The sequence below is a fragment of the Streptomyces sp. NPDC059003 genome (genome assembly GCF_042740445.1).
Taxonomy (GTDB): Bacteria; Actinomycetota; Actinomycetes; order Streptomycetales; family Streptomycetaceae; genus Streptomyces.
Window position 1 is genome coordinate 1 of record NZ_JBHYJH010000050.1, and the last position, 54,803, is coordinate 54,803.

At 72.6% G+C, this 54,803-nt stretch carries 54 protein-coding genes and 1 riboswitch; of the genes, 33 read left to right on the forward strand and 21 right to left on the reverse strand.

What is annotated here, in order from left to right; all coding sequences use genetic code 11:
• The first annotated feature begins 201 nt into the window (after positions 1-201).
• The 10 genes from ACFWZ5_RS19200 (at position 202) to ACFWZ5_RS19245 (ending at position 10,421) form a co-directional block, all read left to right on the forward strand.
• Positions 202-813, forward strand: coding sequence for a CDP-alcohol phosphatidyltransferase family protein (locus ACFWZ5_RS19200; RefSeq protein WP_384799639.1), 612 nt, complete (start codon positions 202-204; stop codon positions 811-813).
• Positions 814-925: 112 nt separating this feature from the next.
• Positions 926-3,421, forward strand: coding sequence for a sugar phosphate nucleotidyltransferase (locus ACFWZ5_RS19205; RefSeq protein ID WP_384799636.1), 2,496 nt, complete (start codon positions 926-928; stop codon positions 3,419-3,421).
• A gap of 89 nt (positions 3,422-3,510) precedes the next feature.
• Positions 3,511-4,410, forward strand: coding sequence for a DUF881 domain-containing protein (locus ACFWZ5_RS19210; protein ID WP_384799633.1), 900 nt, complete (start codon positions 3,511-3,513; stop codon positions 4,408-4,410).
• Positions 4,407-4,739 carry a small basic family protein gene (locus tag ACFWZ5_RS19215; protein ID WP_003988855.1) on the forward strand — a complete coding sequence of 111 codons (333 nt, stop codon included), beginning with the start codon at positions 4,407-4,409 and terminating at the stop codon, positions 4,737-4,739. Before ACFWZ5_RS19210 ends, ACFWZ5_RS19215 begins: the two co-directional genes overlap by 4 nt.
• 5 nt (positions 4,740-4,744) lie before the next feature.
• Positions 4,745-5,593 (forward strand): DUF881 domain-containing protein, encoded by an 849-nt coding sequence (locus ACFWZ5_RS19220; protein WP_384799644.1) that lies wholly within the window; start codon positions 4,745-4,747, stop codon positions 5,591-5,593.
• Between the two features lie 82 nt (positions 5,594-5,675).
• Positions 5,676-6,626 carry an FHA domain-containing protein gene (locus tag ACFWZ5_RS19225; RefSeq protein ID WP_384799642.1) on the forward strand — a complete coding sequence of 317 codons (951 nt, stop codon included), beginning with the start codon at positions 5,676-5,678 and terminating at the stop codon, positions 6,624-6,626.
• 43 nt (positions 6,627-6,669) lie between these two features.
• Positions 6,670-7,413: a MerR family transcriptional regulator gene (locus ACFWZ5_RS19230; RefSeq protein ID WP_384799630.1), complete on the forward strand. Its 744-nt coding sequence runs from the start codon at positions 6,670-6,672 to the stop codon at positions 7,411-7,413.
• A 53-nt stretch (positions 7,414-7,466) separates the two neighbouring features.
• Positions 7,467-7,940, forward strand: a complete 474-nt coding sequence (locus ACFWZ5_RS19235; protein ID WP_004002801.1) for a bifunctional nuclease family protein — start codon at positions 7,467-7,469, stop codon at positions 7,938-7,940.
• Positions 7,941-8,110: 170 nt separating this feature from the next.
• Positions 8,111-8,767, forward strand: coding sequence for a MerR family transcriptional regulator (locus ACFWZ5_RS19240; protein ID WP_384890885.1), 657 nt, complete (start codon positions 8,111-8,113; stop codon positions 8,765-8,767).
• Between the two features lie 199 nt (positions 8,768-8,966).
• Positions 8,967-10,421, forward strand: coding sequence for a DNA polymerase IV (locus ACFWZ5_RS19245; RefSeq protein WP_384799624.1), 1,455 nt, complete (start codon positions 8,967-8,969; stop codon positions 10,419-10,421).
• Between the two features lie 444 nt (positions 10,422-10,865).
• On the opposite strand, the gene ACFWZ5_RS19250 is transcribed toward ACFWZ5_RS19245, so the two are convergent.
• Positions 10,866-11,240 carry a PRC-barrel domain-containing protein gene (locus ACFWZ5_RS19250; RefSeq protein WP_384799621.1) on the reverse strand — a complete coding sequence of 125 codons (375 nt, stop codon included), beginning with the start codon at positions 11,238-11,240 and terminating at the stop codon, positions 10,866-10,868.
• Between the two features lie 134 nt (positions 11,241-11,374).
• Positions 11,375-11,472, forward strand: a riboswitch (glycine riboswitch).
• A 188-nt stretch (positions 11,473-11,660) separates the two neighbouring features.
• Here ACFWZ5_RS19250 and gcvP point away from each other — a divergent pair.
• Positions 11,661-14,549: an aminomethyl-transferring glycine dehydrogenase gene (gene gcvP / locus ACFWZ5_RS19255; RefSeq protein WP_384799618.1), complete on the forward strand. Its 2,889-nt coding sequence runs from the start codon at positions 11,661-11,663 to the stop codon at positions 14,547-14,549.
• 128 nt (positions 14,550-14,677) lie between these two features.
• Here gcvP and ACFWZ5_RS19260 read toward each other — a convergent pair whose 3' ends face one another.
• Positions 14,678-14,884, reverse strand: a complete 207-nt coding sequence (locus ACFWZ5_RS19260) for a DUF5999 family protein (RefSeq protein ID WP_384799615.1) — start codon at positions 14,882-14,884, stop codon at positions 14,678-14,680.
• Positions 14,885-15,192: 308 nt separating this feature from the next.
• Positions 15,193-15,792, reverse strand: a complete 600-nt coding sequence (locus tag ACFWZ5_RS19265; RefSeq protein WP_384799612.1) for a hypothetical protein — start codon at positions 15,790-15,792, stop codon at positions 15,193-15,195.
• 498 nt (positions 15,793-16,290) lie between these two features.
• Between ACFWZ5_RS19265 and ACFWZ5_RS19270 the strand changes: the two genes are divergently transcribed.
• Positions 16,291-17,811, forward strand: coding sequence for a glutamate--cysteine ligase (locus ACFWZ5_RS19270; RefSeq protein WP_384799609.1), 1,521 nt, complete (start codon positions 16,291-16,293; stop codon positions 17,809-17,811).
• Between the two features lie 228 nt (positions 17,812-18,039).
• Positions 18,040-18,834: a CPBP family intramembrane glutamic endopeptidase gene (locus tag ACFWZ5_RS19275; protein ID WP_384799606.1), complete on the forward strand. Its 795-nt coding sequence runs from the start codon at positions 18,040-18,042 to the stop codon at positions 18,832-18,834.
• Positions 18,835-18,869: 35 nt separating this feature from the next.
• On the opposite strand, the gene ACFWZ5_RS19280 is transcribed toward ACFWZ5_RS19275, so the two are convergent.
• Complete coding sequence (locus ACFWZ5_RS19280) at positions 18,870-19,697, reverse strand: PhzF family phenazine biosynthesis protein (protein WP_384799603.1); 828 nt, start codon at positions 19,695-19,697, stop codon at positions 18,870-18,872.
• A gap of 243 nt (positions 19,698-19,940) precedes the next feature.
• Between ACFWZ5_RS19280 and ACFWZ5_RS19285 the strand changes: the two genes are divergently transcribed.
• Positions 19,941-20,564, forward strand: coding sequence for a PadR family transcriptional regulator (locus ACFWZ5_RS19285; RefSeq protein WP_384799600.1), 624 nt, complete (start codon positions 19,941-19,943; stop codon positions 20,562-20,564).
• Between the two features lie 231 nt (positions 20,565-20,795).
• On the opposite strand, the gene ACFWZ5_RS19290 is transcribed toward ACFWZ5_RS19285, so the two are convergent.
• On the reverse strand, positions 20,796-21,224 hold the full coding sequence (locus ACFWZ5_RS19290) for an SRPBCC family protein (protein ID WP_384804810.1): 429 nt from the start codon (positions 21,222-21,224) through the stop codon (positions 20,796-20,798).
• Positions 21,225-21,384: 160 nt separating this feature from the next.
• On the opposite strand from ACFWZ5_RS19290, the gene ACFWZ5_RS19295 reads away from it, so the two are divergent.
• A complete protein-coding gene (locus ACFWZ5_RS19295) occupies positions 21,385-22,167 on the forward strand; it encodes a putative protein N(5)-glutamine methyltransferase (protein ID WP_384804808.1) in 783 nt (260 codons plus the stop codon).
• A gap of 128 nt (positions 22,168-22,295) precedes the next feature.
• On the opposite strand, the gene ACFWZ5_RS19300 is transcribed toward ACFWZ5_RS19295, so the two are convergent.
• Positions 22,296-22,484 (reverse strand): hypothetical protein, encoded by a 189-nt coding sequence (locus tag ACFWZ5_RS19300; protein ID WP_384804806.1) that lies wholly within the window; start codon positions 22,482-22,484, stop codon positions 22,296-22,298.
• 198 nt (positions 22,485-22,682) lie between these two features.
• On the opposite strand from ACFWZ5_RS19300, the gene ACFWZ5_RS19305 reads away from it, so the two are divergent.
• The 3 genes from ACFWZ5_RS19305 to ACFWZ5_RS19315 all read left to right on the forward strand — a co-directional run bounded on the left by ACFWZ5_RS19305 (position 22,683) and on the right by ACFWZ5_RS19315 (position 25,681).
• On the forward strand, positions 22,683-23,225 hold the full coding sequence (locus tag ACFWZ5_RS19305; RefSeq protein ID WP_384804804.1) for a Clp protease N-terminal domain-containing protein: 543 nt from the start codon (positions 22,683-22,685) through the stop codon (positions 23,223-23,225).
• Between the two features lie 167 nt (positions 23,226-23,392).
• Positions 23,393-24,418 (forward strand): DMT family transporter, encoded by a 1,026-nt coding sequence (locus ACFWZ5_RS19310; RefSeq protein ID WP_384804802.1) that lies wholly within the window; start codon positions 23,393-23,395, stop codon positions 24,416-24,418.
• A 318-nt stretch (positions 24,419-24,736) separates the two neighbouring features.
• Positions 24,737-25,681: a DMT family transporter gene (locus ACFWZ5_RS19315; RefSeq protein ID WP_384804800.1), complete on the forward strand. Its 945-nt coding sequence runs from the start codon at positions 24,737-24,739 to the stop codon at positions 25,679-25,681.
• 76 nt (positions 25,682-25,757) lie between these two features.
• Here the strand turns inward: ACFWZ5_RS19315 and ACFWZ5_RS19320 are convergent, their stop codons facing one another.
• Positions 25,758-26,402 carry an FMN-binding negative transcriptional regulator gene (locus tag ACFWZ5_RS19320; protein ID WP_384804812.1) on the reverse strand — a complete coding sequence of 215 codons (645 nt, stop codon included), beginning with the start codon at positions 26,400-26,402 and terminating at the stop codon, positions 25,758-25,760.
• A 7-nt stretch (positions 26,403-26,409) separates the two neighbouring features.
• Positions 26,410-27,120, reverse strand: coding sequence for a pyridoxamine 5'-phosphate oxidase family protein (locus tag ACFWZ5_RS19325; RefSeq protein ID WP_384804798.1), 711 nt, complete (start codon positions 27,118-27,120; stop codon positions 26,410-26,412).
• Positions 27,121-27,265: 145 nt separating this feature from the next.
• Between ACFWZ5_RS19325 and ACFWZ5_RS19330 the strand changes: the two genes are divergently transcribed.
• Positions 27,266-28,597 (forward strand): aminotransferase class I/II-fold pyridoxal phosphate-dependent enzyme, encoded by a 1,332-nt coding sequence (locus tag ACFWZ5_RS19330; protein WP_384804796.1) that lies wholly within the window; start codon positions 27,266-27,268, stop codon positions 28,595-28,597.
• 17 nt (positions 28,598-28,614) lie between these two features.
• On the opposite strand, the gene ACFWZ5_RS19335 is transcribed toward ACFWZ5_RS19330, so the two are convergent.
• Positions 28,615-29,619, reverse strand: a complete 1,005-nt coding sequence (locus ACFWZ5_RS19335; protein WP_384890888.1) for a DMT family transporter — start codon at positions 29,617-29,619, stop codon at positions 28,615-28,617.
• A gap of 94 nt (positions 29,620-29,713) precedes the next feature.
• Here ACFWZ5_RS19335 and ACFWZ5_RS19340 point away from each other — a divergent pair, with 94 nt between their 5' ends.
• Positions 29,714-30,616 (forward strand): LysR family transcriptional regulator, encoded by a 903-nt coding sequence (locus ACFWZ5_RS19340; RefSeq protein WP_384797383.1) that lies wholly within the window; start codon positions 29,714-29,716, stop codon positions 30,614-30,616.
• A gap of 30 nt (positions 30,617-30,646) precedes the next feature.
• On the opposite strand, the gene ACFWZ5_RS19345 is transcribed toward ACFWZ5_RS19340, so the two are convergent.
• A complete protein-coding gene (locus ACFWZ5_RS19345) occupies positions 30,647-31,156 on the reverse strand; it encodes a pyridoxamine 5'-phosphate oxidase family protein (RefSeq protein WP_384797386.1) in 510 nt (169 codons plus the stop codon).
• A 192-nt stretch (positions 31,157-31,348) separates the two neighbouring features.
• On the opposite strand from ACFWZ5_RS19345, the gene ACFWZ5_RS19350 reads away from it, so the two are divergent.
• The gene (locus tag ACFWZ5_RS19350; RefSeq protein WP_384797389.1) at positions 31,349-31,996 is read left to right on the forward strand and encodes a cysteine hydrolase; all 648 of its coding nucleotides are present in this window, start codon (positions 31,349-31,351) and stop codon (positions 31,994-31,996) included.
• Here the strand turns inward: ACFWZ5_RS19350 and ACFWZ5_RS19355 are convergent.
• A complete protein-coding gene (locus ACFWZ5_RS19355) occupies positions 31,983-32,531 on the reverse strand; it encodes a Rieske (2Fe-2S) protein (RefSeq protein WP_384797392.1) in 549 nt (182 codons plus the stop codon). The two genes, ACFWZ5_RS19350 and ACFWZ5_RS19355, sit on opposite strands and share 14 nt — an antisense overlap.
• A 32-nt stretch (positions 32,532-32,563) precedes the next feature.
• On the reverse strand, positions 32,564-34,780 hold the full coding sequence (locus ACFWZ5_RS19360; RefSeq protein WP_384797395.1) for a prolyl oligopeptidase family serine peptidase: 2,217 nt from the start codon (positions 34,778-34,780) through the stop codon (positions 32,564-32,566).
• An 88-nt stretch (positions 34,781-34,868) separates the two neighbouring features.
• Between ACFWZ5_RS19360 and ACFWZ5_RS19365 the strand changes: the two genes are divergently transcribed.
• The 7 genes from ACFWZ5_RS19365 to ACFWZ5_RS19395 all read left to right on the forward strand — a co-directional run bounded on the left by ACFWZ5_RS19365 (position 34,869) and on the right by ACFWZ5_RS19395 (position 41,179).
• Positions 34,869-35,645: a HipA family kinase gene (locus ACFWZ5_RS19365; RefSeq protein ID WP_384797398.1), complete on the forward strand. Its 777-nt coding sequence runs from the start codon at positions 34,869-34,871 to the stop codon at positions 35,643-35,645.
• An 89-nt stretch (positions 35,646-35,734) separates the two neighbouring features.
• Positions 35,735-36,088, forward strand: coding sequence for a DUF3037 domain-containing protein (locus ACFWZ5_RS19370; RefSeq protein WP_384797454.1), 354 nt, complete (start codon positions 35,735-35,737; stop codon positions 36,086-36,088).
• A gap of 158 nt (positions 36,089-36,246) precedes the next feature.
• On the forward strand, positions 36,247-37,008 hold the full coding sequence (gene fabG, locus ACFWZ5_RS19375; protein ID WP_384797401.1) for a 3-oxoacyl-ACP reductase FabG: 762 nt from the start codon (positions 36,247-36,249) through the stop codon (positions 37,006-37,008).
• Positions 37,009-37,044: 36 nt separating this feature from the next.
• Positions 37,045-37,800: an SDR family oxidoreductase gene (locus ACFWZ5_RS19380; protein ID WP_384797404.1), complete on the forward strand. Its 756-nt coding sequence runs from the start codon at positions 37,045-37,047 to the stop codon at positions 37,798-37,800.
• A 185-nt stretch (positions 37,801-37,985) separates the two neighbouring features.
• Positions 37,986-39,596 (forward strand): ABC transporter substrate-binding protein, encoded by a 1,611-nt coding sequence (locus ACFWZ5_RS19385; protein WP_384797407.1) that lies wholly within the window; start codon positions 37,986-37,988, stop codon positions 39,594-39,596.
• Between the two features lie 177 nt (positions 39,597-39,773).
• Positions 39,774-40,457: a uracil-DNA glycosylase gene (gene ung / locus ACFWZ5_RS19390; protein WP_384797410.1), complete on the forward strand. Its 684-nt coding sequence runs from the start codon at positions 39,774-39,776 to the stop codon at positions 40,455-40,457.
• Between the two features lie 227 nt (positions 40,458-40,684).
• Entirely contained in the window at positions 40,685-41,179 is a 495-nt protein-coding gene (locus ACFWZ5_RS19395) for a hypothetical protein (protein ID WP_384797457.1), read from the forward strand.
• A gap of 73 nt (positions 41,180-41,252) precedes the next feature.
• On the opposite strand, the gene ACFWZ5_RS19400 is transcribed toward ACFWZ5_RS19395, so the two are convergent.
• Both ACFWZ5_RS19400 and ACFWZ5_RS19405 read right to left on the reverse strand, forming a co-directional pair.
• Positions 41,253-41,777, reverse strand: coding sequence for a hypothetical protein (locus ACFWZ5_RS19400; RefSeq protein WP_384797413.1), 525 nt, complete (start codon positions 41,775-41,777; stop codon positions 41,253-41,255).
• 98 nt (positions 41,778-41,875) lie between these two features.
• Complete coding sequence (locus ACFWZ5_RS19405) at positions 41,876-42,478, reverse strand: TetR/AcrR family transcriptional regulator (protein ID WP_384797415.1); 603 nt, start codon at positions 42,476-42,478, stop codon at positions 41,876-41,878.
• A gap of 141 nt (positions 42,479-42,619) precedes the next feature.
• On the opposite strand from ACFWZ5_RS19405, the gene ACFWZ5_RS19410 reads away from it, so the two are divergent.
• A complete protein-coding gene (locus ACFWZ5_RS19410; RefSeq protein WP_384797418.1) occupies positions 42,620-43,855 on the forward strand; it encodes an FAD-dependent monooxygenase in 1,236 nt (411 codons plus the stop codon).
• Positions 43,856-43,905: 50 nt separating this feature from the next.
• The gene (locus ACFWZ5_RS19415) at positions 43,906-44,811 is read left to right on the forward strand and encodes a Gfo/Idh/MocA family protein (RefSeq protein ID WP_384797421.1); all 906 of its coding nucleotides are present in this window, start codon (positions 43,906-43,908) and stop codon (positions 44,809-44,811) included.
• Here the strand turns inward: ACFWZ5_RS19415 and lnt are convergent.
• Together lnt and ACFWZ5_RS19425 are read right to left on the reverse strand one after the other, a co-directional pair.
• Positions 44,735-46,378, reverse strand: a complete 1,644-nt coding sequence (lnt, locus tag ACFWZ5_RS19420) for an apolipoprotein N-acyltransferase (RefSeq protein WP_384797424.1) — start codon at positions 46,376-46,378, stop codon at positions 44,735-44,737. The genes ACFWZ5_RS19415 and lnt overlap by 77 nt on opposite strands.
• Before the next feature lie 144 nt (positions 46,379-46,522).
• Positions 46,523-47,059 (reverse strand): nuclear transport factor 2 family protein, encoded by a 537-nt coding sequence (locus ACFWZ5_RS19425; protein WP_384797427.1) that lies wholly within the window; start codon positions 47,057-47,059, stop codon positions 46,523-46,525.
• A 74-nt stretch (positions 47,060-47,133) separates the two neighbouring features.
• On the opposite strand from ACFWZ5_RS19425, the gene ACFWZ5_RS19430 reads away from it, so the two are divergent.
• Positions 47,134-47,799 (forward strand): HAD-IA family hydrolase, encoded by a 666-nt coding sequence (locus tag ACFWZ5_RS19430; RefSeq protein WP_384797430.1) that lies wholly within the window; start codon positions 47,134-47,136, stop codon positions 47,797-47,799.
• A 29-nt stretch (positions 47,800-47,828) separates the two neighbouring features.
• Here ACFWZ5_RS19430 and ACFWZ5_RS19435 read toward each other — a convergent pair whose 3' ends face one another.
• The 3 genes from ACFWZ5_RS19435 to ACFWZ5_RS19445 form a co-directional block, all read right to left on the reverse strand.
• Positions 47,829-47,978 (reverse strand): hypothetical protein, encoded by a 150-nt coding sequence (locus ACFWZ5_RS19435; protein WP_384797433.1) that lies wholly within the window; start codon positions 47,976-47,978, stop codon positions 47,829-47,831.
• A 173-nt stretch (positions 47,979-48,151) separates the two neighbouring features.
• Positions 48,152-48,727 (reverse strand): DUF2165 domain-containing protein, encoded by a 576-nt coding sequence (locus ACFWZ5_RS19440; RefSeq protein ID WP_384797436.1) that lies wholly within the window; start codon positions 48,725-48,727, stop codon positions 48,152-48,154.
• Positions 48,728-48,900: 173 nt separating this feature from the next.
• Entirely contained in the window at positions 48,901-50,403 is a 1,503-nt protein-coding gene (locus ACFWZ5_RS19445; protein WP_384797439.1) for an MFS transporter, read from the reverse strand.
• 77 nt (positions 50,404-50,480) lie between these two features.
• Here ACFWZ5_RS19445 and ACFWZ5_RS19450 point away from each other — a divergent pair, with 77 nt between their 5' ends.
• A complete protein-coding gene (locus tag ACFWZ5_RS19450) occupies positions 50,481-51,149 on the forward strand; it encodes a TetR/AcrR family transcriptional regulator (protein WP_384797442.1) in 669 nt (222 codons plus the stop codon).
• A gap of 34 nt (positions 51,150-51,183) precedes the next feature.
• Here the strand turns inward: ACFWZ5_RS19450 and ACFWZ5_RS19455 are convergent, their stop codons facing one another.
• Entirely contained in the window at positions 51,184-52,053 is an 870-nt protein-coding gene (locus ACFWZ5_RS19455; protein ID WP_384797445.1) for a LysR family transcriptional regulator, read from the reverse strand.
• Between the two features lie 176 nt (positions 52,054-52,229).
• Between ACFWZ5_RS19455 and ACFWZ5_RS19460 the strand changes: the two genes are divergently transcribed.
• Positions 52,230-52,745, forward strand: a complete 516-nt coding sequence (locus ACFWZ5_RS19460; RefSeq protein ID WP_384797448.1) for a cupin domain-containing protein — start codon at positions 52,230-52,232, stop codon at positions 52,743-52,745.
• Positions 52,746-52,766: 21 nt separating this feature from the next.
• Here ACFWZ5_RS19460 and ACFWZ5_RS19465 read toward each other — a convergent pair.
• Positions 52,767-54,803, reverse strand: a 2,037-nt coding sequence (locus ACFWZ5_RS19465; RefSeq protein ID WP_384890891.1) for a reprolysin-like metallopeptidase, incomplete at its 5' end; no start/stop codon positions are given.

Here is a 54,803-nt window from a genome sequence, read left to right on the forward strand (position 1 = left end):
GCCGATGGTACTGCAGGGGGGACCCTGTGGGAGAGTAGGACGCCGCCGAACTAAATTTGATAGCCGTGGTCCCCGGACGAAATGTCCGGGGATCACGGCTTTTTTTGTTTTTCCGGTGCGACACCCCTCCGCACAGCCGCCCGACAACTGACGGTAAGGTCAGGGGGCATCATTGGCTCGTTCCCCACAGGAGGCCCCCGGGTGGAGGTCCAGGAGACTCGCGTCCAGACGGACCGGGTCCTCACCATCCCGAACATCCTCAGCATGGCGCGTCTCGTCGGCGTACCCCTCTTCCTGTGGCTGATCCTCTGGCCGGAGTTCGGCGGGCCGAAGAGCAGCGACATCTGGGCGCTGGTCGTGCTGGCGCTCAGCGGAGTCAGCGACTATCTGGACGGCAAGCTCGCCCGCCGGTGGAACCAGATCAGCAGCCTCGGCCGGATCCTTGATCCCGCGGCCGACCGGCTCTACATCCTGTCAACATTGGTCGGCCTCACCTGGCGGGAGATCCTTCCGCTCTGGCTGACCGCGGTGCTGCTCCTGCGCGAGCTGGTTCTCCTGGTGATGGTCGGAATCCTCAGGCGCCACGGCTATCCGCCGCCGCAGGTGAACTTCCTCGGCAAGGCCGCCACCTTCAACCTGATGTACGCCTTTCCGCTACTTCTGCTCAGTGACGGAAGTGGCTGGATCCATACACTCGCTGCTATTTTCGGATGGGCGTTCGCCGGATGGGGTACAACGCTGTACTGGTGGGCAGGGATCCTCTACGTGGTTCAGGTCCGCCGACTTGTCAAGGCGGATGCCATGGCCGATTGAGCTTGCCGATTTGGCAGCTGTAGAGGCTTGAAGGCCCCTGACTGACTCGAAGGGCCAATCCTGGCGAGCCAAGTCGGCTAGATCGTCGTCTATCAAGGAGGACGTTACCGACATGAAGGCCGTCGTGATGGCCGGGGGCGAAGGCACTCGCCTTCGCCCCATGACCTCCAGCATGCCCAAGCCGCTCCTGCCGGTGGCCAACCGGCCGATCATGGAGCATGTGCTGCGGCTGCTGAAGAGGCATGGGCTCACCGAGACCGTAGTGACAGTCCAGTTCCTGGCATCTCTCGTCAAGAACTACTTCGGCGACGGTGAAGAGCTCGGAATGGAGCTCACCTATGCCAATGAGGAGAAGCCTCTCGGCACCGCCGGCAGTGTGAAGAACGCCGAGGAGGCATTGAAAGACGATGCCTTTCTCGTCATCTCCGGTGACGCTCTGACCGACTTCGACCTCACGGAACTGATCAGGTTCCACAAGGAGAAGGGTGCGCTCGTCACCGTCTGCCTGACCCGCGTCCCGAACCCGCTGGAATTCGGCATCACCATCGTCGACGAAGAAGGCAAGGTCGAACGCTTCCTGGAGAAGCCGACCTGGGGGCAGGTCTTCTCCGACACGGTGAACACCGGCATCTACGTCATGGAGCCCGAGGTCTTCGACTACGTCGAGGCCGATGTGCCGGTCGACTGGTCCGGTGACGTCTTCCCGCAGCTCATGAAGGAAGGCAAGCCCGTCTACGGCTATGTCGCCGAGGGCTACTGGGAGGACGTCGGCACGCACGAGAGCTACGTCAAGGCGCAGGCCGACGTGCTCGAGGGCAAGGTCGACGTCGAGCTCGACGGCTTCGAGATCTCGCCCGGGGTGTGGGTGGCCGAGGGCGCGGAGGTGCACCCCGACGCCGTACTGCGCGGACCGCTGTACGTCGGTGACTACGCGAAGATCGAAGCGGACGTCGAGATCCGCGAGCACACCGTGGTGGGATCGAACGTAGTCGTGAAGAGCGGGGCCTTCCTGCACAAGGCCGTTGTGCACGACAACGTCTACATCGGGCAGCACAGCAATCTGCGGGGCTGTGTCGTCGGCAAGAACACCGACATCATGCGGGCCGCAAGGATCGAGGACGGCGCGGTCATCGGCGACGAATGCCTCGTCGGTGAGGAATCGATTGTCCAGGGCAATGTGCGGGTCTATCCGTTCAAGACGATCGAGGCCGGCGCGTTCGTCAACACCTCGGTCATCTGGGAGTCCCGCGGACAGGCGCACCTCTTCGGCGCACGGGGTGTCTCCGGGATCCTGAACGTGGAGATCACGCCGGAACTCGCGGTGCGCCTCGCCGGGGCGTATGCGACGACCCTGAAGAAGGGCTCGACGGTCACCACGGCCCGCGACCACTCCCGTGGCGCCAGGGCGCTGAAGCGGGCGGTGATCTCCGCGCTGCAGGCCAGCGCCATCGACGTACGCGATCTGGAGAACGTACCGCTGCCGGTCGCGCGGCAGCAGACGGCGCGGGGCAGCGCCGGCGGGATCATGATCCGTACGACGCCCGGGGTGCCGGACTCCGTCGACATCATGTTCTTCGACGGGCGTGGAGCGGATCTCTCGCAGGGCAGTCAGCGGAAGCTGGACCGGGTGTACGCGCGCCAGGAGTACCGGCGGGCGTTCCCCGGGGAGATCGGGGACCTGCACTTCCCGGCGAGCGTCTTCGACTCGTACACGGGGTCGCTGCTGCGGAACGTGGACACCACCGGGATCGCGGAGTCCGAGCTCAAAGTCGTGGTCGACGCGTCCAACGGCAGTGCCGGGCTCGTCCTTCCGAGCCTCCTCGGGAAGCTGGGGGTCGACGCGCTGACGATCAACCCCGGGCTCGACGAGTCGCGGCCCACCGAGTCGGCCGACACGCGCAGGTCCGGGCTGATGCGGCTCGGCGAGATCGTGGCGTCGGCGCGGGCCGCCTTCGGGGTGCGGTTCGACCCGGTCGGCGAGCGGCTCTCGCTCGTCGACGAGAAGGGGCGGATCGTCGAGGACGACCGGGCCCTGCTCGTCATGCTGGACCTGGTGGCCGCGGAGCGGCGGAGCGGGCGCGTCGCGCTGCCGGTGACGACGACGCGCATCGCCGAGCAGGTGGCGGCTTACCACGGCACGCAGGTCGACTGGACGACCACGTCCCCGGACGACCTCACGCGGGTCGGCCGCGGTGACTCGACGATCTTCGGCGGGGACGGGCGCGGCGGGTTCATCGTGCCCGAGTTCAGCAGCGTCTTCGACGGCACGGCGGCCTTCGTACGGCTCATCGGCCTCGTGGCGCGTACGCAGCTCACGCTGAGCCAGATCGATGCCCGGATCCCGCGGGCGCACGTGCAGCGGCGTGATCTTGCTACTCCGTGGGCCGTGAAGGGTCTGGTGATGCGGCGCGTGGTGGAGGCGGCGGGCGATCGCTCGGTGGACACGACGGACGGCGTACGCGTCGTGGAGGCCGACGGGCGCTGGGTGCTCGTGCTGCCCGATCCGGCCGAGGCGGTCACCCATCTGTGGGCCGAGGGGCCCGACGACGCGTCGGCTCAAGCTCTGCTTGACGAATGGGCGGCCGTTGTGGACAGCGCCGGGCGCTGAGCGGGCACAGGCGCCGGGCAGCACCCGTAAGTGGCGCTGTCCGGCGCGCCGGTGGGGCCATTCGGAGGTAGCGCCCGCGACGTGCGACGATGTGCGGCATGCCGCAGCAGCCCCCCGTTCGGAGCACCGTCTCGCGCCCCTCGCGCCCGGACGCCTCCATGTCGCTGCTCACCACCGTCATGGACCACAGCCTGGACGAGGGATACGCGGAAGCAGCCGCCCGCAAGAGGGAATCCGGCTCCGGTGGTGTGCCGAAGCCGCTGCGGGCGAAGCTGGGCCTCGCGGCCGGGCTCGTGCTCGCGGCGATGGTGGTGACGATCGGGGCCGCGCAGGCGCGCATAGCGGCGCCGGAGCTGGCCAAGGAGCGCGCCGAGCTCATCGACCGGGTCGAGTCCGCGACAGAGGAGGCGGACGACCTGGAGGACGAGGTCGACGAGTTGCGCGACGACGTGAGCGCCCGGCAGCGCGCGGCGCTGCGGAAACACGGTGGCAGCAAGGCCGAGTTGGTGTCGCTGCTGTCCGGTGCCACGGAAGTGCGCGGGCCGGGTGTGCGGCTCGTGGTCAACGACAAGAAGCAGGCCGACCAGGGCGGTGGCGGGCCCCGCGAGAGCTCGGGGTTCTCCGACACCGGCCGGGTCCGCGACCGTGATATGCAGCGTGTCGTCAACGGCCTGTGGGAGTCGGGCGCCGAGGCGATCGCCATCAATGACCAGCGGCTCACCGCGCTGTCGGCGATCAGGGCGGCTGGTGACGCGATACTGGTCGACAACAAGCCGCTGGTGCCGCCGTATACGGTGCTCGCGGTGGGCGACGGCCAGAAGCTGAGCACCAGATTCCAGAACAGCCGCGACGGTCAGTATCTGCATGCTCTGCAGGAGAACTTCGGCATCCGGACCAGCATTTCGGTGGTGGACGACCTCCGGCTTCCGGCAGCGCCCAGTGTGACCGTACGCACAGCAGAGCCGAAGGCAGGAAAGGGCACATCGTGATCGCCGTACTGGGCCTCGTCGTGGGAGTCGTGGCCGGACTGCTGGTTCGGCCCGAGGTTCCGGCGGTGGTCGAGCCGTATCTTCCGATCGCCGTGGTGGCCGCGCTCGACGCGGTGTTCGGCGGTCTGCGCGCGATGCTCGACGGGATCTTCGACGACAAGGTCTTCGTGGTGTCGTTCCTGTCGAACGTGGTCGTGGCCGCGCTGATCGTCTTCCTGGGCGACAAGTTGGGCGTCGGCGCCCAGCTGTCCACGGGCGTCGTGGTGGTCCTCGGCATCCGCATCTTCTCCAACGCCGCGGCCATCCGCCGGCACGTCTTCCGGGCGTGACGCCGATGAGCCCCATGAACATGGACAGCGCCCCCGAGGGCGGCAGGCGCAGGGAACTGCCCGCCGAGGTCCCGGCGCCGCCCACCGCGCCCGCCGGAGGCCCGGGGGCGCGCGGGGACGGGTCCCCGTCCCTGACCGGCCGTCAGCGGCTCGTGCAGGGCCTGTGGCCGCCGCGGCTGACCAGGGCACAACTGATCGTCGCCCTGTTGCTGTTCGTCCTCGGGCTCGGGCTCGCCATTCAGGTGCGGTCCACCAACGACAGCAGCGCGCTGCGCGGCGCACGGCAAGAAGATCTTGTACGCATCCTCGATGAACTGGATGACCGTACTCAGCGTCTGGAAGATGAGAAGCGACGTCTGGAGGAACAGCGCACCGGTCTTGAGAACAGCTCGGACCAGGCCGAGGAGGCCCGCAAGCAGACCGCCGAGAGGGAACGGCAACTCGGCATTCTCGCGGGCACCGTGGCGGCGCAGGGCCCGGGCATCACGCTGACGATCGACGACAAGAAGGGGACGGTGGAGGCAGACATGCTGCTCGACGCCATCCAGGAGCTCCGCGCCGCGGGTGCCGAGGCCATCCAGGTCAATGACGTGCGGGTGGTGGCAGGCACCCATCTGTCCGAGGCTACGGGCGGCGGTGTGAGCGTGGACGGCCACAAGATCACCGAGCCCTACCGTTTCAAGGTCATCGGCAAGCCGCAGGACCTGGAGCCGGCGCTGAACATCCCGGGAGGCGTGGTGCAGACTCTGGAGAAGGAGCAGGCCACGGTCACTGTCGCACGTACGGAGAAGATCGTCGTGGATGCCTTGCGACCGGCGAAGCGGCCTGACTACGCTCGGTCGTCCTCCCAGTGAGGCGGGGGTGCATGGGGGCCACCGGTCCAGGGCATGAGGTTGCGGGGGGTCGGCGCACCCGGGACGGGGTGCGTGGTGGAAACTGTTTGGCGGACGCGGACGTTGTGAGGATGTCCGTATCGCCGATGTACGCCGGTGTGTGCAATCAGGGTTCGTCCTGCCCCACGGGCGGGTCTGTTTCGGTCAAGGGGAATCGCCCGTGAAGTTGTTTGCGAAGTTGTTCGGCAAGAGTGCACGTGAGGACGCCCGTCATCGCGCGCCGCGGCAGACTGACGTGCCGGAGACACAGGTGGGCGAGCGCCCCCTGTTCCGGGACCAGGTCGGTGGTCCGGGCGGTGACATTTCGGGCGGACAGGGCGCGTCATCTGTTGACCCTGCCAGTTCCGGCCGCATAGGTTTCGGGGATCCGTCAACCTCAAGTGCGGGTGGAGGGTTTACCCAGGACCCGTACGCGTCCCATGCCCCAGCGGGGCAGCCGCGGCAGGAGGATCCGTCCATGTCGGCCCTGGTGTGTCAGAGGTGCGGGAACCGCAATGCGCAGGCAAGCCGGTTCTGTTCCAACTGCGGTGCGCCGCTGAGGCCGGGAGCGGTCGCCGAGCGTCCGTCCGAGACCACGTCCACGATCTCCATCTCGGGCCTCGAGGCCTACGACGCCGAGACGACGGGGCAGACGCCGTCCCCGGCGCTGTCCCCGGAGGCCCAGGCCGCCGTCGACGCGCTGCCGCTCGGCTCGGCCCTCCTCGTGGTCCGGCGCGGGCCGAACTCGGGCAGCCGCTTCCTGCTGGACGGCGACCTGACCACGGCGGGGCGCCACCCGCAGAGCGACATCTTCCTGGACGACGTGACCGTGTCGCGTCGCCACGTGGAGTTCCGTCGCGTGCAGGACGGCTCCTTCACGGTCGCCGACGTGGGCAGCCTCAACGGCACGTATGTGAACCGGGAGCGGATCGACTCCGTCGCCCTGTCCAACGGCGACGAGGTCCAGATCGGCAAGTACCGACTGGTCTTCTATACGAGCCAGCGGGGCATCTGACCCATCCCCCGGACCTGGTCCGGGGGGACCCCCAGGAAGGTCCATGCCGCACACACCGAGGGGCGGTGCCGGAAACGGCACCGCCGCTGCGGACCATCGGCTGATGAGCATCGGCACCGTGCTGAACGTGCTGCGTGACGAGTTTCCCGAGGTCACGATCTCCAAGATCAGGTTCTTGGAGTCCGAAGGGCTGATCGAGCCGCAGCGCACGCCGTCCGGATACCGGAAGTTCAGCTCGGAGGACGTCGAGCGCCTCGGGCACGTCCTGCGCATGCAGCGCGACCACTACCTGCCGCTGAAGGTGATCCGCGAGCAGCTGGACGCCGCGGAGCGCGGGGAGCCGGTCGCGCTGCCCACGGTGGGGCAGCAGCGCGAGTCGGACGACGGCGACCTGCCGTACGAGGACGAGCAGCGGACCGTCGCACGGATGGGCCGTGCGGCGCTCCTGGCCGCCGTGGAGGCCGATGAGGGGCAGCTCGGCGAGTGGGAGACGTACGGCTTGATTTCGCCCCTGGAGGACGGCAGCTACGACGCGGACGCGGTGACCGTCGCCGCGCTGGTCGTCGAGCTGGGACGATTCGGCATCGAGCCGCGTCACCTGCGGGCGATGAAGGCGGCGGCGGACCGGGAGGCGGCACTCGTCGACCAGGTCGTGGCGCCGCTGCGCAGGCACCGCAATCCGCAGACCAGGGCACACGCGGAAGCGCGGACCCAGGAGCTCGCGGGCCTCACCGGCAGGCTGCACGCGGCCCTCGTGCACGGTGCCCTCGGCGTGCGGGCGCGCTGACTCGATGGGTGCCCGACTACCCAAACCTGCCGGGCACGTCCTAGGGTTGCTGTGTGAACGAGCTCGACGTCGTAGGTGTCCGGGTCGAAATGCCCTCCAACCAGCCGATCGTGCTCCTGCGTGAAGTGGGAGGCGACCGGTACCTCCCCATCTGGATCGGACCAGGGGAGGCGACCGCCATCGCCTTCGCACAGCAGGGCATGGCGCCCGCACGGCCGCTGACGCACGACCTGTTCAAGGACGTGCTGGAGGCCGTGGGCCAGGAGCTCACCGAAGTGCGCATCACCGACCTGCGGGAAGGCGTGTTCTACGCCGAGCTGGTCTTCGCCAGTGGCGTCGAGGTGAGCGCCCGCCCGTCCGACGCCATAGCGCTGGCGCTGCGCACCGGGACGCCGATCTACGGCAGTGACGGCGTGCTCGACGACGCGGGCATCGCCATCCCGGACGAGCAGGAGGACGAGGTGGAGAAGTTCCGCGAGTTCCTCGACCAGATCTCGCCCGAGGACTTCGGTACCAGCAGCCAGTGAGTCCCCGCCGAGAGGCCGGCGCCGGGGCATTCGGCTAGCCTTTCCCCGCAGCATGGGACGTGAAACCACTCGCAGGGTGATTATCACTCGGCGTGCCGAGTGTGGCGATCGTTGACGAGCCCCTGGTGACTGCCTACCGTCGAGAAGGCAGGTCAAGGACGGAGGTCGGCGTGAGAAGCAGCGGCGACGGTACAGCTGTGGGCGGTCCGTACCCGCTGCACGGTGGCTCGGCCGATCCCTCTCCGAAGCGCCCGTTGGCGGTCCACGGCAGCGGGAGTCCGTCAGGGCCGGAGGACCCGGCGGAACAGCCGGAGGAGTCCGAGCAGCTCGTGCGTGACGGCATCGGCTACCGCGGCCCCACCGCGTGCGCGGCCGCGGGCATCACCTACCGGCAGCTCGACTACTGGGCGCGTACCGGGCTCGTCGAGCCCAGCGTGCGCGCCGCGGGCGGCTCCGGGACCCAGCGGCTCTACAGCTTCCGCGACGTCGTCGTCCTGAAGATCGTGAAGCGGTTCCTCGACACCGGCGTCTCGCTGCAGAACATCCGCACCACGGTCCAGCACCTGCGCGAGAGCGGCTTCCGTGACCTGGAGCGGACGACGCTCATGAGCGACGGCGCGACGGTGTACGAGTGCACGTCGCCCAGTGAGGTCCACGATCTGCTCCAGGGCGGCCAGGGCGTCTTCGGGATCGCCGTGGGCGTGGTGTGGCGCGACGTCGAGGCCGCGCTGTCGCAGCTGCACGGGGAGCGCATCGACACAGGGGAGACCCTGGTGGGGCATCACCCGGGGGACGAGCTGGCGCGGCGGCGCAATCGGGCCGGTTGACGGGCCGCGGGCCGAGCCGGGCGGGTTTGAAGGCCCACAGCGGGCCGGGTGAAGGCCCTGGGGGCCGTCCAGACGCTGTCTTGGGGCCCGGTGCCCTCACTGTGCGGCGCGTCGTACGGAGGCCGTGGGGAGCCGTGTGAGGCGGTGCCTGCTTCGCGGCGGAGCCGGATTGTCAGTGGCGTAGGGCAGCATCGGAGATGTGAGAACCGCGCCGACGATTCTGCATCTCGACATGGATGCCTTCTACGCGTCCGCCGAGCAGGCCGCCAAGCCGAGCCTGCGCGGCAAGGCCGTCGTGGTCGGCGGCCTCGGGCCGCGCGGAGTGGTCGCCACCGCGTCCTACGAGGCGCGCCGGTTCGGGGTGCACTCGGCGATGCCGATGGGGCAGGCACGGCGCCTCGCGCCGAACGCCGCGTATCTCGTGCCGCGCTTCGGCCTCTACCGCGAGGTCAGCGACCAGGTCATGGGGCTGCTGCGGGAGCTGTCGCCGCTCGTGGAGCCGCTCAGCCTGGACGAGGCGTTCGTGGACCTGGAGGCGGGCGGCGTCGCTGCGGACGCGGAGGCGGCGCGGGCCGTGGGGGAGCGGCTGCGCGCGGACATCCTGCGGGTGACGGGGCTGACCGGGTCGGTGGGGCTCGCCGCGTCCAAGATGCTGGCGAAGATCGCTTCGGAGCGGGCCAAGCCGGACGGCCTGGAGCTCATAGCGCCGGGCACGGAGCGGGCGCTCCTCGGGCCTCTTCCGGTGCGGGTGCTGCCCGGTGTGGGGCCGGCCACCGGGGACCATCTGCGGCGCGCCGGGATCACCACGGTCGAGGAGATCGCCGAGGCCGGTGAGGACGAGCTGGTACGGCTCCTCGGCAAGGCACACGGCGGGTCTCTGTACGCGATGGCGCTGGCGCGGGACGAGCGGCCCGTGGTGGCCGAGCGGGACACCAAGTCGGTCAGCGTCGAGGACACGTACGACGTGGACATCCACGACCGGGTGCGGGTCCGTACGGAGGTGGCGCGCCTTGCCGACCGGTGTGTGCAGCGGCTGCGGGCGGCGGGGCACTCCGGCCGCACCATCGTGCTCAAGGTGCGGCGGTACGACTTCTCGACGCTGACGCGGTCCGAGACGCTGCGCGGGCCCACGGACGACCCGGCGGTGGTGCGGGAGGCGGCGGCGCGGCTCCTGGAGTCCGTGGACACCACCGGAGGGGTGCGGCTGCTCGGCGTCGGTGTCAGCGGCCTCGCGGACTTCACGCAGGAGGACCTGTTCGCGCAGGCCCACGCGGCGGTGCCTGCCGGCGACGGGGAGGAGGCGGGCACGGGGGCGCTGCCGATGGCTTCGGTGGCTTCGGTGGGCGAGGACGCCGGGGCCGACGTGGCGGAGGCGGAACCGGTGCCGCCGGCCGAGCGGCGTTGGGCGGCGGGGCAGGACGTCCGGCACGTCGAGCACGGGCCCGGGTGGGTGCAGGGCAGCGGTGTCGGGCGGGTGACGGTGAGATTCGAGACGCCGGGCTCGGCGCCGGGGCGGGTGCGGACGTTCCGTACGGATGATCCGGACCTTGAGGCTTCGGAACCGTTGCCGTTGGTGGTCGTGGAGGGGGAAGGGGAGGCGGAAGTGGGCACGGGGGATGGGCGGCGTGAGGGGGAGGTTGTGGGGGTGGAGTAGGCAGCGGGGGTGAGGTGGCGCCTGGGGCGGGGAGGTGGCGTTCCGGGTGGGGAGGCGGCGTCCTGGGTGGGGGAGGCGGGTGTCCTCGGGGTGTGGCGGGCTGGAGTGCCGGGCGGTGAGGGCTCCGGGGGCTGGTGGTGCGGGGGTGCCGGAGGGGCGACGTGAGGGGTGCCTCGTCGTGAGTCAGGGCGCGTGGCTGTGGTGGTTGGGGAGAGCGTCCAGAGAGGGGGGGATGACCCCGTGAGGCCGGCTCGGTCGTGAGGCGCGGCGGGGGCTATATAGGGCTACCCGGAGTGCTGTGGGCGCGGATGGCTGGCGGCGGCACGGCGGGTGGGAGCGCACCGGCTGTGCGGGGGCGTCTCGGGGCCGGGGGGAGGGTGTTGCGGGGCGGGCCGCGGGGACGGGGTCGTGTGCCCGGTGGTGCCGTGCGCCCGGTGATGGGGCCTACGGGTCGGGGTGGTCCGGGGTGTGGCCGAAGTCGTGGTCCGGGAACGGCGGGGGTGGGGCGATGTCCAGGCCGTAGTGGCGGTAGAGCTGGAGTTCCTGCTCGGGGGAGAGATGGCGGCCCACGCCGAAGTCGGGGGCGTCCTTGATCAGGGCACGCTCGAACGGGACGCGGAGCGTGCCGTCCTTGACCAGCTCGCTGGGTTCCAGGGGCACGAAGGCGTCCCTGCTGAACAGGCCGGTGCGTATGGCGGCCCACTCGGGGGCGCCGGTGGCGTCGTCGAGATAGACCTCGTCGACCGTGCCGATCTTGGCGCCGTCGCGGTCGAACGCCTTGCGGCCGATCAGATTGCGCGGATCGATATCCGTCTGCACGGGCCCTCCAACTGATCGCGAGTCGTTCGAACTCGTCCGGATTTCGCTCGTATCACTACGAAAGAGCACATCGGGACGGGCGGCCACTCGAGGGATCAGCCGGGGACCTCGCTGGTAGGCTGGCCAATGGCTGTTGACCCCGTGCGGGAGAGCTCTTCGGTGGCAGCACCGGAGGCGCCGAAGGAGCAAATCCTCCCCGGAATCTCTCAGGCCCCTGTACCGCACGGACGAGGTCACTCTGGAAAGCAGGACGGGCGTCGGGCGGGCACGTTCGGAACCCTTCCTCACCGACGGTGCAAGCAGGACCGCCTCCGGGTGGGTCTGTGAAGCTCTCAGGTTGAGATGACAGAGGGGGAGGCCGTCCGGGTACCCGCGCCGTGGTGCCCCTCGCAGGTCGCGTCAGACCAGGAGGCCTCCGCAATGACCGCCACTCCTCGTACTCCGCTTTCGCAGCTCGAACAGGGAATCCCCTTCGAGCAGCGGCACATCGGCCCCGATGCGGAAGCCCGTGCCAAGATGCTCGCCCAGGTCGGGTACGGCTCGCTCGACGAGCTCACGGCCGCCGCGGTGCCGGATGTGATCAAGAACGCCGAGGCCCTCGACCTGCCCGGCGCGCGCACGGAGGCCGAGGTCCTGGCCGAGCTGCGCTCCCTCGCCGACCGCAACCAGGTGCTCGACTCCATGATCGGGCTCGGCTACTACGGCACCTTCACGCCGCCCGTGATCCTGCGGAACGTGATGGAGAACCCCGCCTGGTACACCGCGTACACGCCGTACCAGCCGGAGATCTCCCAGGGCCGCCTCGAGGCGCTCCTCAACTTCCAGACCGTCGTCGCCGACCTGACGGGCCTGCCCACCTCCGGTGCCTCGCTGCTCGACGAGGGCACGGCCGCGGCCGAGGCGATGGCACTGTCCCGGCGCATGGGCAAGGTCAAGAACGGCGTCTTCGTCGTGGACGCGGACGCCCTGCCGCAGACGATCGCCGTCATCCGGACCCGCGCCGAGCCGACCGGCGTCGAGGTCGTCGTCGCGGACCTGGCCGACGGCATCCCGGCCGAGCTCGCCGAGCGCGAGATCAACGGTGTGCTCGTCCAGTACCCGGGCGCCTCCGGTGCCGTGCGCGACATCAAGCCGGTCATCGAGCAGGCCCACGAGCTCGGCGCGGTCGTCACCGTCGCCGCCGACCTGCTCGCCCTCACCCTGCTCACCTCGCCCGGCGAGCTCGGCGCCGACATCGCCGTCGGCACGACGCAGCGCTTCGGCGTGCCGATGGGCTTCGGCGGCCCGCACGCCGGGTACATGGCGGTGCGCGAGAAGTTCGCGCGCAGCCTGCCCGGGCGACTCGTGGGCGTGTCCGTCGACGCCGACGGCAACAAGGCGTACCGGCTGGCGCTGCAGACCCGCGAGCAGCACATCCGCCGCGAGAAGGCCACCAGCAACATCTGTACCGCTCAGGTGCTGCTCGCCGTCATGGCCGGGATGTACGCCGTCTACCACGGGCCCGAGGGGCTCAGGGCCATCGCGCGGCGCACCCACCGGTACGCGACGCTGCTCGCCGCGGGCCTCACGGCCGGCGGTGTCGAGGTCCTGGGCGCCGCGTACTTCGACACGCTGACCGCACGCGTGCCGGGCAGGGCCGCCGACGTCGTCGCGGCCGCGCGCGAGGGCGGGGTCAACCTGCACCTCGTCGACGCCGACCACGTGTCGTTCGCGTGCGACGAGACCACGACGCGGGCCCAGCTGACCGCGGTCTGGACGGCGTTCGGCGTCGAGGCAGACATCGAGGCCCTGGACGCGACCGCCGAGGACGCGCTGCCCACGGGTCTCCTCCGCACCGACGCGTACCTGACGCACCCCGTCTTCCACCAGCACCGCTCCGAGACCGCGATGCTGCGCTACCTGCGCCGCCTCGCCGACCGTGACTACGCGCTCGACCGCGGCATGATCCCGCTGGGCTCCTGCACCATGAAGCTCAACGCGACCACGGAGATGGAGGCCGTCACCTGGCCCGAGTTCGGGCAGATGCACCCCTTCGCGCCCGCCCAGCAGGCGCAGGGCTATCTGACGCTGATCCGTGAGCTGGAGGAGCGGCTCGCCGAGGTCACCGGCTACGACAAGGTCTCGCTGCAGCCGAACGCGGGCTCGCAGGGAGAGCTCGCCGGCCTGCTCGCGGTGCGTGGCTACCACCGCGCGAACGGCGACGACCAGCGCACGGTCTGCCTCATCCCGTCGTCCGCGCACGGCACCAACGCCGCCAGCGCCGTGATGGCAGGCATGAAGGTCGTCGTCGTGAAGACCGCCGACGACGGCGAGATCGACGTCGAGGACCTGCGCGCGAAGATCGAGCAGCACCGCGACCAGCTCGCCGTACTCATGATCACGTACCCGTCCACGCACGGCGTCTTCGAGGAGCACGTCGCCGACATCTGCGCGGCCGTGCACGACGCGGGCGGCCAGGTGTACGTCGACGGCGCCAACCTCAACGCCCTGGTGGGCCTCGCCAAGCCGGGCCGCTTCGGCGGCGACGTCTCGCACCTGAACCTGCACAAGACGTTCTGCATCCCGCACGGCGGCGGCGGTCCCGGCGTCGGCCCCGTGGCCGTGCGCGAGCACCTCGCGCCGTATCTGCCGAACCACCCGCTGCAGCCCGCCGCGGGCCCCGAGACCGGCGTGGGCCCGGTCTCCGCCGCGCCGTGGGGCTCCGCCGGGATCCTGCCGATCTCCTGGGCGTACGTACGCCTGATGGGCGGCGAGGGCCTGAAGCGCGCCACGCAGGTGGCGGTGCTCTCGGCGAACTACATCGCCAAGCGCCTGGAGCCGCACTACCCGGTGCTCTACACCGGCCCCGGCGGGCTCGTCGCGCACGAGTCCATCATCGACCTCAGGCCGCTCAGCAAGGCCACGGGCGTCAGCGTCGACGACATCGCCAAGCGGCTCATCGACTACGGCTTCCACGCGCCGACCATGTCCTTCCCGGTCGCGGGCACGCTGATGATCGAGCCGACGGAGAGCGAGGACCTCGACGAGCTGGACCGTTTCTGCGAGGCGATGATCGCCATTCGCGGGGAGATCGAGAAGGTCGCGACCGGCGAGTGGGCGGCGGACGACAACCCGCTGCGGAACGCGCCGCACACCGCCGCCGCGCTCGGCGGTGACTGGGAGCACTCCTACAGCCGTGAGGAGGCCGTCTTCCCCGCCGGTGTGGTGGCCGCGGACAAGTACTGGCCGCCGGTGCGCCGCATCGACCAGGCGTACGGCGACCGGAACCTGGTCTGCTCCTGCCCGCCGCTGGACGCGTACGAGGACTGAGCCCGAGGGCGACGGGGGCGCCCGGGCATGAGTTCAGGGCATGGCTTCAGGGCATAAGTCAGGGCCGGTTCGGAGACTTCGGAAGGAGTCCTCCGGGCCGGCCCTTGTCGTGCGGGTGGGTGGACGGCTCAGGCGGCCGTCATCACCTGGCTGATGCCCAGCGGCCGGTGCGGCGCGATGATCTCGCCGTTCGGCAGCAGCTCACCGGTGTCCTCGAAGAGGACGACGCCGTTGCACAGCAGGCTCCAGCCCTGCTCCGGGTGGTGCGCGATGAGAGACGCGGCCTCCCGGTCGGCGGATTCTGCGGTCGGGCACGGTGGCTGGTGCTGGCACATGGAAGGGTTCTTTCGCTGCGACGTGATGGATGTGGCGTTGTTCCCGCGGCTCGATGCGTTGGTCATGGCCGCCCCCCGTTGGTTGTGTTCGGTCCAGTCCAGTGTTGCCCCGCGGACGTGATTCCGCAGGGATTTTGCGGCAGCGCTTCCTACTGCTTAAGGACGTATCACCCGCCCGGACGGTTCAGTCCAACTCCCCTGTCCCTTCGGGTGGTTCGGCGTGGCCGAAGTGGGCTAGTCCGGATGGGCGGGGCGGGCAGCGCTGTGCCCCGCGGCCCGGAGGGCGGCGGGGCACAGGAGTGCCGAGGTCAGGCGGGCGAGCCGAGGAGCGGGGCCGGGGCGAGGCGGTGGCTGAGTACCGGGAGCAGCTCGGCGGCGCGGTGCGGGCGGTGGGCCGCGATGCCCGGGGGCGCGGGGGCGAGCGGCACCAGGACGTCCGCGGGGTCGACCAGGCCGCTGGTGGCGTCCGCGGCGCAGTCGCGGTGCAGCCACAGGGTGAGCATGTAGAGCTCGGGGACGGACAGCAGGCGCGGCTGGTAGGGCTTCGGCATGGCCTCGGCGTGCCGCAGGGCGCGCTCCGCGGAGGCGATGTACGGGCCTTCGCAGAAGTGCGAGAACGCCCAGCCGTCGGGCGTCAGCATCGTGTCCGCCGCGGCCACCGCGCGCTCGCCGCTGCGGATCAGGAAGCGCCAGCCGGTGAGCCTGGTCGACGATGTGCCCGCCGGTGCGGTGCCCGTCTCCGTGCAGTGGTCCAGCTCGTGGACGGGCAGCGGGAGTTCCGGGCTCACCGGCCCCTGGGCCGCGCGCAGGGACGGGGTGCGGGCCGCACGCACGGCGGTGGGGGATCCGAGGGCCGTGAGGACGCTGCGGAGGGCGGGCGCGGGGGCCGGGGGGACATGCAGGGGCATGGTGGGTCGCCTCTCTCATTCGACAGGCACAGTGGAGCGAGCGGGACAGGTGCGGACGGCGCTGTCTGCGGGGCCAGAGGGGCGGGGGCAGGGGCCCCGGGGGCGGGGGACCGCGAGCGCCAACTCTCTGTCTCAACCGGGGAGTTTATACGACAGGTGTTCAGGGCGGGTTTCCGCTAGCCGTTCCCAATATGGCGGGCAAGTCGCTATTCGGTCGCTCTCGCGGGGCTTATCTCCCGATTCCGGATCGAGTGCTACGCCGCTGCCTCGGCTTTTGATGCGAGTGCGGTCGGCCGATTCTCATCGGTTTTTTTCACCACAACCGGAAGGGCGGAAACTGCTTACTTCAGCATGCCTCGTGAATGTGCCGCGCGACAGTTGCTCCGAGGGTACTGATCGAGCGGCCCGCGCGGGGCGTTATCGATCACATCGACGGGGCATCATCCCCCGTACACAGCGGCCGGGTTGTGGGCTGCCCATTCGAGGAGGGACGCTTCGATGGGGGAGAAGGTCGAGGCAGACACGTTCGACCTGTCCGATCGCCACCTGTACCGCAACAAGCTCCAGCAGTGCCTCAAGGCGCTCGCGCGCCTCTTCGAGGAGCAGCGGTTCGACCGGCCCAAGAACCTGATGGGCCTGGAGATAGAGCTGAATCTGGCGGGGCCCGACGGCCTGCCGAGAATGATGAATGCGGAAGTACTGGAGCGCATCGCGAGCCGCGATTTCCAGACCGAACTTGGAATGTTCAATCTGGAAGTGAACATTGCCCCGCACCGGTTGGGCGGACGCGTTCTCGACCGGCTCGCCGAGGAGCTGCGCACGGGCCTCGGCTATGCCCACAGGAAGGCGAACGAGGTGGACGCGGGCATCGTGATGATCGGCATTCTGCCGACCCTGTCACGCCGCCACCTGGTCTCCGCGAACCTCTCGGACGACGACCGCTACACGCTGCTCAACTCCACCATGGTCGCGGCGCGCGGCGAGAGTTTCGCGCTCGACATCGAGGGTGTGGAGCGCCTGACGTGCATGTCGGAGTCCATCGTGCCGGAGGCGGCGTGCACGTCCGTGCAGCTGCACCTGCAGGTGACACCGGGCAAGTTCGCCGACGTGTGGAACGCGGCGCAGTCCGTGGCCGCGGCGCAGGTCGCGGTGGGCGCCAACGCGCCGTTCCTGTTCGGGCGCGAGCTGTGGCGGGAGTCGCGGCCCCCGCTGTTCCTGCAGTCCACGGACACGCGGCCGCCCGAACTGCAGGCGCAGGGCGTGCGGCCGCGCACCTGGTTCGGCGAGCGCTGGATCACGAGCGCGTACGACCTCTTCGAGGAGAACCTGCGGTACTTCCCCGCGCTGATACCGCTGTGCGAGGGCGAGGACCCCCAGGGCGTGCTCGACGCGGGCGGGGTGCCCCGGCTCGCCGAACTGACCCTGCACAACGGCACGGTCTACCGCTGGAACCGCCCGGTGTACGGCATCGCCGACGGCGTACCGCATCTGCGCGTGGAGAACCGCGTGCTGCCCGCGGGGCCCACCGTGACCGACGTCATCGCCAACGCCGCCTTCTACTACGGCGTGGTGCGGGCGCTCGCCGAGGAGGCGCGGCCCGTGTGGTCCCGGCTGCCCTTCGACGCGGCGGCCCGGAACTTCGACACCGCCTGCCGCTACGGCATCGAGGCGCGTCTCGAGTGGCCGCGGCGCGGGCGGTACGGCGGGACCGCGCAGGTGGCGGCCGTCGACCTCGTACGCGACGAGCTGTTGCCGCTGGCCGCGGCCGGGCTCGACGCGTGGGGCGTGGAAGCGGCCGACCGCGATCTGTACCTCGGCGTGATCGAGGAGCGGTGCAAGCGGCGGGTCAACGGCGCGTCGTGGCAGGCGGCGACCTACCACCGGGCCCTGGAGCGCGGCTTGGAGCGCGATGCGGCGCTCGCGGCCACCACACGGCGCTACTGCGAGCTGATGCACGCCGGTGAGCCGGTGCACACGTGGCCGGTGGGGCTGAGGGAGCCGGCGTTGCCGGTGACGTGACCCGCCGCGCGCGGCTTCCTCCTCGGCGTACGGGCCCGTGGCCCGCCGTGCCCCGCGCGGGCGCGTGATCGCGTGAGCGCGGGTCGGCCGACCGCCTTCGGTGCTCATCGGGCAAGCTTGACGACCCAGGTGCGGCCTCGCCCTGTCCGGTTGTCCGTCTGTGCGGCTGTCCGGTGCGAGGAGGCCGCACGGCGAGCGACGAGGCGGGATCACGCAGTGGAGGCAGAAGTGCGAGCGGAGCCGACGGCCGGTGTCCTCCCCGAGGCGGGGCTGTCGCGGCGGACGTTCCGGGACGAGACGCTGCTCGTCCTCGCCCTCTCGCTGGGCGCGAGCGGGGTGTCCGCGCTGATCAGCTTTGTCGGGTCGGTCACCAAGCCGGGCGGGCTCAGCGACCAGACGGCGAAGATGAACACGTCGGCGGCGCCGGGGCGGCCCTGGCTCGACCTCGCGTGGCAGCTGTTCGGCATCTCCACCGCGCTCGTGCCGGTGGCCCTGGTCGCGCACTTCCTGCTGCGGGAGGGTTCGGGGCTGCGGGCCATCGGCTTCGACCGCGCAAGGCCCTGGCCGGACCTCGGGCGCGGCGCCGCGATCGCCGCGGTCATCGGCTCCACCGGGATCGCCTTCTACCTGGCCGCCCGCGGCCTCGGCTTCAACCTCACGGTGGTGCCGGACAACCTGCCCGACGTGTGGTGGAAGTACCCGGTGCTCGTCCTCTCGGCGCTGCAGAACGCGATCCTGGAGGAAGTGATCGTGGTCGGCTATCTGCTGCGCAGGCTCGGGCAGTTGGGCTGGACGCCGATGGCCGCGCTCGCGGCGAGCTCGGTGCTGCGCGGGTCGTACCACCTGTACCAGGGCATCGGCGGGTTCGTCGGGAACATGGCGATGGGTGTGGTGTTCGTGCTGCTCTACCGGCGGTGGGGCCGGGTCGGGCCGCTCGTGGTGGCGCACTCGCTGTTGGACATCGGCGCGTTCGTCGGCTACGCGCTGCTCGCCGGGAAGGTGGGGTGGCTGCCCACCGCGTGACGTGACGCGGTGGGCGGGCCCGGGTCGGGCCGGGGTCAGGCCAGCAGGTCGCCCTCGATGACGGTGACCGCGCGACCGGTCAGCAGGGTGCGGTCGCCGCGCAGTGCGGTGCGGACCAGGCCGGAGCGGGGTGAGGCCTGCAGGCCCGTGAGCTCGGTGCGGCCGAGCCGTTCGGACCAGAACGGTGCCAGGGCGGTGTGCGCGCTGCCCGTCACCGGGTCCTCGTCGATGCCCACGTTCGGGAAGAAGCCGCGCGAGACGAAGTCGTAGCCACGGGTGGGGTCCTCGGCGAGCGCGGTCGCGATGATGCCCCGCTCGGAGTGCCGTGCCAGGGCCTTGTGGTCCGGGGTGAGCGCGCGCACCGTCTTCTCGTCGGCCAGCTCGACCACCAGGTCGCCGATGTGCCGGCCCGCGTCCTGGACCGAGAGCGGCTCGGCGCCCAGGGCCTCGGCGACGCCGTCCGGTGCCTCGGCGGCGGTGAGCGGCGCGGTCGGGAAGTCGAGCGTGATGGCGCCGTCGTCGTGGGTCGTCGCGGCGAGCACGCCGGACCGGGAGGCGAAGCGCACCGGGCCGTTCACGGCGCCCGTGGTGTGCAGGACGTGTGCGGTGGCCAGGGTGGCGTGGCCGCACAGGTCGACCTCGGTGGCGGGCGTGAACCAGCGCAGCGCCCAGTCGGCCTCGCCGCCCGGAGGCAGCGGGTGGGCGAAGGCGGTCTCGGCGTGGTTGACCTCCATGGCCACCCGCTGGAGCCAGGTGTCGTCCGGGAAGGAGTCGAGCAGCACGACGCCCGCCGGGTTGCCGGTGAAGGGGCGGTCGGCGAAGGCGTCGACGATACGGATGCGCGTCCGTGAAGGTGTGGTCATGCGGCGACCGTAGGGGTCCACCGGCGCGCAAGGACAAGGCCAATCCGGCTTTGGTGGCCCCATCGGGCGCGCTGGGTTCGCTTTTGGCCATCGACGTGTGGGGCTCTCGTGTGGATTCTTCGGGTGCGCCTTGTCAGCCGAACAGTTCCGATATATCGTTGAGGCATCGCGACAGATCAACGATGTCGCGGTAGATCACTGAAGGAGATCAATCTGAGGTCACCTGAGAAAGGACTGATCGATATGCGTTCCCACGGTTTTGAACATGAGCACAAGCGCGGCCAGGGGCGTGGCCCCTGGGGCGGCGGTCGCGAGGGCCGGGGCGGTTTCGAGGGGCGGCGCGCGGCGTTCGGGCCCTTCGGTCCCGGCTTCGGCGGGCCCGGTCCCTGGGGCGGCGGGCGCGGTGGCCGGGGCGGCCCGCGCGGCAGGGCGCGGCGCGGCGACGTACGGGCGTCGATCCTGGCCCTCCTGAAGGACCGGCCGATGCACGGCTACGAAATGATCCAGGAGATCGCCGAGCGCAGCGGCGGGGCGTGGAAGCCCAGCCCCGGCTCCGTCTACCCGACCCTCCAGCTCCTGGAGGACGAGGGCCTGATCGCCAGCGCGAGCGAGGGCGGCAAGAAGCTCTTCTCGCTCACCGAGTCCGGCCGCGAGGCGGCCGACGAGGGCCCGGACGCGCCTTGGGAAGAGGCCGGGCGCGGGGTCGACTGGGAGGCCCTGACCGAGATCCGGCAGGCCGGGTTCGGCCTGATGGAGGCGTTCGGCCAGGTCTGGAAGACCGGCTCCAAGGAGCAGCGCGAGAAGGCGCTGTCCGTCATCAACGACGCCCGCAAGAAGCTGTATCTGATCCTCGCCGACGAGGACTAGACGAGGGCCCCGGCCTGGGGCCGGGCGGCGGCTGAGCGGGCGCGGGCACGGGCCCGCGCCGCTGGTGAGGCGCCTCGCGCGGACCGCGCGGGGCGCCTCGTCGTCGTACGGGAGTGCTGGGCGGGGGCGCTGTACGGGGGAGTTGCACGGGGAGGTTGGACGGGCAGGTGGGACGGGGAAGCTGTACGGGGCGTCGCGCGCCGCGCGCCGGGCGGGGCCGTCGTACGAGGCTCAGGTCACCAGGCCGCCCAGCTTGCGCAGCGACTCGTTCATCGCCGCCGTCGCCGAGTCCTTGAGCTTGCCCGCCATGAGCGACACCGCGGCGCCGGTGAACTCGCCGTCCGTACGGATCGTCGTCGCCCCGCCGTCGGGTTCGAGCGTGTAGCGGGTGCTGACGTCGACGCCCATCGGGCCCCTGCCCTTGATCGCGAACACGCGAGGGCTCTCGAGCTCCACGACCGTCCAGACCACCTCGGCCGGAAAGCCCATGAGCTTCATGTTCTCCACGAAGGTGCCGCCCTCCGCGAGCGCGTCGGGGGCGCCCTGGGGGAAGCCGGTGTGCGTGGTGCTCCACTTCCCGTACGCGGAGAGGTCGGTGAGCTGCGCCCAGACCTTCTCCGCCGGTGCTTCGATCCGTGCTTCCGCGCTGACTTCGGCCAAGGCGACCACCCCTTGTCGTCGGGTGCTGCGGCGAGCGCAGCTACGGTGTCGCGGAACGTAGCGGCGGGACCTGCAACTTTCAATACTGATGGCCCGTCAGATCCGGGCGTCCGCGCCGGGGTAAGGTGGGCGCTTCCGCCCGCACCGCTGAAAGGCCGCCATGCCTCCGCTCGCCCACTCCGCCGTCGTCGACCGGCTGCGCGCCGCGGGCTGTGTGTTCGCCGAGGACGAGGCGGACCTGCTCGTCGCCGCCGCGGCGAGCCCCGAGGACCTGGACGCCATGGTGGAGCGGCGGGCGAGCGGCCTTCCGCTGGAGCACGTCGTGGGCTGGGCCGAGTTCGCGGGCCTGCGCATCTCCGTCGACCCCGGCGTGTTCGTGCCGCGGCGCCGCACCGAAGCCCTGGTCCGCGAGGCGGCCTCGCTCGCCGAGCCCGGGGCCGTGGTCGTCGACCTGTGCTGCGGCACCGGCGCCCTCGGTGCCGCGCTCGCCGCCGCGCTCGGGCGGGCCGAGCTGCACGCGGCCGACATCGACCCGGCGGCGGTGGCCTGCGCGCGCCGCAACGTACGCGCCGCCCGGGGCCAGGTCTACGAGGGCGACCTCTACGAAGCGCTGCCCGGCACCCTGCGCGGGCGCGTCGACGTGCTGCTTGCGAACGTTCCGTACGTGCCGTCGGACGAGGTCGCGCTGCTGCCCGCGGAGGCCCGCGAGCACGAGGCGCGGGTGGCGCTCGACGGCGGCACCGACGGGCTCGACGTCCTGCGGAGGGTGACCTCCCGGGCCCCACTGTGGCTGGCGCCGGGCGGGCGGCTGCTGTTCGAGACCAGCGAGCGGCAGGTGCCGTCGGCGGTCGAGGCCGTCGCGGGCGCGGGGCTCGCGCCGCGTGTCGTCACCGACGACGAGCTGTACGCGACCGTGGTGATCGGGACGCGGCCGGAGGCATAGCCCGGCGCGTACGTGGCCCCGGGTGCGCGGGGGCGCGCGAGTTCCCGGCGCGGCGGGTGGGTCGGGCGCGTGTCAGGCGGGGGCGGCCGCCGCGTGAGGCGGGGTCGGCTGCCGCGTCGGACAGGGGGTCAGCCGACGCGCCGTATCGCCGCCGCGTCGAACAGGTCGGGGGCCCGGGGGAAGGGGCCTTCGTCGTGGCAGTGCCAGGCCTCCCAGAACAGGTCGGCGGGCAGGGCGTCCTCGGGCGCGTACACCCGGTACACGTACTGTCTGCCGTCGATCGCCGGCAGGGTGACCAACCAGCATCTGGTCTCCATGCCACTGACAGACGAGCGCCGGTGCACGGCGGTTGCGTACCCGGCGCGAAGCAAGGCGGCGCGCGCCCCACCTGCGAAAACGGCCGGATGTCATCCGTAAGGAGGACAACCCTCCCGGCGGTGCCCACCCTGTGTCGGACGGCGAAATGCTTCCCGCCGCCGATGCCGTTGCCTCTGACGACTGATGGGGTGGGAGGTGTGCAAAGCCGTACCCCCCAGGGCGCAGAATCCGGCCCGACCCGAACGGACATCGACTCCAGCCTGAGCGTGGCGCTGGCCTCGGTGATGTCCGGTGCGCGCAGACGGGCCGTGCGGGACGGGGACCGGCAGGTCGACACCGCGCATCTGCTGCACTCGCTCCTGGAGTACGAGCCGCAGGTGCGGGCGGTCTTCGACGGCGGCGAGCAGGTGGCGCGGCTGCTCGGCTACCTCGTGCAGCGCAGCATCGGGTACGGGCTGCAGTGGCAGGGCACCGTCGAGGACTCCGGGGCCGTGCCGGTGATCGCGTCGGCCAAAGAAACGGTTCTCTCGCCCGCCGCCGCAGGCGCCATGGAGGCGGCCCTCGAGCGGGCCGCGCTGCGGGGCGAGCCGCAGGCCCGCGGCCTCGACCTGCTTGCCGCCCTCGCCGCCGACCGCGAGTGCCGGGCCGTCGAGGTGCTGCGCCGCGCCGGGGTCGACGCCGACGCGCTGCTGCGCCGGGTCGAGAGCGGGCCGGAGGCGGGGTACGAGTCCGGCTGGTGATCGCGGTCGGGCCGGAGCGGTGTCAGGCGGCCGCTGTCCGCTGTCCGCTGTTCGCTGTCCGCTGTTCGCCGTTGTCCGCTGTTGTCCGCCGCGTTGAGGACGTCCGCCGATTGAGACAGTGGTCATCAAAGGTGTTGCTCCTGACGGCGACTGGTCATCATGTGGCGGTGAGCGGGTCTCAGGAGAAACTTCAGGGTGATCGGGCGGGCCGGGCGGGGCACGGCAGAGGGCTCGGGCTGAGCCTCGCGCTCGTGTCGGCGTTCGCCTTCGGCGGCTCCGGCGTCGCGGCCAAGCCGCTGATCGAGGCGGGCCTCGACCCGCTGCACGTGGTGTGGCTGCGCGTGGCGGGCGCCGCCCTCGTCATGCTGCCCGTCGCCTGGCGCCACCGCGGACTCGTACGGCGCCGGCCCCTGCTGCTCGCGGGCTTCGGCCTGCTCGCCGTCGCCGGTGTCCAGGCCTGCTACTTCGCCGCCATCTCCCGCGTCCCGGTGGGCGTCGCCCTGCTCGTCGAGTACCTCGCGCCGGCCCTCGTCCTCGGCTGGGTGCGGTTCGTGCAGCGCAGGCCGGTGACGCGGGCGGCCGCGCTCGGCGTGGTCCTCGCCGTCGCCGGGCTCGCCTGCGTCGTCGAGATCTGGTCGGGCGTCGGCTTCGACGCCGTCGGGCTGCTGCTCGCGGTCGGTGCCGCCTGCTGCCAGGCCGGGTACTTCGTCCTGTCCGACCAGGGCGGCGACGCGGGCGACGACGCCCCGGACCCGCTCGGCGTCGTCGCGTACGCCCTGCTCGTCGGCACGGCCGTGCTCACGCTGATCGCGCGGCCCTGGGGCATGGACTGGCGGCTGCTCGGCGACAGCGCCGACGTGGGCGGCTCGGCGGTGCCCGCCTGGGCGCTGCTCGGCTGGATCGTGCTGATCGCGACCGTCGTCGCGTACGTCACCGGGGTGCCGTCCGTGCGCAGGCTCTCGCCGCAGGTGGCGGGCGTCGTGGCCTGTCTCGAAGCGGTGATCGCGACGGTGCTCGCCTGGGTCGTGCTCGGCGAACGCCTGTCGGCGCCGCAGCTCGCCGGCGGTGCCGTCGTGCTCGTGGGCGCGTTCATCGCGCAGTCGGGGACCCCGGCGAAGCCGTCGCAGGACCAGGTCACCGGCGTTGTCCCGGAATCCGAACAGGAGTTGTCCCCGAGCGGGACCGCCGCATAGGGTGCTGATCATGCACGCACGAGCACTCGTTCTTCCGCCTCCGGCCGCCTAGCGCGGGCCTCTCACGGATCTGCCCTGGCCGATGGCCGGGCCGAACGGTGCTGCCCGCAGACGACAGTCCAGGACCTGCGTCGTCCGAGCACCTTCTTTTCTTCTCTCTGCTTGTGTTCCTTCTTGTGGCGTCTTCCGTTGTGTCGTCGTCACTCGGTGCCCGGCCCTGACGCGGTCTCCTCATCTGAACTTCTGCGGAGATTCCACGTGTCGAGCGTGTCGAACGCGTCCAGCGTTTCCCGTACGTCCCTTTCTGCGTCCACTCCTGTGCCCGGCCTGTCCGTCGGGCGCGGACTCGTCCATCTCGCTTTCGCCGGTGCCGCCTGGGGCACCGCGGGCGCGGCTGCCTCGCTGGTCTTCGCGGCCAGCGACATGGGGCCCGTCGCCCTCTCCTTCTGGCGGTGCGCCGGAGGGTTCCTGCTGCTTCTCGCGGCGCGGCTGCTGCGGTCGCGCGGTGCCGCGCAGACCGCCGCGCGCCTGCCCCTGCGCAGCAGGACGTTGCGGATCACCGCCATCGGCGTCGCCCTCGCCGTCTTCCAGACCGCGTACTTCGCGGCCGTCGAGGCGACCGGGCTCGCCGTCGGCACCGTCGTCACGCTGGGCGCGGGCCCGGTCCTGATCGCGCTCGGCGCGCGCCTCACGATGGGGGAGCGGCTCGGGGCCGGCGGCCTGTGTGCGGTGGGCGGCGCGCTCGCCGGGCTCGGCGTGCTGTTCGTGGGCGGGGGTGACGCGGCCGTCCGGCCCTGGGGCGTCGTCTTCGCGCTGCTTTCGGCCGCCGGGTACGCCGTGATGACGCTGCTCACCCGGTGGTGGGGGCGCGACGGAGGGGGCGACTCGGCCGGCACGACGGTGTGGTCGTTCGCGGTCGTGTCGCTGTGCCTGCTGCCGTTCGCCGCGGCCGAGGGGCTCGCGCCGCACGCGTCCGACCCCGCGCGGGTCCTGGTCTGCCTGCTGTACATCGCCGCCGTGCCGACGGCGCTCGCGTACGCGCTGTACTTCGCCGGGGCCGCCGTCGTCCGCTCCGCCACCGTCTCCGTGATCATGCTCCTGGAACCGGTGAGCGCGGCGGCCATCGCCGTCACCCTGCTCGGTGAACAGCTGAACGCGGCCACCGTCGCGGGCACCCTGCTGATGCTGGCGGCGGTGACGGGCCTCGCCGCCGCGGAGGCGCGCGGGGCGGCGCGGGCGCGTCGGGAGGGGGTGGCTGGCTGAGGGACGGGCGCCCCTCACGGGTAGTGGGGCGGGGTGCACCGCGCCCCGCCCCCTAGGGCGCCGACCCCCACCGCCCTCACCCCGCCCGGCGCCGCCGCAGCTGATGGTCGAGCGCCGCCGCGTCCCGCGGCCCGCCGCGCTCCTTGAGCCCCGCGGCGATCCGGTCCTGCACCTCAAGGGGCTTGTGGTGGGCGTACTTGAACTTCGCCTGTACGTCCACCACGTCGAGGGACAGGCCGCGGATGCCGGAGAGCAGCCGGCCGTACGGCGCCTCGCCCACCGCCGCGGCCACGGAGCCGCCCTCGGCCTGGAAGTGGGCGAGCTGGCGGTTCAGGAGTGCGGCCTTCTCCGCGGGGTCGTCCACGACGCGGGCCGCGCAGCGGAGCTGGACGGCGGCGTAGAAGCTGGTCGGCACGCCGTGCTCGGCCGGCGCGTCCGGGGCCGCCGCCCAGGGGCCCGGCACGAAGACGTAGTCGTCGACCACGCTCAGGACGACGTCCGGGTTCGCCTCGAGCGCGGCCCACAGTGGGTTGGGGCGCGCCAGATGGATCAGGACGCGGCCGCGCGGGCCCGCATCCGCGTCGTACACGAAGTGCGTCGGCTGGAGGTGCGGCGGCTCGCCGGGCAGGCCGTTCACCCCGAGCTGCCCGAAGTCGCGGACGGCGAGCCAGTCCTGCCACTCGGCGTCGGACCCCGGGGCGTCCCAGGGGTGGACGAGCAGCACCACGTCAGAGCTCGATCAGATAGTCGGGTACCTCGATGCCGGGAGCGAGGTCGGGGGACGGGACGACCGGGTCGTAGCCCTTGCGCACCGGGACGAGGCCCGACCAGTACGGCAGGTCCATGTCCTCCGGATCGTCGGTCGGGTCGCCGGTGCGCAGCTTCGCCGACACCTCGTCGAGGTCGAGGCGGAGGACGGCGGTCGCCGCGAGTTCCTTGCCGTTCGCGGGCCGCGAGTCGGCGGCGCGGCCGGGCACGACGTGGTCGACGATCGCGTCGAGCGCGGTGCGCTTCTCCTCGGGGTCCGTGACCTGGTGCGCGATGCCGTGCACCACCACGGAGCGGTAGTTGACCGAGTGGTGGAAGGCCGACCGGGCCAGGACCAGGTCGTCGACGTGGGTGACCGTCAGGCACACGGGCAGGCCCGGGTCCGCCTCCTCGCCGCCCGCGGCGCCCGCCATCCGCAGCGGCCGGGACCCCGTCGACCCGTGCACGTACAGCGTCTCGCCCACCCGGCCGTACAGCGTCGGCAGGACCACGGGCGCGCCGTCGCGCACGAAGCCGAGGTGGCACAGGTACGTCTCGTCGAGTATCGCGTGCACCAGCGCGTGGTCGTACGCGGCGCGGTCGCGGGACCGGGTGGGGACGGTGCGGTCGGTCGGTGCGTAGGACGGCTCCTGCGGCGCGCTGTCCGTCGCTGCCGGCTGGGTGGTCGCCATGCCTTTCTCCCTCTCGTGTGCGCGTGTGGTGTCGTCGGGGCGCTGCGGGGCCGTACGGACGTCGTACCGGTGTCGTACGGGCGTCGTACGGGGCTGTCCGCGTGGCCGTTTGCGGGCTTTATTGCGCTAGTGCATACTGTGCTTTGTGCTAGGAGAGTATCCGATCGTCGGGCGGCGCGCAGCCGAGATCGCGGCCAGTGTCGAGCGTGCGGTGGGGCACGGCGAGCTGGAGCCGGGGCAACTCCTGCCCCCGATGCGGGAGTTGGCGGGCCGTCTGGGTGTCAATCCCAATACGGTGGCGGCCGCCTACCGCACGCTGCGCGAGCGCGGCGTCATCGAGACGGCCGGGCGGCGCGGCAGCCGGGTGCGGAGCAAGCCGGCCACGACGGCGCGGGAGTACAGCCGCGTGGAGGTGCCGCCCGGGGTGCGGGACGTGGCGAGCGGCAATCCGGACACGGCCCTGCTGCCCCCGCTCGCCGAGGCCTTCGCGGCGGCGGTGGCGCTGTCGGAGAAGAACCCCGTCCTGTACGGGGAGGCGGCCGTGGACCCGGATTTGAGCCGCCACGCGCGCGGGGCGCTGGACGCGGACGGCGTGCCGGACGGTCCTGTCACCGTCACCTCCGGGGCGCTGGACGGGATCGAGCGGGTGCTCGCGGCGCGACTCAAAGTCGGCGACGCCGTGGCCGTCGAGGACCCGGGCTGGGGCAGCGTGCTCGACCTCGTGTCCGCCCTCGGGCTGCGGCCGGTGCCGGTCGGCGTCGACGACGACGGGCCGCTGCCCGACGACGTGGAGCGGGCCCTGCGGTCCGGCGCCCGTGCCCTGGTGGTCACCAGCCGCGCCCAGAACCCCACCGGCGCCGCCGTCGGTGCCGCACGCGCGCGTGCCGTACGGAAAGTGCTCGCCGTCCACAAGGAGACGCTGGTCGTCGAGGACGACCACGGTCACGGCATCGTCGACCTGCCGCTGCACACGCTGTCCGGCGCCACGCACAGCTGGGCGTTCGTCCGCTCCACGGCCAAGGCCTACGGGCCCGATCTGCGGCTCGCCGTGCTCACCGGTGACGCGGAGACCGTCGACCGGGTGCAGGGCCGGATCCGGCTCGGGCCCGGGTGGGTGAGCAAGGTCCTCCAGCGTGCCGTGACACACCTGTGGGAGAGCGGGGCCGTGGACCCGCGGGCGGTGGCCGGGGCCTACGGCCGCAGGCGCGACGCGCTGATCGCCGCCCTCGCCGAGCGCGGTGTCACGGCGTACGGGCGCAGCGGCATGAACGTGTGGGTACCGGTGCCCGACGAGACCGGGGCGGTCGCGCGGCTGCTGCACGCGGGCTGGGCGGTCTCCCCGGGGGCGCGGTACCGGCTGGGCGCGCCTCCCGGTGTGCGGATCACCGTCTCGGCGCTCACCGGCGACGACATCGCGACGGTGGCCGACGCCGTGGCGGCGGCCATCGGGCCCGTGCCCGCGCGGCGCTACGGGTGAACTCCGGGGCCGGGGGCTCAGGTCCGCCGGGCGCGCGGTCTGGACTGGGTGAGGGCGGCCCCCGCGAGGATGATCACGGCGCCGACCGGAGTCGTCCAGGTCAGGGACTCACCGAGCACCGCTACGCCCGCCGCCGTCGCGATGACCGGGGTGAAGTACGTGACCATCTGGGCCGTCGTCGGGCCGACTTCGGCGACGATGTCGTACTGGATCAGGAAGGCCAGGCCGGTGCCGACCGCGCCGAGGGCGACGACCGCGAGCAGCGGCACCACGGGGAAGTGGCTGGGCAGCGACGTGAACAGGGGCGTCACGACGGCCAGTTCGAGCGTCGCTACGAAGAGCTGGGCGCCGGTGAGGGCGAGGTTCGAGTGGCCCGAGCCCGCCAGCGTGCGGCGGACGTAGATCCAGCCGATCGGGTAGCAGAGCGAGGCGAGCAGCGCCATGGCTGTGCCGCGCGCGTCCAGGCCGCTGAAGCCCTGCCAGGCGCCGAGCACCGTGAGGACGCCCAGGAAGCCGAGCCCGAGCCCCGCGACCCGGCGCCGCGTGGGGCGGTCCTCGGAGAGGGCGACGAGCGACAGGGCCATGCCCCACAGCGGTGACGTCGCGTTGCAGATCCCCGCGAGCGTCGAGGGGATCGTCAGCTCGGAGTACGCGAACAGTGAGAACGGCGCCGCGTTGAGCAGCAGCGCCGCCACCGACAGGTGCGCCCACGTGCGCGGGGAGCGGGGGAGCCGTTCGCGCTTGACCACCAGGACGACGGCGACCACCGCCGTGCCGAACAGGAGCCGCCCGAAGGTGACCTGGAACGGCGCGTACCCCTCCGTGCCGACCTTGATGAACAGGAAGCTGAAGCCCCAGACGAGGGACAGGAAGGCGAAGCGCAGGCGCCAGTCGAGCTTGCGGCGGCCGTCTGTGCGCGCGCCGGGCTCCTGGGTCGACGCCGGGGCTGGGGCGGGTGCGGGTGCGGGTGGCGGTGCGAGGGCCGGGGCCGGGGCGGCCGGGGTGGTGGCAGGGGTGGTCATGCAAGCCACGATGGATCAAGCGATCTCTTAGCACAAGCGAGTTTTCTTGCCTGGTATCGCGTAGCATCGCTTACATGTCGAACCTGGAGCGGCCATGCTGAACCTGGAGCGCCTGCGCACGCTCGACGCCCTCGCCCGGCACGGATCGGTGAGCGGCGCGGCGGCCGGGCTGCACGTCACGACGTCCGCGGTCTCGCAGCAGATGACCAAGCTGGAGCGGGAGGTGGGCCAGCAGCTGCTCGCCAAGAACGGCAGGGGCGTGCGCCTCACCGACGCCGGGCGGCTGCTCGCCGACCACGCGGCGCGCATCCTGTCCCAGGTCGAGCTCGCCCAGTCCGACCTGGAGCAGCAGCGCGGCAAGGCGGTCGGCGAGCTGCGGATCTCCGCGTTCCCGACGGCCATGCGGGGCCTGCTGCCCGCCGCCCTGTCGTCCCTGCGGGTGCGCCACCCCGGCCTGCGCGTCGAGGCGCAGGAGTCGGAGCCGCAGCAGGGCGTGCGCGGCGTGGTCCGCGGCGACCTGGACCTGGCGGTGGTCCTCGACTGGTACAACAAGCCGCTGCCGCTGCCCGATGGCCTCATGAAGGCGCCGGTGCTCGACGACCCCGCCGACGTCGCGATGCCGGCCGCCCACCCGATGGCCGACCGCCCCGAGGTCGACCTGGAGGACTTCGCCGAGGACGAGTGGATCACGTGGACGGAGGGCGAGTTCTGCCATGAGTGGCTGATGTTCACGCTGCGCGCGAAGGGCTTCGAGCCGCGCATCGCCCACCGCGCCGAGGAGCACCACACGCAGCTCGCGCTCGTCGCGGCGGGGCTCGGCGTCTGCGTGGCGCCGCGGCTCGGCCGCGACCCGATGCCGGCGGGCGTGCGGACGGCGCCGGTGCGGCAGCGGGTGCGGCGGCATGTGTACGTGGTGTGGCGCTCCGACGCCGATCGCCGGCCCTCTATTCGGGCGGCGGTGGAGGCGTTGAGGGTTGCGGGGGCCGGGTTGGGGTGACATTTTCGTGCGGGTGGGATGGCGTGCCGTCTATCGCGCTTCGCGCTCGTCCTCAAACGCCGGACGGGCTGATTCTGTCCCGGACAGCTTGCGGAAATCCCACGAAGCGATCGTGTCCGGCGTCAGGCGGAGCCACGCGTGGCGGCCGTCGTGCACCATCTCCTCCAGGCCGAAGTTCTTGCGGGCGAACAGGCGTTCCGGGGCGTCGAGTTCGGGGCAGGGCTCCCCGGTGCGCGGGACCTCGCCGACGAACTCGGCGGTGCCGGTGAGCTCGGCTCCCCGCAGCTCCTCGTACCGCTCGCCCGCGTCCACGACGACGGCGATCCGCGGGTCGCGGCGCAGCTCGGCCCAGCGCCTGCTTCGGGTGATGGAGTACAGCCACAGGGACGTGCCGTCCCAGGCGAACCAGAGCGCGCTGACGTGCGGGGCGCCGTCGGCTGACACCGTGGCGACCCGGCAGGTGCGCTGCTCGGCCAGGAACGCGTCCAGTTCGGGCGGCGTCATCATGATCCTGCGGCCGCGGCGCTGTGTGGTGGCCATGCGTCGTCTCCTTGCCCGGTCGCCCGGCGGCTCCGGCTGTTGACGGTGGTGGCTGACGGTGCGTCTGCAGAGCGCTGACAGTGCGTCAGAAGAGCATGGGGCGTCTTCCGTCCGGGCGCAATGCCGGTTAGCCTCCCGCGGACCGCGACCGGGGGCCTGGCCGACCGGGCGACCACGCCGACAGGGAGAGCCATGCCGTCGTACGAACACCTCGGGGAACTGCTCGACCCGGCCACCACCGTCCTGATGACGGTCGAGTGCCAGCAGGGCGTCGTCGGGACGGACAGCGCGCTGCCCGAACTCGCCAAGGAGGCGCGGTCGTCGGGCGCCCTCGTCAACGTGGCGCGGCTGGTGGCCACCGCCCACCTCAGAGGGGTCCAGGTCCTGCACGCCGTCGCCGAGCGGCGGCCCGACGGGCGCGGCGCCAACCGCAACGCGCGCCTGTTCCGCGCCGCCGAACGGCTCCCCGTGCAGCAGCTGTCCGGCACGACGGCGGTGCGCGTCGCCCCGCCGATCGAGGTCGCCGACGAGGACCTCGTCGTACGCCGCCTGCACGGGCTCTCCCCGATCGCGGGCACCGACGTCGACGCCCTGCTGCGCAACCTGGGCTGCCGCACCCTCGTGGTGACCGGCGTCTCGGCGAACGTGGCGATCCCGAACGCCGTCTTCGACGCGGTGAACCTCGGCTACGCCGCCGTCGTGCCTGCGGACGCCATCGCGGGAGTCCCCTCCGAGTACACCCCCGCGATGGTCCGCAACACCCTCGCCCTGGTCGCCACCGTGACCTCGACCGAGGAGGTCCTTGGGGTCTGGAACGGGCCGCGCGTCAGGCCAGTTTGATCTCGCCGCCCTCCACGCTGATCTCCGCCGCGGGCAGCGGCTTCGGCGCCGGGTTCTGCTTCACGCTGCCGTCGGCGATGTCGAACTTGCTGCCGTGACAGGGGCAGTTGATGGTGCCGCCCGCCACGCTCGTCACGGGGCACTGCTTGTGGGTGCAGCGGTTGGAGAAGGCCTTGAACTCGCCCTTCGTCGGCTGTGTGACCACCACGCCCTCGTCCTTGAAGATCTTGCCGCCGCCCACGGGGATGTCCGCGGTCCTGGCGAGCACGGCGCCGCCCGCGCCCCCGCCGCCCTGCTCCTTGTCCGACGCCTCGCCCGCGGGCTCGGACGAGTCCTTGTCGTCGTCCGAGCCGCACGCGGCGAGCGCGGCGGCAAGACCGGCCGCTCCGACGGCGGTGACGACGGTGCGGCGGGCGGGCCCGCGCGGCTCGGCCTTGGCGACGCCAGGGGAAACGTCCCTGAGGGAATCTCTGAAGACATCCCTGGAAACGCCCTTGGCCACGTTCTTGGAAGGCTCTGCCCCGGAAACAGTCATGCCAGGTGGTACGGAGGGCGGCGCCGGGTTGTTCAAGCCTTCAAGGATTTCTTGAGGAAGTCGAGCTCCAGGCGGAGCAGGTTCGCCGCGATGTCTCCCTGAGCGACCAGATGGCTCGCGCCGGGCAGCGGCAGCACGGTGTGCGGCCGCCCCGCGGCGAGCAGCGCCGCCGAGAAGCGCAGCATGTGCACCGGCAGGACGTTGTCGTCGGACAGGCCGTGCACCAGCATCAGGGGCCGGGACAGACGGTGCGCGTGGGCGATGAGCGAGCAGCGCTCGTAGTGCTGGGGCTGCACGTCGGGGTGGCCAAGGAAACGTTCCTTCCAGTGCGTGTCGTACAGGCGCAGGTCCGTCGGTGCCGCCCCCGCCACCGCGGCGTGGAAGACGTCGGGGCGGTGCAGCACGGCACCCGCCGCGAGATAGCCGCCGAACGACCAGCCGCGGATGCCCACCCGCTCCAGGTCCAGATCGGCGTGCGCCTCCGCGGCGGCGTGCAGCGCGTCCACCTGGTCGTCAAGGACGGGCGTCAACTGGTCGCCGTACACGGCCTGCTCCCACCGCCGCCCGCGCCCCGGAGTGCCACGGCCGTCCGTGATCAGCACCGCGAAGCCCTGCTCGGCGAACCACTGGGCCACGACCGCCCACCACGCGCGCGCGTGGACGACGAGTTGGATTCCTGGACCCGCGTACGGGCACAGCAGCACCGGCAGCCGCGCGGAGCCGTCCTCATGCCAGGAAGGCAGGAACAGGGAGCTGCGCAACTCCCGCTCCCCAAGGGTGAGATGGCGGGGCCGTGGCGTCACGACGGGCTCTTCGGAGAGCACGGCGATGCTCCCTACAGGGCGGCCCGCGTGCAGTACGGACACCGTCCGGCCCTCCGGAGTGCTGCTGTCCAGGACCACGGTGGCGCCGCCGACCGCGGCGGTGTGCACGCCGGGCGCCGCGCTGATCCGGCACAGACCGCTGCCCGGCTCGTCCTCCTCGTCCAGCGGTGACAGCGACCAGACGTGCGTCTCCATGGGCTCGTGCGACGCCGTGAACCACACGCGCTCGCCCACGATGCCGATCACCTCGCGCACCTGGAGGCCGGACGGCGTCTTCGCGGTGCCCGCGCTCAGCCCCCGGGTGTCGTGGTCCACGGGGCAGTGCAGCACCGGGCGGCCGCACTCCAGGCGGGCGGGCGTGCCCGGTACCAGGGGGAGCCAGGGGCTGTCGTGCTGGCGCCGGGCCACGTGGGACTCGCCCGTCTCCGGGTCGACCTCGACGACGTACAGGGTGCGCTGGTCGCGGGTCTGAAGGGTGACCAGCGGTCCGTGCACGTCCCAGGCGGCCGTCGGCACGTAGTCGAAGCGGGCGTCCGTCCACTCGCCTTCGGAGTGGTGCCCTTCTCCTTCGAGGACTCCGGGGTGGTGTGCCGCTTCGGGGCCTCCGGGGTGGTGTGCCGCTTCGAGGTCCTCGGGGTGGTGTGCCGCCTTCTCCGGCGTCCGCACCGCGACGCGCCGCGTCCCGTCCGCGGCCACGATGTGCAGCGTCGTCTCCGCGTTCTCCGTGCCCGCCGCCGGGTACGCCACCGCGCGCGGCGCGCGCTCCGGGTGCGCCGGGTCCGACAGCCACCAGCGCCGCACGCGCGCGGTGTCCACCCGGGCCACCAGGAGCGCGTCGCCGTCCGGCGACCACCAGAACCCCCGGTGCCGATGCATGGACTCGGCGGCCACGTGATCGGCGAGGCCGTACGTCACCGTGTCGCTCTCGGGCTCGGCGAGCGCCCGGTCCCCCGTGCCGTCGGCGCCCACGACGCGCAGGGCGCCCCCGGTGACGTACGCGACGAGGGAGCCGTCGGGCGACGGGCGGGGGTCGACCACCGGTCCCGCCGTGTCGATCCGGCGGGGCGCGCCGCCGTCGGTCCGGACCGTCCACAGCGCGCCGTTGACCGCTAAGGCCACCACGCGCGCGTGGGCGTCGGTCGCGTAGGCCACCACTCCCTGGGAGGCCTCCCGCGCCCGCTCCCTGCGCACGCGCTCCGCCTCCGGCACCGGCCCTGACGCGCCGAGCGCGAGCGGGTCGACGAGCATGCGCTCCTCGCCGGTGGCCACCTCGTACGACCAGAGTCTGCTGACCGGGTCGTCGCCGGCGGTGGAGCGTACGAAGAGCACGTGCGCGCCGTCCCGGGACACCGTGAAGCCGCTGGGCACCCCGAGCGCGAAACGACGGGTCCGGGCGAACTGGGCAGGAAGATCGGAGGAGTCCATGACCGGACACTAGCCCCGGGCCGCTCGTGATCGAAGGGGCCCTCCGGCTCGTGATCGAACTGTCGGACCCCGGAAGTAACCTGGGGCCATGCTCACCGAAGTCACCGCCGTCCGCTACGTCACGCCGTTGCGTGAGGGCGGGTCGCTGCCCGGACTCGTCGAGACCGACGACGGCCACGGGGCGTACGCGACGTACGTCATGAAGTTCGCGGGCGCGGGCCAGGGCCGCAAGACGCTCGTCGCCGAAGTGATCTGCGGGCAGCTGGCGCGCCGCCTCGGCCTGCGCGTGCCTGGGCTCACGGGCATCCGGCTGGATCCGGTGCTCGGCCTCGGCGAGCCGGACCAGGAGGTGCAGCAACTGCTCAAGTCGAGCGGCGGCCTGAACCTGGGCATGGAGTACCTGCCGGGCGCCCTCGGCTTCGACCCGCTGGCCTTCGTGGTCGACCCCGTGGAGGCCGGGCGCGTCGTGTGGTTCGACGCGCTCGTGGGCAACGTGGACCGCTCGTGGCGCAACCCCAACCTCCTGGTGTGGCACGGCGACGTCTGGCTCATCGACCACGGCGCCACCATGATCTGGCACCACAACTGGCCCACGGCCCAGGCCGCCGCGACCCGGCCGTACGACGCGTCCGACCACGTCCTCGCCCCGTACGGCCCCGATGTGACGGCGGCCGCCGCCGAGCTCGCCCCGCTCGTCACCAAGGAGCTGCTCGCCGAGGTCACCGCCGACGTGCCCGACGCCTGGCTGGACGGCGAGGCGGGCTTCGACAGCGCCGACGCCGTGCGCCGGGCCTACGCCGACGCGCTGCTCCCGCGCGCGGAGAGCGTCCACGAACGCATCACCCTGGAAGGCGCCGCCCAGTGACCGACGTGAACGAAGCGAGCCGGACCCCCGCCCCGGGGACTCCCGCCCCCGCCGCCGAGACCCCCGCGCGGGACGTCTTCGAGTACGCGCTGCTCCGGGTCGTCCCGCGCGTGGAGCGCGGCGAGCAGTTCAACGCGGGCGTGGTCCTCTACTGCCGTGCCAAGTCCTTCGTGGCCGCCCGCACCCACCTCGACGAGGCCAAGCTCCGCGCCCTGGACCCGGAGGCCGACGCGGCCGGGGTGCGCGCGGCCCTGCGTGCCGTCGAAGGGGTCTGCGCGGGCGGTGACGCGGCGGGGCAGGCCGCGCGGGACGACGCGGGGCGGCGCTTCCGCTGGCTGATCGCGCCGCGCTCGACCGTCGTGCAGCCGGGCCCCGTGCACACGGGACTCACCGCCGACCCCGAGGCCGAGGTGGAGCGGCTCGTCGAGCTGCTCGTGCGGTAGGCCCGGCCCGATGGACGGGCCCCGGGCCGGGGAACCGGCCTGGGGGCCGTTGACACCGGGTGCCAGGGCTTCTAGCGTCTCGTCTGCTGAAGGTACTAAGCGGTCGCTCACCTGGGGGCGTGCCGCTGAGCCGCATCCCAAGGGCGAGGAGAGCCAGCATGTCCACCACTGAGCAGCGCGTCGCGGTCGTGACCGGAGCAGCGCGAGGCATCGGCGCGGCCACCGCCGTCCGCCTCGCCGCCGAGGGCCGCGCCGTCGCCGTGATCGACCTCGACGAGGCCGCCTGCAAGGACACCGTCGAGAAGATCACGGCGGCGGGCGGCAAGGCACTCGCCGTCGGCTGCGACGTGTCGGACGAGGCCCAGGTCGAGGCGGCCGTCGCCCGGGTCGCCCAGGAGCTCGGCGCGCCCACGATCCTGGTGAACAACGCGGGCGTGCTGCGGGACAACCTGCTGTTCAAGATGAGCGCCGACGACTGGGACACGGTGATGAACGTGCACCTGCGCGGCGCGTTCCTGATGTCCCGCGCCTGCCAGAAGCACATGGTGGACGCGGGCTTCGGCCGCGTCGTGAACCTGTCGAGCTCCTCCGCGCTCGGCAACCGCGGCCAGGTCAACTACGCCGCGGCCAAGGCCGGCATGCAGGGCTTCACCAAGACGCTCGCCAAGGAGCTCGGCAAGTTCGGCATCACCGCCAACTCGGTGGCGCCCGGCTTCATCGCCACGGAGATGACCAAGGCCACCGCCGACCGCGTGGGCATGGGCTTCGAGGACTTCAAGGCCGCGGCCGCCACGCAGATCCCGGTGCAGCGCGTCGGCACGCCCGAGGACATCGCCAACGCCATCGCCTTCTTCACGGGCGACGCGGCGGGCTTTGTCTCCGGGCAGGTCCTGTACGTCGCCGGCGGCCCCCTCAACTAACGCCCCTCCGCCCACCCAGCGCAAAGGACAGTACGGATGGCAGTGCAGGACAGCGGCAAGGCGGCGCTCGTCACCGGGGCGAGCCGCGGCATCGGCTACGGCATCGCGGAGGCGCTCGTCGCCCGCGGCGACCGCGTGTGCATCACCGGGCGCGACGAGGAGGCGCTGAAGGCGGCCGTCGAGAAGCTGGGCGCCGACCGCGTGATCGGCGTCGCGGGCAAGGCCCACGACGAGGCGCACCAGGCGGTCGCCGTCGAGCGGACCATGGAGGCCTTCGGGCGCGTCGACTACCTGGTCAACAACGCCGGTACGAACCCGGTCTTCGGGCCGATGGCCGACCTCGACCTGAACGTGGCGCGCAAGGTGTTCGAGACGAACGTGCTCTCGGCGCTCGGTTTCGCGCAGCTGACGTGGAAGGCGTGGCAGAGCGAGCACGGCGGCGCGATCGTGAACATCGCCTCGATCGCGGGCGTGGCCGCGTCGCCGTTCGTCGGCGCGTACGGCATGAGCAAGGCCGCCATGGTCAACCTCACGCTCCAGCTGGCGCACGAGTTCGCTCCGAAGGCGCGGGTCAACGCGATCGCGCCCGCGGTCGTGAAGACCAAGTTCGCGCGGGCCCTGTACGAGGGCCGCGAGGAGGAGGTGACCTCCGCGTACCCGCTGGGGCGGCTCGGCGTGCCGTCCGACATCGGTGGCGCGGCGGCGTTCCTCACCTCGGCCCAGTCCGACTGGATCACCGGCCAGACGCTCGTGGTCGACGGCGGCCTGTTCCTCAACGCGGGCGTCGGCTGAGACCGCGGCCGGGGGTCTCCCGGCGCGGTCGGGGCGGCCACCGTACCCGGTCGTAGAACACTCAACAAGTGCGCGAGAGCAATGTACGCACGCATTAATCACCCCGTCGGCGAGCCGGGTTGGACCGGCGGGGTGCTGCGGTATGGTCTGCCGCTCGATGGCACGGCAGATCGAGGAGCGCGCGCGTGTTCAGAAGAGGTCAATTTCCGCGTCCGGCCGCGGTGTTGGCGGCGACATCCCTGTCGACCGCGCTGGCGGCAGGCCTGCTCACGGGGTGCGGTGTGCTGTCGTCCGAGGACTCGGACGACGAGGACGCCATCACCGTCGGCACGACGAGCGCCCCGACCACGCTCGACCCCGCGGCCTCCTGGGACGGCTCGTGGGAGCTGTTCCGGAACGTGTTCCAGACGCTGCTGAGCTATCCGGCCGGTGCCACGGAGCCGGAACCGGACGCGGCGCGGTCCTGCAGGTTCACGGACAGCACCAGCACCGTGTACTCCTGCACACTCCGCGACGGCCTGAAGTTCTCCGACGGCGACGATCTCGACGCCAAGGCCGTGAAGTTCTCCATCGACCGAATACGGGACATCGACCCCAAGGTCAAGGGCGGCCCGGCCGGGCTCCTCGGCTCGCTCGACTCCGTTGTCACCAAGGGCGACCGGACCGTCGTCTTCCGCCTCAAGAAGCCGGACGCGACCTTCCCGTTCGTGCTCGCGACGCCCGCCATGTCGATCGTCAATCCCGGCGACTACCCGGCGGACAACGTCCGCGACGGCGACGACATCACCGGCTCCGGGCCGTACGAGCTCAAGTCGTACGAGGCCGGCGAGCGGGCCGAGCTCGTCAAGAACGGCCACTACAAGGGTGCGGCCGAGCGCCACAACGACGCCGTGACCATCCGCTACTTCGATACCTCCGCCGCGATGGTCGGCGCGCTGCGCAAGGAGGAGGTCGACGTCACCTTCCGCGGCCTCGCCGCCGAGGACGTCGTGGCGCAGCAGAACCCGGGCAGGAAGGGCGACATCCAGCTCGTCGAGGGCGCGGGCACGGAGATCCGCTACCTGGTCTTCAACCCCAAGGACCCGTGGGCGCGCAAGCCCGCGGTGCGCAAGGCGATCGCGCAGGTCATCGACCGCGGGGCCATCGCCCACAAGGTCTACAAGGACACGGTCGAGCCGCTGTACTCGATGGTGCCGCGCGGCGTCGCCGGGCACACCACGGACTTCTTCGACGACTACGGCGAACCGAGCGCGGCCAAGGCCAAGCGGATCCTCACCTCCGCGGGCATCACCGGGCGCGTACCGCTCACCCTCTGGTACGCGACCGACCGCTACGGCTCGGCGACCGCGCCGGAGTTCGCCGAGATCAAGCGGCAGCTGGAAGCCTCGGGCCTGTTCGACATCACGGTCACGGGGCGGCCGTGGAAGGAGTTCGAGGCGGGCTACAAGCAGGGCGAGTACCCGGTCTTCGGGCGCGGCTGGTTCCCCGACTTCCCGGACGCCGACAACTTCGTCGCGCCCTTCGTGGGCGAGCGCAACGTCCTGAACACGCCGTACCGGGTCCCGGAGATCACCGATCAGGTGCTGCCGCGCTCGCGCCGGCAGGCGGACCGGGGCAACGTCGTCGACCAGTTCGAGCGGGCGCAGCGGATCCTCGTCGACGACGTGCGGCTGCTGCCGCTGTGGCAGGGCAAGCAGTACATCATGGCGAGCGAGGAGATCGCGGGCGGCGAACGCGCCCTCGATCCGTCGGCGATCATGATGATGTGGGAGCTGCGGCGCAAGACCAGCTGGTAGCCGGCTCAGCCGGCTGGTGGGGGGACCGGCCCCTGTGCGGCCGCTGCCCCGGCCCGTACGGCCGCCGCCCCCGCCCGTGCGGCCGGGTCGATTGTCAGTGGCCGCCGGTAGGTTCTTCAGTGCACCGGGGCACCTGCGCACCGGTGCGGAAGTGACCGCACACCGGAGGTTGTTGACGTGACCGACATCGCCATGCTGCCCGCGTCCTGGCGCGGAGTCCTCGGCGAGGAGCTCCAGAAGCCCTACTTCAAGGAGCTCACCGAGTTCGTCGAGGAGGAGCGGGCGAAGGGACCGGTCTATCCGCCGCGCGACGAGGTGTTCGCCGCCCTCGACGCCACGCCGTTCGAGGACGTGAAGGTCCTCATCCTCGGCCAGGACCCCTATCACGGCGAGGGCCAGGGCCACGGCCTGTGCTTCTCGGTCCGCCCCGGAGTGAAGACCCCGCCCTCCCTGCGGAACATCTACAAGGAGCTGCACCAGGAGCTCGGCCACCCGGTGCCGGACAACGGCTATCTGATGCCCTGGGCCCGCCAGGGCGTCCTGCTCCTGAACGCGGTCCTGACGGTCCGCGCCGGGGAGGCCAACTCGCACAAGGGCAAGGGCTGGGAGAAGTTCACGGACGCGGTGATCCGCGCGGTGGCCGACCGGCCGGACCCGGCGGTCTTCGTCCTGTGGGGGAACTACGCGCAGAAGAAGCTCCCCCTCATCGACACGGAGCGGCACGTCGTCGTCAAGGGCGCGCACCCCTCCCCGCTGTCCGCCAAGAAGTTCTTCGGCTCGGGCCCCTTCACGCAGATCGACGCGGCGGTGGCGGCGCAGGGCCACGAGCCGATCGACTGGCGGATCCCGGACCTGGGCTGACCCGGCCCCTGGGCCCGCCCGAGCCCGGACGGCGGGGCATCGACCCGCCGCACCGCGCCTGACCGCGATTGTCAGTGGTGGCCGCTAGCGTCGTCACCGGTTCCTGGGCACCGGCCGGACCGGCCGGTGCCGCGGACCGACGACAGACGAAGGACTGACGACGGACTGGCGACGGACGCGCGGTGGGAGGGCCCGCCGCGGCTCCGGCGGACGCGGAGGGCGGCGCGGTGACGCAGCGGCAGGAACGGACGGCGGACGGCGAGGACGCCGTGATGACCCGGATCGGGCAGGCGGCCATGCTCCAGCACGCCGGTGACCGCGAGGAGGCGAGGACCCGCTTCCTCGCGCTCTGGTCCGAGATCGGCGAGCACGGCGACCCGCTGCACCGCTGCACGCTCGCGCACTACATGGCGGACACCCAGGACGACCCCGCGGACGAACTCGCCTGGGACCTCAGGGCGTTGTCGGCCGCGGACGAGCTCACGGACGAGCGCGTCGGCCGCCACCACCAGTCGCTCGCCGTGCGCGGTTTCTACCCCTCGCTGCACCTCAACCTCGCCGCGGACTATGTGAAGCTGGCCCGCCCCGAAGCGGCCCGCAGCCATCTGCGCCGCGCGCGCGGAGCGATCGGCGCGCTCGGGGACGACAGCTACGGCGACGGCATCCGCGCCGCCCTGGCCCGCCTGGAGACGCAGGTGGGGGAGGGTGCCGCGGAGGAGTGAGCCCCGCGCCCCGGCCGGACGCCCGCCCCGGATGCCCCGGCCGCCGCCCGGCTCACCCGAGCCGACGCCCGCCTCACCGTCCGTACACCTCCTGGCAGATCACCGCCTCCGGGCTGTCCCGCCTCCAGCGCCCGTGCTGTCTGCCGAGGGCGCATAAGTCGACATGTCCGCGGGCGTGGGGCGGCGGCCCCTGCGGGGGTTTCGGCTTGGGGCGGTGGCGCTGCGGGGCGGGGTGCGGGCGCTTCGGGCGTACGGAGCCGGCGGCGCCGTCGCGTACGGAGCCGGTGGCGTCGTCGGCGGCGGCCCGGGGCGGGGCCGAAGGCCCGGAGCCCGCGCCGCCCGGCGTCGGGGACGCCTCCCGGAGGTGTCCGCCCACCGGCTCCGGCCACTGCAGCCGTTCGCGGGCCGGTGCCTGCGTGGCATCCGACGGTGTCCGCCCGGCGGAACGCGGCGCGGGTGACGCCGGGCTCGCGGACTCTGACCCTTGAGCGGCCCCCGTCCCCTGGGCGGCCCCCGGCCGCTCCACACTGACGCACCCGGAGACCGCGGCGACCGCCACGGAGGCGAGGAGCACCGCGGTCGTCGTCGTTCGCTGCATCCGCGCCACTCTGCTGCACGGGGCGCGGCGCGAGCCCGCGGTTCAGCGCGGATGCGCCCGCACGGGTGACCGCCCCGCGCGCTGTTGATCCGTGTCGTTCACTCCTGCCCGTCAAGGAGTCCCCGTAGCAACTCCGCGAAGCCCGCCCGCAGTTCCTCCATGGTCGGAACCGTCGCGTGGTAGGAGCCCGCCACGCACGAGAACATCATGCCGTCGCACCACGCCACCACGGACAGCGTGTGCCGCCGCGGGTCCTTCGAGCCCGCCGCGCGCAGCAGCGCCGCCAGCGGGTCGCGGAACTGGGTGCTCGACGAGTCGTAGTACTCCCGCAGCTCCGGGCGGCGCGTCGCCTCAAGGGCCAGCTCGTAGCGCGAGACCAGCAGGGCGCGGTGCTCGTCGCCGGAGAGGAAGCGGTGGAGGGCGAGGGCGAGACCGGCGACCAGGGACTCGCGGCCGCCCGCCGGGTCGGGCAGCTCGTCCGGCGTGAGCACCGCGAGCTCGCGCTCGGCCTGCCGCCGCACCGCCGCCTCCAGGAGCGCGAGCCGGGTCCGGGCGTGGTTCGAGGTCGATCCCGTGGGCAGCCCCGCCGCCTCGTCGACGGCCCGGTGCGTGAGGCCGCGCATCCCGCGCTCGGCGAGCAGGGCAAGGGCGGTGTCGGCGATCAGTTCGGTACGGGCGGACCCCTTGGGGCGTGCAGGCATGATCCCCACTCTAGGGGCCCCGGTCTGCCGTCGCGACTACAGGTGTAGTACCTTTCTCGCCATCGGGTACTACAGATGTAGTGTGGCGGCCTCCGTGACAGGTGCCCGGCGGCCGGCGCACGCGTGCGACGAGGAGAAGTCATGGCCCGGACAGCGAAGCCCCGCAAGCCCCACGCGGTCGTCGTGGGCGGCGGCATCGGCGGCCTCACCGCAGCCGTCGCCCTGCACAGGGCCGGCTGGAGCGTCACCGTCCTGGAGCGCGCCGAGACCCTCGAACCCGTCGGCTCCGGCATCGCGCTCGCCCCCAACGCCCAGCGGGCCCTCGACGTCCTCGGCCTCGGCGACGGCGTGCGCGACCTCGCCGCCTGGCAGGGCGCGGGCGGCATGCGGGCGCAGGACGGGCGCTGGCTCGTGCGGACGAGCGCCACCGCCACGCAGCGGGAGTTCGGCGGCGCCCTGGTCCTGCTGCACCGCGCGACCCTCGTCGACCTGCTCGTCTCCGCGCTGCCCGCCGACTGCCTGCGCACCGGCGCCGACGCCCGGCTCGCCGACCCCGGCGGGCCAGGGCGCAGGGCCGTCGTCACCACCTCCGACGGCGACATCGAGGCGGACCTCGTCGTCGGCGCCGACGGCATCAACTCCGCCGTCCGCGGGGCGCTGTTCCCGGCCCACCCCGGACCGGAGTACACCGGGTTCACCGCCTGGCGCGTCATCGTGCCCGCGCCCGAGCGCCCCTTCGAGCCCCACGAGACCTGGGGGCGCGGCGGCGTGTGGGGCACCCAGCCGCTGAAGGACGGGCGGGTCTACGCGTACGCCACCGCGCTCGTCCCCGAGGGCACCCGCGCGCACGACAACGAGAAGGCCGAGCTGGTCCGCCGCTTCTCGGACTGGCACGACCCGATCCCCGCGATCCTCGCCGCCGCGCGCCCCGAGGACGTCCTGCGCAACGACGTGCGCCACATGGCGCGGCCGCTCGCCGCTCACCACCGCGGCCGCGTCGCGCTCATCGGCGACGCCGCGCACGCCATGGCGCCGACGCTCGGCCAGGGCGGCAACCAGGCCATCGAGGACGCCGTCGTGCTCGCCCACCACGCGGCGCCGCGCGGCGACCTCTTCGCGGGCCTCGCCGCGTACAGCGCCGTACGCGTGCCGCGGACCAGCACGATCGTCCGCCAGGCCGCCCGCACCGCCCGCCTCAACCACCTGGACAACGGCGCGCTCATCGCCGTACGCAACACCCTGATCCGGACCGCCTACCGGCTCGGCCCGAACCTGATCATGCGGGGCTTCGCGTCGATCGCCGACTGGCGGCCGCCGCAGGCCCCGTATGCTGCGGGAGCACGCGCGGGGGCGGCAGGGCGTGCGGCGGCACCGTGAGAAACAGTGCACGGCGGTACACAGCGACGGACAGCGATGAGGAGCACGTGGTGAAGGTCGGCTGCATCGGACTCGGCGACATCGCGCAGAAGGCGTACCTCCCGGTGCTCACCACGCAGCCGGACGTCGAACTGCACCTCCAGACGCGCACGCCCGCCACCCTGGAGCGGGTGGGAGCCTGCCACCACATCCCCGCCGAGCGCCTGCACGCCGACCTGGACGCGCTGCTCGCCCAGGACCTCGACGCCGCCTTCGTGCACGCGCCGACGAGCGTCCACCCGCAGATCGTGACCCGGCTCCTGGAGGCGGGCGTGGCGACGTACGTGGACAAGCCGATCGCGTACGAACTCGCCGACTCCGAGCGGCTCGTGCGCCTCGCCGAGGAGCGCGGAGTCAGCCTCGCCGTCGGCTTCAACCGCCGCTACGCGCCCGGCTACGCCCAGTGCGCCGAGCACCCGCGCGAGCTGATCCTGCTGCAGAAGAACCGCGTGGGCCTGCCGGAGGACCCGCGCACGATGGTGCTCGACGACTTCATCCACGTCGTGGACACTCTGCGGTTCCTCGTGCCGGGTCCGGTCGACCACGTGGGCGTGCGCGGCCGCGTCTCGGGCGGTCTCCTGGAGCACGTCGTGCTGCAGCTCGCGGGCGACGGGTTCACCGCGCTCGGCGTGATGAACCGGCTCAGCGGCTCCACGGAGGAGATCCTCGAAGTCTCCGGGCAGGACACCAAGCGGCAGGTGCTCAACCTCGCCGAGGTCGTCGACCACAAGGGCCAGCCGACCGTGCGGCGCCGCGGCGACTGGGTGCCGGTGGCCCGGCAGCGCGGCATCGAGCAGGTCGTCCTCGCCTTCCTCGACGCCGTGCGCGCGGGCAAGGTGCTCAGCGCCCGGGACGCGCTTGCCACCCATGAGCTGTGCGAGCGGGTGGTACACGCGGTGCGCGAGCAGGCCTCCTGAGCAGCCGGGCGCCGTCGGCCGCACCGAGCAGGGCGAGGACGCCGAGCGCCGCGTACACGGGCCAGTCGCCGTACCGCACGTACGGCGTCGTGCCCGTGGCCAGCGGAATGTCGTACTCCGCCGTGCCGGACACCGAGGTGCCGAGGGGGCGGCCGATCCGCTCGCCGCTCGGTCCGTAGACCGCCGAGACGCCCGTGAGCGTGGCGTGCACCATGGGGCGGCCGGTCTCGGCGGCCCGCACGGCCGCGAGCGACGCGTGCTGCTCGGGCGCCCAGCTGCGCTGGAACGTCGACGTGGCCGACTGCGCGAGCAGCAACTGCGCGCCCTCGCGCGTGAGGTGACGGCTCATGTCGGGGAACGCCGACTCGAAGCACACCAGCGGTCCCACGCGCAGCGCGCCGCCCACGGCCTCGAGGTCCATGACCACCGGCCGCTCGCCGCGCCTGCGGTCCTCGCCCGCGGCCTTGCCCACCGACGTCGCCCAGCCGAGCAGCGAGCGCGCGGGGACGTACTCTCCGAACGGCACCAGGCGCATCTTGTCGTAGCGGTCGCCCGTCGGTCCTTCCGGGCCCACCAGGACCGAGCTCTTGAAGATGCCGGGCCGGTCCGAGCGGCGCGCGTCCACGTTCACCAGGACGCCCGCGCCCACGGCGCGCGACAGGTCGGCGATGCGGTCGGCCAGGTCGGGCCGGTCGGCCAGGTCGTGGCCGACGCTGCTCTCGCCCCACACGACGAGGTCCAGATCGCGGCCCGCGAGCGACCGCGTCAGCTGCTCCTCGCGGGCGAACCGGTTCTGGACGCGGCCCATCCCGTCCTGGACACCGGGCTGGACGACGGCGACGCGGACGCGGCCCGCGGGCTCGGGGCGCGGGGACCAGGTCCAGGCCGCGCCGGTGACGGCGGCCACGGTGACGAGGCCCGCGACGGCCGGGGTGCGGGCGCTCTCCGCGGCGACGAGCGCGGCGACGCCCGTGTTCACGGCCACGACGAGCGCGCTGACCAGCCACACGCCGCCCACCGACGCGAGCCGCAGCGCGGGCTCGACCTGCCACTGGCTGGAGCCGAGCAGGCCCCACGGCCCGCCGAGGCCCTCCCAGGACCGCACCAGTTCGACCATGAGCCAGCCGGACGGCAGCACGACCAGGGCGGCCGCGGCCCGCCCGCCGGAGGGCGTCCCGCCGAGGAAGCGGCGCACGAGCAGGGCCCACGGCGCCCACAGCAGGCCGAGGAGCGCGGCGATGACGAGCGTGAACACATGCAGGCTCGGCAGCAGCCAGTGGTGCACGGCCACCATGAAGCCGAGCCCGCCGAGCCAGCCGTCGAGCGCGGCCTGCCGCCCCGTCCCGGCCGAGCGGGCGAGCAGCAGCCACGGCACGAGCGCGACGTACGCGAACCACCACCAGGACGGCTCGGGGAACGCGAGGGCGGGCAGGGCGCCGCACAGGACGGCGAGGCCGCCGCGCTGCCGCCGCGAGACCAGGGCGGAGTCGAGCCGCGCCCGCCACGACCGGGGGTGGTGCGGGGGCGGCGCCCCCGCCTGCTGCCGCTTGCCGCCGAGTACGTCCATGCAGCGCGCCTCCTTGGCCCCGACTCGCTTGGCCCCGACTCGGCCCGACGCCCGGTCGTGCTCCCAGTGTGCGCGCCGGTGACGATCTAGGACAGGGGGCGGGGGGTGTGGGTAACCGGGTCGGCCCAGCACCTCGCGCGCCGGTCAGCCCAGTTCGGTGGGTGCCCGTTCCGCCGGGGCCTGCGGCTGCTGGCCGACGCGCGCCTGCGCACGCGTCCGGTCCGGTGCCGAGACTCTGCGCCACTTCTCGTGTACGACCACCTGGCGCAGTTGCCAGCCGTTGTGCGTACGCAGGACGGTGAACGCGTAGCGGCCGCCGCACTCGAAGTCCGGCGCCGTGTCGGCCGTCGGGGCGGCCGACCGCATCGGGTTCACGTAGTCGGCCTGGACGTGCGCGGTGTCGCCGACGTCGTGCTCCCGGACCTCGAAGCGGAGCGTGCGGTTCACGATCAGGTGCTGGCGCGTCGGGAACAGTCGCATCGTTTCCGCAAGCCAGTCGGCCACGTCGGCCGCGGGTCCTTCGATGCCGCCGGCCGACCGGTAGTCGGCGCGCCCGTCGGGTGCGAAGAGCCGCCGGTAGGCGTCCCAGTCGCCGTCGTCGACGGCGATGGCGTATTCGGTGATGAGGGTGTCGATGGCGAGTCGGTCCAGAACTGCCGCGAGTTCCACGCGCTGCGTCATCGAATTAGTCTTGAACACCGCGACTGCGGAGCCAAGAGTGCGGTGCCAAGCGGTGCGGAGCCGGGGTGGTTCTGATGTCTTCGCCGAACGCGGCCACGGGTACGGGCACGCGCACGGGTACGGTCCCAGGCGCGGTGGAGCGCGCGCTCCTGGTGGACGTCGGCGGGGTCCTCGTCCGCGACTACCTTCCGGGCGCCGCGGCCGCGTGGGGCCCGCGGTTCGGCCTGACGCCGCGGGAGTTCCTCGCCGCGCTGTACGACGGCAACGACGCGGGCGTCCTCGTCGGCCGCGTCAGCGAGGACGCGTGGTGGACGACCGTGGGGGAGCGGCTGGGCGCGCGCCCCGCGGTGGTCGCCGCGCTGCGCCGGGACCTGGACGCACGGGAGACGTGGGACGGCGCGCTCGTCGGACGGCTGCGGCGCCTGCGCGGCACCCCCGGCGTGCGGACGGCGATCGTCAGCAACACCTGGCCGCGGCTGCGGACCCGGATGGCCCGCGCGGGCCTGCTCGACGTCGTGGACCACCTCGTCCTGTCCTGCGAGGTGGGCTGCGCCAAGCCGGACGCCCGCATCTTCGAGCTCGCGCTGCGGGGCGTGGGCGCGGATCCCGCACAGGCGCTGTTCATCGACGACACCCCGGGCCACGTGGACGCCGCCCGCGCCCTGGGGCTCGCCGGTCATGTCCACACGCGGGCCAAGGACACGCTCACACGGATCGAGGAGTTCCTCGGGGGAGGCTGAGGAACTCCTCGGGAAGGGGTGACCGCGGCCTAGGCGGCCTGCACGACCTCCGTGCGCACCGCCTCGGCCCACTCCGTCACCAGCCGCTCGTACTCCCGGCGCTGCTCGGCGGACAACCGGCCGCCCGCCCGCAGCCACAGGCCTCGTATCCGCTCGTTCAACTCTGCAGACGACCGCACGGAACCATGGGGGTGAGGGGTTAAGGGCATGGGTCAAGCCTAGGCGATAGCTCCCGCGTTCGGAACTGTCGGCTACCGCACACGTGCGGGACGTGATCGTGCCGGGGGCGCCCAAGCCCCACGCGCCCGGCGCGAGTTGACGCATACGCGCTGTTCGCGGGGGCGCGGTCGGCTCACTCCGGCGCACTCTTGCCGGTGAACCCCCGCCCGGGGAACGGCAGATGGACCACCAGCAGTGAGATGCCGCACAGGGTGACCACGCGCGTAGCGGCGTCCAGACCGTTCCAGTGCTCGGACTGCCACATGGCGAACCACTCGCCGCCGACGCCGATGAAGCCGCCGCCGAACAACAGCAGCAGCATCACCAGACCCACCGTGCTGGCCCGTCGCGCACGGCCGAACCCGCCGCCGCGCCGCAGCGCCGCGCCCCACAGGACGGTGCCCGCGACGAGCACGAGCGCGGCGACCGTCTCCCAGACGATGATGGCGACGTACGCGGTGTCCTGGAGCGCGCGCGACTCGACGGCACGCCACATCAGGTCGTCGTCCTTGAAAGTGGTGTCCATCGCGAGGACGTGCCGTACGAACTGCTGGTTGGTGCCGAAGTCGGTGATGTTCCCGAACGCGACGAGCGCGATGTAGAGCGCGACGACGCCGGTGAGCGCCGCCGCCGCGACCGCCGGTGCGCCCAGAGCCGCTCCGCGGCCGCCGCCCGGCTCCGGACGGCCCTCCTCGTCACGCGCGGTCATGCCTGCATCCCTTCGCCGGTCCTGCCGTTCCGCCGTGGTCCGGCGGACGGAGGACCCATGGTCGCAGGGCGGCGCCGCGTACGCGGAGGTGGTCGGCGTACGCGGCGCTCGCCGGCGCGGGACGTATGGGCCCCGCCTCGGGCGAAGGGGGACGTACGCGACCCGCCGCGGGCTCAACCCGCCTTGGACGCGGCCGCGTGGGGCCGGATCCGATGGGCCGTCAGGACCCCGAGGGCGGCCAGGGCTCCGGTCAGGACGAAGGTCGCCGTCAGGGCCACCGTCACCGTCGAGCCGTACGCGTCGGCCAGGGAGACCGCCGCGCCGCCGAGGCCGCTGAGGACCGCGACCGACAGGGTCTGGGCGAGCTGCATGGAGCCGCTCGCCTCGCCCTGCCGGTCGGCCGGGGCCTGCTCCATGGCGTCCGTGGTGGCGGCGTTGAAGGCCACGCCCATGCCCGCGCCGCCGATCGCCCAGCCCGCCACCGCGACCAGCGCGGGCACGCCGTCCACGAGGACCCCGAGCGCCATGACCACGATGCCCGTGAGCAGCACCACGAAGCCCACGGCGATCGGCGCGCCGCGGGAGCGGCCGCTCCAGCGGCTGTCCGCCTTGCCCTGCCAGGCCGCGCCGAGGACCCAGGTGATGGCGCCCGCCGAGAGCCCGAGCCCCGCCTCGGACGCGCTCAGCCCGCGCAGCTTGACGAGGCCGAGGGGCAGGAAGGCCTCGCTGCCGAAGTAGGCGCCGCACAGCAGGAAGCGCAGGACCACGCCGGCCGGCACGCCGCGGCGCACGGAGAGCGTGCCCGCGGGCGTGACCGAGCGCAGGGCGAGGGTCGCGGTGACCGCGCCGACGAGGGCCAGCGGGATCAGCAGGGTGAGCCGGTGCAGCTGGAGCCCGGCGAGCAGGACGCCGGTGCCCGCCGCGAGCAGCACGCTCAGGGCGACCGGCGAGGACCACCAGCGGCCCGCCGCGGCGGCCGGCGCGCTCTCGGGGCGGCCCAGGCGGCGCAGTTGCGGCAGGACGAGCGCGGCCGCGAGGGCGATCAGCGGAAGGAGCAGCACGAACACGCCGCGCCAGGAGATGTGGTCGGCGATCACGGCGGCGACCGTCGGGCCGATGAGCGACGGCACGGTCCAGCCGCCCGACACGAGCGCGAACATCCGCGCGCGCAGGGCCTGCGGGTAGGCGAGCGAGATGGCCGTGTACGCGAGCGCCATGACCGAGCCGACGCCGAGGCCCTGGAGGAAGCGGCCCGCGAGGAAGGCGGGCCAGTTGGGGGCGGATCCCGCGACCGCACAGCCGACCGCGAAGACGGTGAGGCCGATGGCCAGGGGGCGGGCGGGGCCGTGGCGGTCGGCGTCCAGGCCCGCGGCGACGGTCCCGATGAGGTTGGCGAGCATCAGCGCCGACAGGCCCCAGCCGTAGGCGTTGAGGCCGCCGAGGTGCCCGGCGATCTCCGGCAGGACCGTGGCGACGCCCATCGACTCGAACGCGACGAGTCCGACGGAGAGGACGATTCCCCAGGTCAGGGCGGCGTACGGGGCGCGGAAGACGCTCTCGGCGGCCGGGGCTCCCGGCGGTGCGGCCGTGCCGGACCCCTCGTGTGCGGGCGCGGTGTCACCCGTCGCGGGTGCGGCGCGACCGTCGCCGACTGTCGACTCCTGCTGTGACGGCATGGCCGATCCCCTCCTCGGTGGTGTTTATATTTCGATCCGGACCGGAACGTAAACACATGCTACCTATACTGATCCCCATGGCAACCCCGGACTCCGCAGCCCCTTCCGCCCGTTCGGCGGGACGCCCGCGCGACACCCGGCTCGACGAGGCCATCCTCAAGGCGACGCTCGAACTCCTTGAGGAGTCCGGCTATCCGCACCTGACGCTGGAGGGTGTGGCCCGCCGCGCCGGCACCACCAAGCCCGCGATCCGCCGCCGCTGGCCGTCCCGGCAGCACCTGGTGATCTCCGCGCTCGCCGAGACCATGGGCACCGCGCCCACCCCGGACACCGGGTGCACGCACTGCGACCTCATCCTGGGCATCGAGACCCTCACGCAGGCCTTCGGCGGCACGCTCGGCCGCCGTACGCTGCCCGCCCTCGTGGCCGACCTCGCCGACGACCCCGCCCTCGACCGGGTCTTCACCGACACGATCTTCCGGCCCCGCAGGGCCACGACGGAGGCCGCCCTGCGCCGGGGCATCGAGCGCGGCGACATCAGGGCCGACGCCGACATCGACCTGCTCCTCGACCTGCTCGGCGCCACCACGTACCACCGCGTCCTCTTCGGCCACCTGCCCGTCACGGACTCACTGGCGCACGACGTCGTGATGACCGTGATGGGAGGCGCGGCGACGCCGCGGTGGCGGGGGCACTACGCGCGGCACCACGACACCGCGGACCCGCAGGTCAAGGCGGAACTCTGAGTAAGTCGGCACGCTGAGCGAGGCGGACGTCGGATCAGGGTCGGGGCAGGATGCCGAGCAGCCGCCGCAGCGCCGGACCCGGCACGCCCGGGGGCACGGCCAGGTACGTCGTGACGTCCGGCGCGGCCAGCGGGCGCACGGCGACCCGCGGGTACGACGGCAGCCCCGTCACCTCGTAGAAGACCGTCCACGAAGGGGCGGAGCCGCCGATCTCGGCCAGCGTCTCCTGGAGCGTGGTGAAGGGCGGCCCGAGCGTCGGCTGCGCCCCGGCGGCCCGCAGCGCGCCGGTCACCAGGTCGTAGAAGGGCGCGTTGGCCTCCCGCGGGGCGAGCCGCAGCGGCAGCCCGGCGAGCTGCTCCAGGCGCAGCGACGCGTCGCCCGCGAGCGGGTGGCCGGACGGCAGCGCCACGTACAGCGGATCGCTCCACACCGGAAGCAGTTCGAGCCCCGGCGCCTTCGCGACCGCCCGCACCAGCGCCGCGTCCAGCTCGCCCGAGCGCACCGCGGCGAGCCGGTCCGCGAGGTCCAGGCGCCGCAGCCGGACATGGAGCCGAGGCGCCGCGTCCGCGAGCTCCGCCAGGAGGCGCTGGACCCGGTCGCCGGGGCCCTGGACGGCGCCGAGCCGCAGCAGGCCGCCGTCCCCGGAGGCGAGGTCGGCCGCCACCTGGCGGGTGCGCTCGGCGGCGGCGAGCACGGCACGCGCCTCGGGCAGCAACCGCTCACCGGCGGCGGACAGTTCGACGCTGCGGGTGGAGCGGTGGAACAGGGCGACGCCGAGCTCCCGCTCCAGGCGGCGGACCTGCTGGCTGACCGCCGACTGGACGATGCCGAGCCGCTCGGCGGCGCGGCTGAAGCCGCCCTCGTCGGCGACGGCCGCGAAGTACTGGAGCTGCCGCAGTTCCATCCGCCCCGCCCCTTTCGCCCGGCACCCTTCGCCCGGCGCTTTCCGCCCCGGCCGGGACCTATCTCGATCCGTGATTTCTGTGGGTGACAAGTGCTTCTGGTACGCGGCTTGTTCCCCGGGTCGAATGAGGGGTGCGCCGGCCGGGGAGCGGTCGGCGGGAGGTGAGGAGCCGACCCATGACCGAGCACACGAAGAGCACCGCCGAGGCCCACGTGGTGCGGCCCGGCACGGCCGAGTACGTTCCGCTGCCGCACGGAGGCGGCTTCGAGCTGCTCGCCGACGCGGTGCACACCGGCGGCGCCCTCGGTGCCAACCGTCTCGCGCTCGGCGAGGGCGCGGACGGCGCACGGCCCCACTACCACGCCCTGTCGTCCGAGCTGTTCCACGTCCTCGACGGCACGATGGACTTCTACCTGGACGGCGAGCTCGTCACCGTGGGGCGCGGCGGCCTCGTCGTGGTGCCGCCCGGGATGCCGCACGCCTTCGGGGCCGTCGCGGGGGAGAGCGCCGACGTGCTCGCGGTGCTGACCCCGGGGATCGACCGGTACGAGTACTTCAGGACGCTCGGCCGCATCCAGCACGGCCTGGACTCCTTCGACCGGCTCCTGCCCGAACAGGACCGGTACGACGTGCACTTCCTCGACGCCGGGGCCTGGCGGTCCGCGCCGCGCGCGGACCGCCTGACGCCTTAGGGCCCTGGCGGGCGCACCCCGTCAGTCGGTGTACGTGAAGCCGATGGACGCGGTCAGGGCGTTGCCGCGGGCCGTGGCGAACTGGACGGGGCCCGCGTCCGGGTAGGCGGGCGCGGTGAACGTGACGTGGCTGTCGTCGACGACCCGCACGTTCGTGGCCGCGACCCCGCGGAAGCCGCCCGCGGTCGGGGTGCCCGCGAGGACCTGGGTGGTGCCGGTGAGCCCACCGCCGGTGAGGGTCACGGTGAAGCCGCCCTCGGTCGGGCCCGTCTTGGGGTCGACGGCGGTGAGGGCGGCCGGGATCGGGCTGAGCGGGGCGGTGCTCTTGATGAACTTCACAGTCACGTAGTGGTTGCTGTCCATCGTGACGCTCAGGGAGTCCGCCCGCGTCGGCTGGACCTTGCCGTCGACGGTCCAGCGGTCGATCTTGTAGCCGGAGTCGGGCGCCGCGGTGATCGTGACCTGGTCACCGGTGGCGAACAGGCCCGTGGACGCGGTGCTCACGGTGCCGCCCGTGCCGTCCTGCGGCACCGCCGTGAGGGCGTGGCGTACGGGGTCCGTGCTGTCGGCGGGCGTGCGGTAGTTGGCGAGCACCGGGCCCGTGAGGTTCATGACGCGGGTGGAGTCGGCGGGCTCCTTCGCGCCGAGGGCCACGCCGCGCGGCTTGCCGTCGAACGTCTGCCGGGGGTTGGAGAACCACATCTTGTTCTCGCACTTGTCCTCGTCGGCGCAGCTCATGTTGTAGCCCATGATGTCGACCCAGGTGCGGTCGGCGGGCAGGAAGCCGTGGTTGTCCGGGTAGTACGGGTTGTAGTTGCCGGGCCGGTAGTTGTCCTCGTCCGGGTCGATGGGGTCGGTGATGTAGTCGTGGTTGAGGCCGAAGTTGTGGCCGATCTCGTGGGCGAGGTGGTGGGTGCCGAAGGTGTCGGCCTGCTGCGCGCCGAACCCGGTGTCGTCCGAGCTGTACTTGGCGTTGTCGCCCGGGATGAGCCGGGGCAGGGACGGGGTCATGCCGGTCCCTGCCGTGTAGACGCCCTCGGGCGGCGTGAACTTCGACAGGACGTGGACGAGGTCGGCGCCCTTGGCGTCCCGGGTGGCGCGGACGCTGGTGGCCCACTCCTCGGAGTAGTTCGGGTCCTCCGGGTTGGCGAGCGCGTTCGTCATGCCGTCCATGTCGCTGGGCTCGCCGCTCCAGGCCGGGGTCTCGAAGACTCCGAGCAGCTTGAGGCGGGCCTTCACCTCGCTGTCGGCGTACGCCTGGTTGGCGCCCTCGACGGCGGCCTTGGCCTGGAGTTCGATGGCGGCCACGCCGCCCTCGGTGTCCTTGGCGGTCTCCGGCGTGTAGCCGATCAGGACGTCGATGACCGGGTCCGTCGGCTCGGCGCGTCTGCTGGGTGGGGCCGTTGGGCGCGCGGGTTTCGCCAGGCGCAGGCCGTCGCGTACGAGCGGTGTCTGGCGTGCGGTGTCGAACGACCGGATGCGGGAGACGCCGGGACGGACGGCTTCGAGCGCGTAGCGCACCTGTCCGTCGTGGATCTCGCCGGCGACGCGGGGACGGCCCCCGGTGCAGGCGCCGTCGACGGCGAGGGTGACGGGCCGGTCGGAGCGTCCGGCGAGCTGTCCCGTCCACAGCAGGGTGCCCTCGCGGTCGCGTGACACCTTCTTGGCCCGGGCGGTGACGGTGTGGCCGTCGAACAGCGGCAGGGCGCGCCGGTCGGGGGCCGCGACCGGGCCGCGCCGGCACAGCGCGCGGAAGGCGTCGCCGGTCCAGGTGACCTCGCCCGTGCGGAGCAGGCCGGGCAGGCCGGGGCGGTCGGGGCGGTCGGGGCGGTCGGGCGAGGGCGCGGCGGCGGATGCGGCGTTCGCCGTGGTCGCGGCGGGGCCCGGGGCCGCGGGCAGCGCGGTGGCGAGGGCGGCGACGGCTCCGACGGCGGCGAACCTGACGGGGATCATGAGGGCTCCTTCGTGCACGTATGCGAACAGGTCGGACACGAGCACGATCACCTGGAGCGGCGGTGAGCGCGGGGGGAGCGGGGCCGAATGGCGGCGTGCGTGGGG

Coding starts and splice junctions, on each gene's coding strand:
- ACFWZ5_RS19265 (WP_384799612.1), bottom strand. CDS start 15,792: ATGCCCCTGCATGTCCCCCCGGCCCCCGCGCCCGCCCTCCGCAGCGTC.
- ACFWZ5_RS19365 (WP_384797398.1), top strand. CDS start 34,869: ATGCTCACCGAAGTCACCGCCGTCCGCTACGTCACGCCGTTGCGTGAG.
- ACFWZ5_RS19410 (WP_384797418.1), top strand. CDS start 42,620: ATGGCCCGGACAGCGAAGCCCCGCAAGCCCCACGCGGTCGTCGTGGGC.
- ACFWZ5_RS19405 (WP_384797415.1), bottom strand. CDS start 42,478: ATGCCTGCACGCCCCAAGGGGTCCGCCCGTACCGAACTGATCGCCGAC.
- ACFWZ5_RS19440 (WP_384797436.1), bottom strand. CDS start 48,727: ATGACCGCGCGTGACGAGGAGGGCCGTCCGGAGCCGGGCGGCGGCCGC.
- ACFWZ5_RS19280 (WP_384799603.1), bottom strand. CDS start 19,697: ATGACCACACCTTCACGGACGCGCATCCGTATCGTCGACGCCTTCGCC.
- ACFWZ5_RS19230 (WP_384799630.1), top strand. CDS start 6,670: ATGCCGCACACACCGAGGGGCGGTGCCGGAAACGGCACCGCCGCTGCG.
- ACFWZ5_RS19450 (WP_384797442.1), top strand. CDS start 50,481: ATGGCAACCCCGGACTCCGCAGCCCCTTCCGCCCGTTCGGCGGGACGC.
- ACFWZ5_RS19295 (WP_384804808.1), top strand. CDS start 21,385: ATGCCTCCGCTCGCCCACTCCGCCGTCGTCGACCGGCTGCGCGCCGCG.
- ACFWZ5_RS19425 (WP_384797427.1), bottom strand. CDS start 47,059: ATGACGCAGCGCGTGGAACTCGCGGCAGTTCTGGACCGACTCGCCATC.
- ACFWZ5_RS19400 (WP_384797413.1), bottom strand. CDS start 41,777: ATGCAGCGAACGACGACGACCGCGGTGCTCCTCGCCTCCGTGGCGGTC.
- lnt (WP_384797424.1), bottom strand. CDS start 46,378: ATGGACGTACTCGGCGGCAAGCGGCAGCAGGCGGGGGCGCCGCCCCCG.
- ACFWZ5_RS19205 (WP_384799636.1), top strand. CDS start 926: ATGAAGGCCGTCGTGATGGCCGGGGGCGAAGGCACTCGCCTTCGCCCC.
- ACFWZ5_RS19350 (WP_384797389.1), top strand. CDS start 31,349: ATGCCGTCGTACGAACACCTCGGGGAACTGCTCGACCCGGCCACCACC.
- gcvP (WP_384799618.1), top strand. CDS start 11,661: ATGACCGCCACTCCTCGTACTCCGCTTTCGCAGCTCGAACAGGGAATC.
- fabG (WP_384797401.1), top strand. CDS start 36,247: ATGTCCACCACTGAGCAGCGCGTCGCGGTCGTGACCGGAGCAGCGCGA.
- ACFWZ5_RS19285 (WP_384799600.1), top strand. CDS start 19,941: ATGCGTTCCCACGGTTTTGAACATGAGCACAAGCGCGGCCAGGGGCGT.
- ACFWZ5_RS19220 (WP_384799644.1), top strand. CDS start 4,745: ATGAGCCCCATGAACATGGACAGCGCCCCCGAGGGCGGCAGGCGCAGG.
- ACFWZ5_RS19360 (WP_384797395.1), bottom strand. CDS start 34,780: ATGGACTCCTCCGATCTTCCTGCCCAGTTCGCCCGGACCCGTCGTTTC.
- ACFWZ5_RS19300 (WP_384804806.1), bottom strand. CDS start 22,484: ATGGAGACCAGATGCTGGTTGGTCACCCTGCCGGCGATCGACGGCAGA.
- ACFWZ5_RS19325 (WP_384804798.1), bottom strand. CDS start 27,120: ATGGCGACCACCCAGCCGGCAGCGACGGACAGCGCGCCGCAGGAGCCG.
- ACFWZ5_RS19260 (WP_384799615.1), bottom strand. CDS start 14,884: ATGTGCCAGCACCAGCCACCGTGCCCGACCGCAGAATCCGCCGACCGG.
- ACFWZ5_RS19270 (WP_384799609.1), top strand. CDS start 16,291: ATGGGGGAGAAGGTCGAGGCAGACACGTTCGACCTGTCCGATCGCCAC.
- ACFWZ5_RS19430 (WP_384797430.1), top strand. CDS start 47,134: ATGTCTTCGCCGAACGCGGCCACGGGTACGGGCACGCGCACGGGTACG.
- ACFWZ5_RS19335 (WP_384890888.1), bottom strand. CDS start 29,619: ATGACCACCCCTGCCACCACCCCGGCCGCCCCGGCCCCGGCCCTCGCA.
- ACFWZ5_RS19460 (WP_384797448.1), top strand. CDS start 52,230: ATGACCGAGCACACGAAGAGCACCGCCGAGGCCCACGTGGTGCGGCCC.
- ACFWZ5_RS19340 (WP_384797383.1), top strand. CDS start 29,714: ATGCTGAACCTGGAGCGCCTGCGCACGCTCGACGCCCTCGCCCGGCAC.
- ACFWZ5_RS19380 (WP_384797404.1), top strand. CDS start 37,045: ATGGCAGTGCAGGACAGCGGCAAGGCGGCGCTCGTCACCGGGGCGAGC.
- ACFWZ5_RS19455 (WP_384797445.1), bottom strand. CDS start 52,053: ATGGAACTGCGGCAGCTCCAGTACTTCGCGGCCGTCGCCGACGAGGGC.
- ACFWZ5_RS19355 (WP_384797392.1), bottom strand. CDS start 32,531: ATGACTGTTTCCGGGGCAGAGCCTTCCAAGAACGTGGCCAAGGGCGTT.
- ACFWZ5_RS19445 (WP_384797439.1), bottom strand. CDS start 50,403: ATGCCGTCACAGCAGGAGTCGACAGTCGGCGACGGTCGCGCCGCACCC.
- ACFWZ5_RS19210 (WP_384799633.1), top strand. CDS start 3,511: ATGTGCGGCATGCCGCAGCAGCCCCCCGTTCGGAGCACCGTCTCGCGC.
- ACFWZ5_RS19345 (WP_384797386.1), bottom strand. CDS start 31,156: ATGGCCACCACACAGCGCCGCGGCCGCAGGATCATGATGACGCCGCCC.